Source organism: Ewingella americana ATCC 33852, from assembly GCF_000735345.1.
In the GTDB taxonomy this organism is placed as follows: domain Bacteria; phylum Pseudomonadota; class Gammaproteobacteria; order Enterobacterales; family Enterobacteriaceae; genus Ewingella; species Ewingella americana.
The window spans coordinates 1-57,671 of record NZ_JMPJ01000063.1; the positions used below are offsets into that span (position 1 = coordinate 1).

Annotated in this window: 48 protein-coding genes and 1 pseudogene (1 of these 49 running past the window's edge); 30 read left to right on the forward strand and 19 right to left on the reverse strand. The window is 56.9% G+C overall.

Features of this window, described 5'->3' with window-relative positions:
- The first annotated feature begins 287 nt into the window (after positions 1-287).
- A complete protein-coding gene (gene yegD, locus GEAM_RS12890; RefSeq protein ID WP_034792134.1) occupies positions 288-1,640 on the forward strand; it encodes a molecular chaperone in 1,353 nt (450 codons plus the stop codon).
- Positions 1,641-1,698: 58 nt separating this feature from the next.
- On the opposite strand, the gene GEAM_RS12895 is transcribed toward yegD, so the two are convergent.
- Positions 1,699-2,655, reverse strand: coding sequence for an aldo/keto reductase (locus GEAM_RS12895; RefSeq protein ID WP_034792135.1), 957 nt, complete (start codon positions 2,653-2,655; stop codon positions 1,699-1,701).
- A gap of 271 nt (positions 2,656-2,926) precedes the next feature.
- Between GEAM_RS12895 and GEAM_RS12900 the strand changes: the two genes are divergently transcribed.
- The 16 genes from GEAM_RS12900 to GEAM_RS12975 all read left to right on the forward strand — a co-directional run bounded on the left by GEAM_RS12900 (position 2,927) and on the right by GEAM_RS12975 (position 25,238).
- Positions 2,927-4,186, forward strand: a complete 1,260-nt coding sequence (locus GEAM_RS12900; RefSeq protein ID WP_150385457.1) for an MdtA/MuxA family multidrug efflux RND transporter periplasmic adaptor subunit — start codon at positions 2,927-2,929, stop codon at positions 4,184-4,186.
- Positions 4,186-7,308 carry an MdtB/MuxB family multidrug efflux RND transporter permease subunit gene (locus GEAM_RS12905; RefSeq protein WP_034792139.1) on the forward strand — a complete coding sequence of 1,041 codons (3,123 nt, stop codon included), beginning with the start codon at positions 4,186-4,188 and terminating at the stop codon, positions 7,306-7,308. Before GEAM_RS12900 ends, GEAM_RS12905 begins: the two co-directional genes overlap by 1 nt.
- Complete coding sequence (gene mdtC, locus GEAM_RS12910) at positions 7,305-10,415, forward strand: multidrug efflux RND transporter permease subunit MdtC (protein ID WP_034792140.1); 3,111 nt, start codon at positions 7,305-7,307, stop codon at positions 10,413-10,415. The genes GEAM_RS12905 and mdtC overlap by 4 nt, the downstream gene beginning before the upstream one ends.
- The gene (gene mdtD, locus GEAM_RS12915; RefSeq protein ID WP_034792142.1) at positions 10,415-11,899 is read left to right on the forward strand and encodes a multidrug transporter subunit MdtD; all 1,485 of its coding nucleotides are present in this window, start codon (positions 10,415-10,417) and stop codon (positions 11,897-11,899) included. The genes mdtC and mdtD overlap by 1 nt, the downstream gene beginning before the upstream one ends.
- Entirely contained in the window at positions 11,896-13,281 is a 1,386-nt protein-coding gene (gene baeS / locus GEAM_RS12920; protein WP_034792144.1) for an envelope stress sensor histidine kinase BaeS, read from the forward strand. Before mdtD ends, baeS begins: the two co-directional genes overlap by 4 nt.
- On the forward strand, positions 13,281-14,000 hold the full coding sequence (gene baeR / locus GEAM_RS12925; RefSeq protein WP_034792146.1) for an envelope stress response regulator BaeR: 720 nt from the start codon (positions 13,281-13,283) through the stop codon (positions 13,998-14,000). Before baeS ends, baeR begins: the two co-directional genes overlap by 1 nt.
- Positions 14,001-14,160: 160 nt before the next feature.
- The gene (locus tag GEAM_RS12930) at positions 14,161-14,499 is read left to right on the forward strand and encodes a YegP family protein (protein ID WP_034792148.1); all 339 of its coding nucleotides are present in this window, start codon (positions 14,161-14,163) and stop codon (positions 14,497-14,499) included.
- Positions 14,500-14,707: 208 nt separating this feature from the next.
- Positions 14,708-16,090, forward strand: coding sequence for a prephenate-dependent tRNA uridine(34) hydroxylase TrhP (trhP, locus tag GEAM_RS12935; protein WP_034792151.1), 1,383 nt, complete (start codon positions 14,708-14,710; stop codon positions 16,088-16,090).
- Positions 16,091-16,578: 488 nt separating this feature from the next.
- Positions 16,579-17,490 (forward strand): lipid kinase YegS, encoded by a 912-nt coding sequence (gene yegS / locus GEAM_RS12940; RefSeq protein WP_034792153.1) that lies wholly within the window; start codon positions 16,579-16,581, stop codon positions 17,488-17,490.
- A 200-nt stretch (positions 17,491-17,690) separates the two neighbouring features.
- A complete protein-coding gene (manD, locus tag GEAM_RS12945) occupies positions 17,691-18,905 on the forward strand; it encodes a D-mannonate dehydratase ManD (RefSeq protein ID WP_034792155.1) in 1,215 nt (404 codons plus the stop codon).
- Between the two features lie 10 nt (positions 18,906-18,915).
- The gene (locus GEAM_RS12950; RefSeq protein ID WP_051899505.1) at positions 18,916-19,965 is read left to right on the forward strand and encodes a Zn-dependent oxidoreductase; all 1,050 of its coding nucleotides are present in this window, start codon (positions 18,916-18,918) and stop codon (positions 19,963-19,965) included.
- 112 nt (positions 19,966-20,077) lie between these two features.
- Positions 20,078-21,367 (forward strand): MFS transporter, encoded by a 1,290-nt coding sequence (locus GEAM_RS12955; protein ID WP_034792156.1) that lies wholly within the window; start codon positions 20,078-20,080, stop codon positions 21,365-21,367.
- 76 nt (positions 21,368-21,443) lie between these two features.
- Positions 21,444-22,793, forward strand: a complete 1,350-nt coding sequence (locus GEAM_RS12960) for an MFS transporter (protein ID WP_034792157.1) — start codon at positions 21,444-21,446, stop codon at positions 22,791-22,793.
- 597 nt (positions 22,794-23,390) lie between these two features.
- A complete protein-coding gene (gene sodC, locus GEAM_RS12965; protein ID WP_244956672.1) occupies positions 23,391-23,915 on the forward strand; it encodes a superoxide dismutase [Cu-Zn] SodC in 525 nt (174 codons plus the stop codon).
- Positions 23,909-24,442 (forward strand): DUF3455 domain-containing protein, encoded by a 534-nt coding sequence (locus tag GEAM_RS12970; RefSeq protein ID WP_034792160.1) that lies wholly within the window; start codon positions 23,909-23,911, stop codon positions 24,440-24,442. Before sodC ends, GEAM_RS12970 begins: the two co-directional genes overlap by 7 nt.
- 157 nt (positions 24,443-24,599) lie before the next feature.
- Positions 24,600-25,238: a response regulator gene (locus GEAM_RS12975; protein WP_034792161.1), complete on the forward strand. Its 639-nt coding sequence runs from the start codon at positions 24,600-24,602 to the stop codon at positions 25,236-25,238.
- Here GEAM_RS12975 and GEAM_RS12980 read toward each other — a convergent pair.
- Complete coding sequence (locus GEAM_RS12980; RefSeq protein ID WP_051899506.1) at positions 25,235-26,671, reverse strand: PAS domain-containing sensor histidine kinase; 1,437 nt, start codon at positions 26,669-26,671, stop codon at positions 25,235-25,237. The genes GEAM_RS12975 and GEAM_RS12980 overlap by 4 nt on opposite strands.
- A gap of 93 nt (positions 26,672-26,764) precedes the next feature.
- Positions 26,765-27,334 carry an RNA polymerase sigma factor gene (locus GEAM_RS12985; protein WP_034792162.1) on the reverse strand — a complete coding sequence of 190 codons (570 nt, stop codon included), beginning with the start codon at positions 27,332-27,334 and terminating at the stop codon, positions 26,765-26,767.
- Positions 27,335-27,587: 253 nt separating this feature from the next.
- Between GEAM_RS12985 and sctW the strand changes: the two genes are divergently transcribed.
- The 12 genes and pseudogenes from sctW (at position 27,588) to sctU (ending at position 38,330) form a co-directional block, all read left to right on the forward strand.
- The gene (gene sctW / locus GEAM_RS12990; RefSeq protein WP_051899507.1) at positions 27,588-28,757 is read left to right on the forward strand and encodes a type III secretion system gatekeeper subunit SctW; all 1,170 of its coding nucleotides are present in this window, start codon (positions 27,588-27,590) and stop codon (positions 28,755-28,757) included.
- A 46-nt stretch (positions 28,758-28,803) separates the two neighbouring features.
- The gene (gene sctV, locus GEAM_RS12995; RefSeq protein ID WP_034792164.1) at positions 28,804-30,912 is read left to right on the forward strand and encodes a type III secretion system export apparatus subunit SctV; all 2,109 of its coding nucleotides are present in this window, start codon (positions 28,804-28,806) and stop codon (positions 30,910-30,912) included.
- Positions 30,913-30,922: 10 nt separating this feature from the next.
- A pseudogene (locus GEAM_RS23460) lies at positions 30,923-31,165 on the forward strand (FHA domain-containing protein); the annotation flags it as partial.
- Positions 31,166-31,403: 238 nt separating this feature from the next.
- Positions 31,404-31,895, forward strand: a complete 492-nt coding sequence (locus GEAM_RS23465) for a hypothetical protein (RefSeq protein ID WP_425591322.1) — start codon at positions 31,404-31,406, stop codon at positions 31,893-31,895.
- Positions 31,889-33,253 carry a FliI/YscN family ATPase gene (locus tag GEAM_RS13005; protein WP_034792166.1) on the forward strand — a complete coding sequence of 455 codons (1,365 nt, stop codon included), beginning with the start codon at positions 31,889-31,891 and terminating at the stop codon, positions 33,251-33,253. Before GEAM_RS23465 ends, GEAM_RS13005 begins: the two co-directional genes overlap by 7 nt.
- Entirely contained in the window at positions 33,237-33,704 is a 468-nt protein-coding gene (locus GEAM_RS13010) for a hypothetical protein (RefSeq protein WP_034792168.1), read from the forward strand. Before GEAM_RS13005 ends, GEAM_RS13010 begins: the two co-directional genes overlap by 17 nt.
- Positions 33,701-34,387 carry a type III secretion system HrpP C-terminal domain-containing protein gene (locus tag GEAM_RS22390; RefSeq protein WP_051899510.1) on the forward strand — a complete coding sequence of 229 codons (687 nt, stop codon included), beginning with the start codon at positions 33,701-33,703 and terminating at the stop codon, positions 34,385-34,387. Before GEAM_RS13010 ends, GEAM_RS22390 begins: the two co-directional genes overlap by 4 nt.
- Positions 34,384-35,487: a FliM/FliN family flagellar motor switch protein gene (locus GEAM_RS13020; RefSeq protein ID WP_051899511.1), complete on the forward strand. Its 1,104-nt coding sequence runs from the start codon at positions 34,384-34,386 to the stop codon at positions 35,485-35,487. Before GEAM_RS22390 ends, GEAM_RS13020 begins: the two co-directional genes overlap by 4 nt.
- Positions 35,487-36,152: a type III secretion system export apparatus subunit SctR gene (gene sctR, locus GEAM_RS13025; RefSeq protein ID WP_034792170.1), complete on the forward strand. Its 666-nt coding sequence runs from the start codon at positions 35,487-35,489 to the stop codon at positions 36,150-36,152. The genes GEAM_RS13020 and sctR overlap by 1 nt, the downstream gene beginning before the upstream one ends.
- 21 nt (positions 36,153-36,173) lie before the next feature.
- Positions 36,174-36,437, forward strand: a complete 264-nt coding sequence (gene sctS / locus GEAM_RS13030) for a type III secretion system export apparatus subunit SctS (RefSeq protein WP_034792172.1) — start codon at positions 36,174-36,176, stop codon at positions 36,435-36,437.
- 1 nt (position 36,438) lies between these two features.
- Positions 36,439-37,245, forward strand: coding sequence for a type III secretion system export apparatus subunit SctT (gene sctT / locus GEAM_RS13035; RefSeq protein ID WP_034792174.1), 807 nt, complete (start codon positions 36,439-36,441; stop codon positions 37,243-37,245).
- Positions 37,245-38,330 (forward strand): type III secretion system export apparatus subunit SctU, encoded by a 1,086-nt coding sequence (sctU, locus tag GEAM_RS13040; protein WP_034792176.1) that lies wholly within the window; start codon positions 37,245-37,247, stop codon positions 38,328-38,330. Before sctT ends, sctU begins: the two co-directional genes overlap by 1 nt.
- 145 nt (positions 38,331-38,475) lie before the next feature.
- On the opposite strand, the gene GEAM_RS22395 is transcribed toward sctU, so the two are convergent.
- The 11 genes from GEAM_RS22395 to GEAM_RS13095 form a co-directional block, all read right to left on the reverse strand.
- Complete coding sequence (locus GEAM_RS22395; RefSeq protein ID WP_051899512.1) at positions 38,476-39,456, reverse strand: hypothetical protein; 981 nt, start codon at positions 39,454-39,456, stop codon at positions 38,476-38,478.
- 251 nt (positions 39,457-39,707) lie between these two features.
- Positions 39,708-39,896, reverse strand: coding sequence for an HrpT family type III secretion system protein (hrpT, locus tag GEAM_RS13050; protein ID WP_034792178.1), 189 nt, complete (start codon positions 39,894-39,896; stop codon positions 39,708-39,710).
- A gap of 9 nt (positions 39,897-39,905) precedes the next feature.
- Positions 39,906-41,948 carry a type III secretion system outer membrane ring subunit SctC gene (sctC, locus tag GEAM_RS13055; RefSeq protein WP_034792180.1) on the reverse strand — a complete coding sequence of 681 codons (2,043 nt, stop codon included), beginning with the start codon at positions 41,946-41,948 and terminating at the stop codon, positions 39,906-39,908.
- A gap of 183 nt (positions 41,949-42,131) precedes the next feature.
- The gene (locus tag GEAM_RS13060; protein WP_034792182.1) at positions 42,132-42,359 is read right to left on the reverse strand and encodes a hypothetical protein; all 228 of its coding nucleotides are present in this window, start codon (positions 42,357-42,359) and stop codon (positions 42,132-42,134) included.
- 137 nt (positions 42,360-42,496) lie between these two features.
- Positions 42,497-43,117: a type III secretion system stator protein SctL gene (sctL, locus tag GEAM_RS13065; protein WP_034792184.1), complete on the reverse strand. Its 621-nt coding sequence runs from the start codon at positions 43,115-43,117 to the stop codon at positions 42,497-42,499.
- Positions 43,104-43,715 carry a hypothetical protein gene (locus GEAM_RS22400; RefSeq protein WP_051899513.1) on the reverse strand — a complete coding sequence of 204 codons (612 nt, stop codon included), beginning with the start codon at positions 43,713-43,715 and terminating at the stop codon, positions 43,104-43,106. The genes sctL and GEAM_RS22400 overlap by 14 nt, the downstream gene beginning before the upstream one ends.
- Positions 43,716-43,735: 20 nt before the next feature.
- On the reverse strand, positions 43,736-44,521 hold the full coding sequence (sctJ, locus tag GEAM_RS13075) for a type III secretion system inner membrane ring lipoprotein SctJ (protein ID WP_034792268.1): 786 nt from the start codon (positions 44,519-44,521) through the stop codon (positions 43,736-43,738).
- Between the two features lie 5 nt (positions 44,522-44,526).
- Positions 44,527-44,889 (reverse strand): EscI/YscI/HrpB family type III secretion system inner rod protein, encoded by a 363-nt coding sequence (locus GEAM_RS22405; protein ID WP_051899514.1) that lies wholly within the window; start codon positions 44,887-44,889, stop codon positions 44,527-44,529.
- A gap of 64 nt (positions 44,890-44,953) precedes the next feature.
- On the reverse strand, positions 44,954-45,172 hold the full coding sequence (locus GEAM_RS13085) for a hypothetical protein (protein WP_034792186.1): 219 nt from the start codon (positions 45,170-45,172) through the stop codon (positions 44,954-44,956).
- A gap of 139 nt (positions 45,173-45,311) precedes the next feature.
- Positions 45,312-46,160, reverse strand: coding sequence for a sigma 54-interacting transcriptional regulator (locus GEAM_RS13090; protein ID WP_100937564.1), 849 nt, complete (start codon positions 46,158-46,160; stop codon positions 45,312-45,314).
- 958 nt (positions 46,161-47,118) lie between these two features.
- Positions 47,119-48,204 (reverse strand): lytic transglycosylase domain-containing protein, encoded by a 1,086-nt coding sequence (locus GEAM_RS13095; RefSeq protein ID WP_210435886.1) that lies wholly within the window; start codon positions 48,202-48,204, stop codon positions 47,119-47,121.
- A gap of 266 nt (positions 48,205-48,470) precedes the next feature.
- On the opposite strand from GEAM_RS13095, the gene GEAM_RS13100 reads away from it, so the two are divergent.
- Positions 48,471-48,995, forward strand: coding sequence for a lytic transglycosylase domain-containing protein (locus GEAM_RS13100; protein ID WP_034792190.1), 525 nt, complete (start codon positions 48,471-48,473; stop codon positions 48,993-48,995).
- Here the strand turns inward: GEAM_RS13100 and GEAM_RS13105 are convergent.
- The 5 genes from GEAM_RS13105 to GEAM_RS13125 form a co-directional block, all read right to left on the reverse strand.
- Positions 48,945-49,370 (reverse strand): type III secretion system chaperone, encoded by a 426-nt coding sequence (locus GEAM_RS13105; protein WP_034792192.1) that lies wholly within the window; start codon positions 49,368-49,370, stop codon positions 48,945-48,947. The genes GEAM_RS13100 and GEAM_RS13105 overlap by 51 nt on opposite strands.
- A 67-nt stretch (positions 49,371-49,437) precedes the next feature.
- Positions 49,438-54,522, reverse strand: coding sequence for an AvrE-family type 3 secretion system effector (locus GEAM_RS13110; RefSeq protein ID WP_034792194.1), 5,085 nt, complete (start codon positions 54,520-54,522; stop codon positions 49,438-49,440).
- A gap of 177 nt (positions 54,523-54,699) precedes the next feature.
- Positions 54,700-55,164 (reverse strand): CesT family type III secretion system chaperone, encoded by a 465-nt coding sequence (locus GEAM_RS13115; RefSeq protein WP_034792196.1) that lies wholly within the window; start codon positions 55,162-55,164, stop codon positions 54,700-54,702.
- A 12-nt stretch (positions 55,165-55,176) separates the two neighbouring features.
- Positions 55,177-56,748 carry a hypothetical protein gene (locus GEAM_RS13120; protein ID WP_034792197.1) on the reverse strand — a complete coding sequence of 524 codons (1,572 nt, stop codon included), beginning with the start codon at positions 56,746-56,748 and terminating at the stop codon, positions 55,177-55,179.
- A gap of 57 nt (positions 56,749-56,805) precedes the next feature.
- A protein-coding gene (locus tag GEAM_RS13125) for a hypothetical protein (RefSeq protein WP_034792199.1) crosses the window boundary here: on the reverse strand, positions 56,806-57,671 show its 3' portion. Its footprint extends 700 nt past the window's final position; the window shows 866 of its 1,566 coding nt (coding positions 701-1,566); its start codon lies off the right edge, out of view; the stop codon is at positions 56,806-56,808.

The following is a 57,671-nucleotide window of genomic DNA, read 5'->3' on the forward strand; positions in this document are numbered from 1 at the left end:
CCCGAACTGAGGGAACCGCCTAAGCGGCGGCACTTCGCGACGATCATCAAGGTTGCTGAAACATGTCCATCCCAACCCTGCGCAGCCTCGATCTTCCAGCAATAAAAAGCGCGGGAGTCCAGAGGGCGCGCGCTTACGCGCCTTCTGGGCCAGTTTGCGTGGCAACGCAAGGTTTTGAAGTTGAATTTAAAGCTTCTGAGGCCGTAGGCTCCCACCCCACACTTAAATTTGAAATTAAAACCAAAACCACATAAAGTCCCCCCCCTTCTTTGGCATGGGGAACCGTGATGTTTATTGGATTTGACTACGGCACAGCGAATTGCTCGGTAGCAGTGATGCGCGACAATGACGCCCACTTATTGGCGTTGGAAAACAACGATCCTTATTTACCCTCCATGCTGTGTGCGCCTACGCGTGAAGCGGTCAGCGAATGGCTGAACCGTCACGGGCAGGTTCCTACGGGCAGCGATGAGAATTTAGCTCTGCTGCGCCGCAGTATCAGTTTTAACCGGGAAGAAGATATTCCGGTCAATGCCAACAGCGTTAATTTTGGCTTGCACGCGCTTTCTACTTATATGGAAGACCCGGAAGAAGTCTATTTCGTGCGCTCGCCGAAATCCTTCTTGGGCGCTAATGGCTTAAAACCGCAACAGATTGCCCTGTTTGAAGACTTGGTTTGCGCCATGATGTTCCACATCAAGCGTCAGGCTGAAAATTCTTTGCAGCAGAGCATCGAGCAGACGGTGATTGGTCGCCCGATCAACTTCCAAGGGATGGGTGGCGAAGAGGCAAACCGTCAGGCGCAGGGCATTTTGCAGCGCGCTGCCGAGCGTGCGGGCTTCCGCGATATCGCTTTCCAGTTCGAACCTGTCGCGGCGGGGCTGGATTTTGAAGCCACGCTGACGGAAGAGAAAACCGTGCTGGTGGTGGATATCGGCGGTGGTACCACCGACTGCTCGGTGCTGCTGATGGGCCCGCAGTGGCGTGATAAAGCCGAGCGCCAGCAAAGCCTGCTGGGGCACAGCGGCTGCCGCGTTGGCGGTAACGACCTCGACATCATGACCGCCTTCAAACAGTTGACTCCACAACTGGGCATGGGCACTGAAATGACCAAGGGGATCGCCATTCCCGCGCTGCCTTATTGGAACGCCGTGGCGACCAATGACGTGCCAGCGCAGGCTGATTTCTACAGCGTCGCTAATGGCCGCATGCTGCGCGATTTGATTCGCGACGCCGCGCAGCCTGACCAAGTGAAGCGCCTGCTGAAAGTCCATCAGCAGCGCCTGAGCTACCGTCTGGTTCGTGCCGCAGAAGAGAGCAAAATTGCGCTGTCGGAGCGTGAAAGCGTGATCGCCGGGCTAGAGTTTATCGAAGCCGGTCTGGCGGAAAGCATCAGCCAGCAGCAGTTGAGCGAGGCTATCGCCCAGCCGCTGGAGCGCATTCAGGAGCAGGTAAATCTGGCGCTCTCCACCAGCGACATCAAGCCGGACGTTATCTACCTGACTGGCGGTAGCGCCCGTTCGCCGCTGCTGCGCGCCGCGTTGCAGGCACAGCTGCCGGGCATTCCACTGGTCGGTGGCAACGACTTTGGCTCGGTCACCGCCGGTTTGGCGCGCTGGGCGCAAACGCTGTTCCGCTAAGCGTTAGCTGCAATAAAAAACCGCCCTCGGGCGGTTTTTTTATTTCTGGCAAACGGGCTTACTCCCAGCGGCTGCCTTCATTGATCAACGCAATATCTGCGTCGTCCAACTTCAAGGTGGCGGCTTTAGCCAGCTCATCCAACTGCTCAAGAGTGGTGGCGCTGACAATTGGCGAGGTGATGCTTGGGCGGGCAATCTGCCACGCCAGCGCCACCTGCCCCGGCTTAGCGCCGTGCTTCTTCGCCACGCTATCCAAGGCGGCCAATACTTTCAGCCCGCGCTCATTCAGGTAGCGCTCAATCACCGACTCGCCACGCTTACTTTTGCTGGCATCGGCCTTGGTGCGGTACTTCCCGGTGAGGAAACCGGCGGCAAGGCCGTAGAAGTTGATCACGCCCAAACCATTGTCCGTCACCACTTTCTCTAACGCTTCTTCGTAGACTTTACGGTCATACGGGTTGTAGAGCGGTTGCAGGGTTTCATAGCGCGCCAATCCATTCTCTTTACTCACTTTCAAGGCTTCTGCAAGACGCGGCGCGCTGTAGTTCGAGGCACCAATGGCGCGCACTTTACCCTCTTTAATCAAGGCATCGAAGGCGGCCAGCGACTCGGCCAATGGCGTGTCGGCGTCGTCATCGTGCGACTGATAAAGGTCGATATGGTCGGTTTGCAGGCGCTTCAGAGAGGCTTCAACTGCCTGTTTGATGTAGCGAGGCGACAACCCCACTTTGCCCTCACCCATCGGCTTGCCGACTTTGGTCGCCAAAATAATCTGGTCGCGCTTGCCGGTTTTTTTCAGCCATTTGCCGATAATAGTTTCAGATTCGCCGCCGCTATTGCCTTCAACCCAGCTGGAATAAACATCCGCGGTGTCGATAAAATTAAGCTTATGGTCAAGTAAGGCGTCGAGAAGGCTAAAAGATGTCGATTCGTCCGCCGTCCAGCCAAATACGTTGCCACCAAAAGTGAGCACTGGTACCTGAATTCCTGAACGACCTAATTCTCTTTTACTCATAACGTTTCCCTTTTTTCTGACGTGAATAATGCTTCGCTTATTAACTATTTTAAGGTGAACAATAACAGTAGCATCCGTTGGAAAAAAGTCAGTCCGGATAAGGCTTTATTTACACAAATTATGAAAATCTCTCCTTATTTCCTCCATTTTTCATTGCCTTCCGCTGGCTACAATATAAGCCGTAAAAGAATCGAAAAACGACCGCAGACTGGCGTGAATCATTGCTACCCTTTAATTAATAAGATTTATCTACCAAGAGAAGATCAATACTGTGCGAAAAAGCCCTCTGAGACTGTTTATTACTTTGCTGGTATTGGTCATTGCCGCGCTGGCCGCTTGGTATTTCTACGCCAATAAATCTTCTGTTCCTACGGCCAACGCGCCGGGCGCGACTCAGCAAAAACGCGGGGCAAGCTCGGGCGGGGGCCGCCGAAATATGCCGATGCCGCCGGTGCAGGCGGCGCTGGCGGTTGAGAAATCTGTGCCGCAATACCTCAGCGGGCTTGGCACGGTGACGGCGTCGAACACCGTGACGGTGCGCAGCCGGGTAGACGGTCAGCTAATGGCGCTGCACTTTACCGAGGGGCAACAGGTGAAAGCCGGTGACCTGCTGGCGGAAATCGACCCGCGGCCGTTTCAGGTTCAGCTGACGCAGGCGCAGGGCCAGCTCGACAAAGATCAGGCCACGCTGGACAACGCCCGTCGCGATTTAGATCGCTATCAGCAACTGGTGAAAACCAATCTGGTTTCGCGCCAAGAGTTGGACACCCAGCAGTCGCTGGTGCGCCAGAGCGAAGGTGCCGTGGCCGTGGATAAAGGCGCGGTGGACAGCGCCAAGCTACAGCTGACTTACAGCAAAATCACCTCGCCAATTAATGGCCGCGTCGGCCTTAAGCAGGTGGATATCGGCAATATCATCTCCAGCGGCGACACCACGGGCATTGTCATCCTCACCCAAACTCAGCCGATTGACGCCGTTTTCACCCTGCCGGAAGCCAACATCAGCACCATTGTTGAAGCGCAGCGCGCCGGACAACCGCTGGTGGTGGAAGCCTGGGACAGAACCAATCAGCACCAGCTCACGCAGGGACAACTGCTGACGCTGGATAACCAAATAGACCCGACCACCGGCACCATCAAGCTGAAAGCGCGGTTTGATAATCAGGATAACGCGCTGTTTCCTAATCAATTTGTCAATGCGCGGCTGAAAATCGGCACCCTGCAAAACGCCGTGGTGGTGCCAACCGCCGCCGTGCAGATGGGCAACGAAGGCCACTTCGTCTGGGTGGTGGACGGTGATAAGAAAGTCAGCAAACACATTGTCACCACCGGCACCCAAGACAGCCAACAAACCGTGATAACCGGCGGACTGAGTGCCGGGGAAAACGTGGTCACTGACGGCATCGACCGCCTGACTGAAGGTGCGACGGTGGAGGTGATTGCGCCGCAAACCGCCGCGCAGGCCGCCGAGGCGGAGAAAAACGCTGAGAAACACGCGGGCAAACACCATCGCCAGAGGTCCTCTTCCTGATGCAGGTGATGCCAGACAGACCACAGGGCGGGCCTTCCCGCCTGTTTATCCTCCGCCCGGTCGCCACCACGCTGCTGATGATCGCCATTCTATTGGCGGGCATTATTGGCTACCGCGCCCTGCCGGTCGCCGCACTGCCGGAGGTAGATTACCCGACTATTCAGGTCGTTACGCTCTATCCCGGTGCCAGCCCTGACGTCACCACCTCCGCCATTACCGCCCCGCTGGAGCGCCAGTTTGGGCAGATGTCCGGCCTGAAACAGATGCAGTCGCAAAGCTCCGGCGGCGCGTCGGTCATTACCTTGCAGTTTGGCCTCGACCTGTCGCTGGACGTCGCCGAGCAGGAGGTGCAGGCGGCCATCAACTCCGCCACCAACTTACTGCCGACCGACCTGCCGAACCCGCCGGTTTATAGCAAAGTTAACCCGGCTGACCCGCCAATCATGACGCTGGCGGTGACCTCCAGCGCGATGGCGATGACGGCGGTGGAAGACTTAGTCGAAACCCGCGTGTTGCAAAAGCTGGCGCAGGTCAGCGGCGTTGGTCGGGTGAGCATCTCCGGCGGCCAGCGCCCGGCGGTGCGGGTCAAGCTCAACGCCCCCGCCATGGCGGCGCTGGGTTTAACCAGCGAAGAGGTGCGCACGGCAATTGCGGCGGCCAACGTTAATTCGGCCAAAGGCAGCTTCGACGGGCCGGAGCGCTCGGTCACGCTGTCAGCCAATGACCAGATGAAAAGCGCCGCCGACTACCGCGCGCTGGTGGTCAGCTACCAAAACGGCGCGCCAGTCAGACTGCAGGACATCGCGGAGATTGAACAAGGGGCGCAAAACGACAAACTGGCGGCTTGGGCGGATAAAAAACCCGCCATCGTGCTTAATATTCAGCGCCAGCCGGGGGCCAACGTGATCACCACGGCGGACAGCATCCGCAACATTCTGCCGACGCTTCAAGAGAATTTGCCGAAATCAGTTAAGGTCGAGCTGGTCACTGACCGCACCGTGACCATTCGCCACTCGGTGAGCGACGTGCAGTTCGAACTGCTGCTCTCCGTCGCGCTGGTGGTGATGGTGATGTACCTGTTTTTACGCAATATGGCGGCGACGCTTATCCCCAGCGTCGCAGTGCCGCTGTCGCTGATTGGCACCTTCGCCGCGATGTATTTCCTTGGTTTTTCAGTTAATAACCTAACTTTGATGGCCCTGACCATCGCCACCGGCTTCGTGGTGGATGACGCCATCGTGGTGATCGAAAACATTTCGCGCTACATCGAAAAGGGCGAAACGCCACTCAATGCCGCGCTGAAGGGGGCCGGTGAAATCGGCTTCACCATCATCTCCCTGACCTTCTCGCTGATTGCGGTGCTGATCCCGCTGCTGTTTATGGGGGATATCGTCGGGCGCTTGTTCCGCGAGTTCGCCGTCACGCTGGCGATAGCCATTCTGATCTCCGCCGTGGTGTCGCTGACTCTGACCCCGATGATGTGCGCCCGCATGCTCAGCCACGAATCGCTGCGCAAACAGAACCGTTTCTCGCGCGCTTCCGAACGCATGTTCGACCGGGTGATTGCTACTTATGGTCGCGGGCTGACGGTGGTGCTGCGCCACCAGTGGCTGACGCTCGGCGTGGCGCTGGGCACGCTTGCGCTCACCGCCCTGCTCTATTTGCTGATCCCAAAAGGCTTTTTCCCGGTACAAGATAACGGCCTGATTCAGGGCACGCTGGTCGCGCCGCAGTCGGTTTCCTTTAGCAATATGGCGGAACGCCAACAGCAGGTAGCGGCGATTTTGCTGCAAGACCCGGATGTCGAAAGCCTGACCTCGTTTATCGGCGTGGACGGCGCGAACCCGACGCTGAATACCGGACGCTTGCAGATAGCCTTGAAGCCGTTGAGCGATCGCAGCGATCGGGTTGATGCCATTATCCCGCGCCTGCGCGACGAGGTTGCCAAGGTGCCGGGGGTCGATCTTTACCTCCAGCCGGTGCAGGATTTGACCATCGACACCCAAGTCGCCCGCACGCAGTACCAGTTCACCTTGCAAACCCTGACCACGGACTCGCTCGGCCGCTGGGTGCCGCAGCTGTTGGAGCAATTACGCACTCTGCCGCAGCTTCAGGATGTCAGCAGCGACTGGCAGGATCAGGGGCTGGAAGCCTATATCAAGGTGGATCGCGACAGCGCCAGCCGGTTGGGCATCAGCCTGACCGACGTCGATAACGCGCTGTATAACGCTTTCGGCCAGCGGCTGATTTCCACTATTTATACCCAAGCCAATCAGTATCGCGTGGTGCTGGTGCATGACACGGCGCAAACGCCGGGTTTCAGCGCGTTGCAGGATATTCGCCTGAACGGCAGCAACGGCAACAGCATTCCGCTCAGCGCCATCGCCCAGTTCGAGCAGCGTAAAACCGCGCTGTCGGTCAATCACCTTGACCAGTTCCTGTCGGCCAGCGTGTCGTTTAACGTCGCGCCGGGCTATTCTCTCGGCGAGGCGGTTGAGGCGATTAAACAGACCCAGCAGAATCTGGCGATGCCTGCGGACATCAGCGTGCAGTTCCAAGGGGCGACGCTGGCGTTTGAAGCCGCGCTCGGCAGCACGCTGTGGCTGATTTTGGCCGCGGTAGTGGCGATGTACATCGTGCTCGGCGTGCTTTATGAGAGCTTTATTCATCCGGTAACCATTCTTTCGACTCTGCCGACGGCGGGGGTCGGCGCATTGCTGGCCCTGATGCTGGCGGGCAGCGAGCTGGACGTGATTGCCATCATCGGCATTATTTTGCTGATTGGTATCGTGAAAAAGAACGCCATCATGATGATCGACTTCGCGCTGGCCGCCGAGCGCGATCAGGGCATGACGCCGTATGAGGCAATTTATCAAGCCTGCCTGCTGCGCTTTAGGCCGATTTTAATGACCACGCTGGCGGCGCTGCTCGGCGCGCTGCCGCTGATGCTCAGTACTGGCGTGGGTGCCGAACTGCGCCGCCCGCTGGGGATCTGTATGGTCGGCGGGCTAATTGTCAGCCAAGTGCTGACCCTGTTCACCACGCCGGTGATTTACCTGCTGTTTGATAAACTGGCGCGCCGCGTTCGCCCTCGCGCCAGCACGCCACGGACTGACGGATGAAGGTTTTCGCGCTGTTCATCCATCGCCCGGTGGCCACTACCCTGCTGACGCTGGCTATCCTGCTGGCGGGGATTTTGGGGTTCCGCCTGCTGCCGGTCGCGCCGCTGCCGCAGGTAGATTACCCGGTGATTTCGGTCACCGCGTCACTGCCGGGGGCTGACCCGGAAACCATGGCCGCCTCGGTGGCTACGCCGCTGGAGAGCACCTTGGGCACCATTGCCGGGGTGAATGAAATGACCTCCACCAGCACGCTCGGCAGTACCCGTATCACCCTCGAATTCGACTTTGACCGCGACATCAACGGCGCGGCGCGCGACGTGCAGGCGGCGATTAATGCCGCGCAAAGCCTGCTGCCTTCGGGCATGCCGAGCCGCCCGACCTATCGCAAAGCCAACCCGTCCGACGCGCCGATCATGATAATCACCCTGACCTCCGACACCTACAGTCAGGGTCAGCTTTACGACTACGCCTCCACCCAGTTGGCGCAGACTATTTCGCAGATGGACGGCGTGGGCGACGTGACGGTCGGCGGCAGTTCTTTACCGGCGGTGAGGGTCGATCTCAATCCGGAAGCGCTGTTTAATCAGGGCGTCTCCCTTGACGCGGTGCGCCAAACCATTGCCGCCGCCAACGTGCGCAAGCCGCAGGGCGCGCTGGAAGATGGCAACTCGCACTGGCAAATCCGCACCAACGACGCGCTGAAAACCGCCAAAGAGTACGCGCCGCTGGTGATCCACGTCAGCAATGGCAACACCGTGCGCCTGAGCGATGTCGCCACTGTCACCGATGGCGTGCAGGATCAGCGCAATGCCGGGCAAACCAGTCTGGCCGACGGCAGCGTGCGCCCGGCGATTTTGGTGGTGATCCGCCGCAGCGCCGACGCCAATATCATCGCCACCATTGATAGGATCCGCGCCGAGCTTCCGGCTCTGCGCGAATCCATGCCCGCCTCTATCGACATGCAGGTGGCGCAGGATCGCTCGCCCACCATTCGCGCCTCGCTGGAAGAGGTCGAAACCTCGCTGACCATCGCCGTCGGGCTGGTGATTCTGGTGGTGTTCCTGTTCCTGCGCTCGGGTCGCGCCACGCTTATTCCCGCCGTGGCGGTGCCGGTTTCGCTGATCGGCACCTTCGCCGCTATGTATCTGTGCGGCTTTAGCCTCAATAACCTGTCATTAATGGCGCTGACCATCGCCACCGGCTTTGTGGTGGATGACGCCATCGTGGTGCTGGAGAATATTTCTCGCCATATCGAAGCGGGGATGAAACCGATGAACGCCGCTCTGCAAGGGGTGAAAGAAGTCGGTTTTACCGTGCTGTCGATGAGCGTTTCGCTGGTGGCGGTGTTTATCCCGCTGCTTCTAATGAGTGGTCTGCCGGGGCGCTTGTTCCGCGAATTTGCGGTGACGCTGTCGGTCGCTATCGGTATTTCGCTCGTCGTCTCGCTGACCTTAACGCCGATGATGTGCGCCTGGATGCTGCGCGCCTCATCATTGCCAAAACAGCCGAAGAAGCGGGGGCTGACCAACCTGCTGTTGCGCATGCAGCAGGGCTATGGCCGCTCGTTGAACTGGGTGCTCAACCACGCGCGCTGGGTCGGCGTGGTGCTGCTGGCGACCATCGCGCTCAACGTCTGGCTCTATATTTCCATCCCCAAAACCTTCTTCCCCGAGCAGGATACCGGGCGGCTGATGGGCTTTATTCAGGCCGACCAGAGCATTTCGTTTCAGGCGATGCGCGGTAAAATGTCGGACTTCATTCGCATCGTCAGTCAGGACAAAGATGTCGCCAACGTCACCGGCTATACCGGCGGGTCGCGCACTAACAGCGGCATGATGTTTATTTCGCTCAAGCCGCTGTCCGAGCGTAAAAGCAATGCCCAAGAGGTGATTGCGCGTATTCGCGTGGCCGCCGCCCAAGAGCCGGGCGCGGGGTTGTACCTCTCGGCGGTGCAGGACGTGCGGGTCGGCGGGCGTCAGGGCAACGCCAGCTACCAATACACGCTGCTGTCGGACAATTTGCAGGATTTACGCCAGTGGGTGCCGAAAGTCACCGATGCGCTGACCAACCTGCCGGAGCTGGCTGACGTCAGTTCCGACCAGCAGGATAAAGGTGCTGAGATGCAGCTGACCTACGACCGCGCCACCATGGCCCGGCTGGGGATCTCCATTTCGGCGGCCAACGCCCTGCTCAATAACGCCTTCGGCCAGCGGCAGATTTCCACCATCTACCAGCCGCTCAATCAGTACAAAGTGGTGATGGAAGTCGCACCTCAGTACACCCAAGATGTCAGTTCGCTGAGCAAAATGTTTATTATTAACAGTGAAGGGAAGTCGATCCCGCTGTCTGATTTCGCCAAGTGGCAGCCCGCCAGCGCACCGTTGCAGGTCAATCATCAGGGGATGTCGGCGGCGGGGACGGTGTCGTTTAACCTGCCGGAGGGCGGCAGTTTGTCCGACGCCTCGGCGGCGATTGAGCGCACCATGACCCAGCTCGGCGTGCCAGCGACCATTCACGGCCAGTTCGCCGGGACGGCGCAGGTGTTCCAAGAAACGCTGCGTTCCCAGCTATTGCTGATTATCGCCGCCATTGCCACGGTGTATATTGTGTTGGGCATATTATATGAGAGTTACATTCACCCGCTGACTATATTGTCTACCCTGCCGTCAGCCGGAGTGGGTGCGCTGTTGGCGCTGGAGCTGTTTGGCGCGCCCTTTAGCCTGATAGCTCTGATTGGCATTATGTTATTGATTGGTATCGTGAAAAAGAACGCTATTATGATGGTGGATTTCGCGCTCGATGCGCAAAGGCGGGGTCAGCTCACCGCCCGCGAAGCTATCTTCCAAGCCTGCCTGCTGCGTTTCAGGCCAATCATGATGACTACGCTGGCAGCGCTGTTTGGCGCGCTGCCGCTGGTTCTCACCTCGGGCGATGGTGCAGAACTCCGCCAGCCACTCGGCATCACCATTGTTGGCGGTCTGGCAATGAGCCAACTGCTGACGCTTTACACCACGCCGGTGGTTTACCTGTTCTTTGACCGATTGCGCAGCCGCTTTAGCCCTAATTCAACAACAACCAAAATTGCGCCATTGGCGGATACGGATTAATGACTTCATCGACTTCACCGACAGAAATAACAGAAACACCCCCACCCGCGCCTTTGCCGCCCTCGGTTCGCTGGCAGCTGTGGATTGTCGCCTTCGGCTTCTTTATGCAGGCGCTCGACACCACCATCGTCAATACCGCCCTGCCGTCGATGGCGGTGAGTCTGGGTGAAAACCCGCTGCATATGCACAGCGTGGTGGTGGCCTACGTGCTGACCGTGGCGGTGATGCTGCCCGCCAGCGGCTGGCTGGCCGACCGTATTGGCGTCAAATGGGTGTTCTTCTCGGCGATTGTGCTGTTCACCGTCGGCTCGCTGCTCTGTGCGCAGTCCTCCAGTTTGCAGGAGTTGGTGATGTCCCGCGTGGTACAAGGCGTGGGGGGCGCAATGATGGTGCCGGTCGGGCGGCTGACGGTGCTGAAAATCGTGCCGCGCAGTGAATATATGGCGGCGATGACCATGGTGACGCTGCCCGGACAGGTCGGCCCGCTGCTTGGCCCGGCGCTCGGCGGCTTTCTGGTGGAGTATGCCAGCTGGCACTGGATCTTCCTGATTAACCTGCCGGTGGGCATCGCCGGTTGTATCGCCACCGTGATGATTATCCCCAATTACCAGATGCAGACCCGGCGCTTCGACATCAGCGGCTTTGTGATGCTGGCGATAGGCATGGCGACGCTGACGCTGGCGCTGGACGGCAGTCGCGGGCTGGGGCTGTCGGGCTGGCAGTTGGCGCTGCTGGTGACAGTCGGTTTGGCTTCGCTCGGCATCTATTGGCTGCACGCGCGCGGTAACCTCTCCGCCCTGTTCTCTCTGCGTCTGTTCCACACCGCCACCTTTAAAATTGGCCTGATTGGCAGCTTCTTTGGCCGCATCGGCAGCGGCATGCTGCCCTTTATGACGCCGGTCTTCTTGCAGCTCGGCCTCGGCTTTACGCCTTTCCACGCTGGGCTGATGATGGTGCCGATGGTGCTCGGCAGCATGGGGATGAAGCGCGTGGTGGTGCGGCTGGTGAACAAACTGGGGTATCGCCGGGCGCTGGTCACCGCCACGCTGCTGCTGGCCTTGATAACCTTAGTCTTCCCGCTGATCGCCATTTACGGCGCGTTCTGGATGATCCCAATCGTGCTGTTCTTCCAAGGAATGGTGAACTCGCTGCGCTTCTCGTCGATGAACACGCTAACGCTGAAAGACCTGCCGCCGCGCCTTGCCAGCAGCGGCAACAGCCTGCTGTCGATGATCATGCAGCTGTCGATGAGCGTTGGGGTGAGCGTCGCCGGTATCTTCCTCGGCCTGTTCGCCCATCAGCAGGTGCAGGCGGGCAGCGAGAACATGCACACCGCGTTCCTTTATTGTTATTTATGCATGACCTTGGTTATCGCTATTCCGGCGTGGATTTTCTCCCGCGTGCCGAACGATGACCGAAAAAATGCCCTGATTGACCGTCGCCGCGCGCAAGCAGGCTCACCCGATCCGATGAGAAAATCATGAGACCAGGAATTACCGCCAAGCTGTTTATGGCTATCTTCTTCACCTGCGGCTTGGTGTTAATCACCATGAACTGGGGCGTGAGGATGAGCTTCGAACGCGGATTCATCGACTATATCCGCCAGAGTAATGAGCAACGCGTCGAGCTGCTGGCTGACACCCTGCAAGACCAGTACAAGCAGCACGGCAACTGGGAGTTTTTGCAAAAAAATGACAAGCTGATCTACCAGATCATGCGTTCGTTCGAGCAGAGCAACGGCAGCAGCCTGCCGCCGCAGGGCTGGCGCACCAAGTTCTGGATCCTCGACAGCCATGACCAGCGGATTGGCGGCTCCGACTACCCGATCCCGCCAGACATGCGCGGCCCGCGCCGCGTGATGGTGGTAAATGGCGTGACTATCGGCACCGTGCTGTCGACCCCCGCCGAGCGCCTGACGCGCAATGCCGACATCAACTTTGATCGCCAGCAGAATCGCACCAGTTGGATCATCGTCGGCTTCACCGCCCTGCTGGCGGCGGCGGTCACTTGGCTGCTGTCGCGCGGCATGCTGGCGCCGGTTAAGCGTTTAGTGAAGGGTACGCATCAGCTGGCGGCGGGCAATTTCAGCACACGAGTGAAAGTGGACAGCCAAGACGAACTCGGCAAGCTGGCGCAGGACTTCAACCAGCTGGCGACCACCCTTGAGAAGAATGAGCAGATGCGCCGCGCCTTTATGGCTGATATCTCCCACGAGCTGCGTACTCCGCTGGCTGTGCTGCGCGGCGAGCTGGAAGCCATGCAGGACGGCGTGCGCAAGATGTCCCTCGACTCGCTCGGCTCGCTCCAGTCCGAAGTCTCGATTCTGACCAAACTGGTGGATGACCTGCACCAGCTGTCGCTGTCGGACGCGGGCGCGCTGGCCTATCGCAAAGAAGAGATCGACATTGTTCATCTGATCCAACTGGCCGAGGCCGGTTTCCGCGACCGTTTCCAGCAAAAGCAGTTAACTCTGACCACCCAACTGCCGGAAAAAGTGATGCTGTTCGGCGACCCGCAGCGCCTGTCCCAGCTGTTCAACAATTTGCTGGAAAACAGCCTGCGCTATACTGATGCAGGTGGCGGCTTAGAAATTATCGCCAGCAAAAAAGACAAATCGCTGCACATTAGCTTCCAAGACAGCGCGCCGGGCATCAGCGACGAGCAGCTCCAGCGCATCTTCGAGCGATTTTACCGTACCGAAGGTTCACGCAACCGCGCCAGCGGCGGCTCCGGCCTTGGACTGGCGATTTGCCAGAACATCGTTGAAGCACACGGCGGGCGGATTAGCGCCAGCCATTCACCTTCCGGCGGCGTCTGTATGACGATTTGCCTGCCGCTTTCGATTCCACACGGACAGAGAAACTAATGAACGACTCCACACTCTCCGCCAACGCGCCGTTGAAAATTTTGATTGTTGAAGATGAGCCAAAGCTGGGCCAGCTGCTGGTGGACTACCTCGAAGCCGCCGGTTACGCCACCCAGTGGCTGTCCAACGGCAGTGACGTGGTGCCGCTGGTGAAAGCGAATCCTCCGGCGATGATCCTGCTGGATTTAATGCTGCCGGGCATCAGCGGCCTGAGCATCTGCCGCGACATTCGCCAGTTCTCCGACATTCCGATCATGATGGTGACGGCCAAAACTGAAGAGATCGACCGCCTGCTGGGACTGGAGATCGGCGCGGATGACTACATCTGCAAGCCTTACAGCCCGCGTGAGGTGGTGGCGCGCGTTAAAGTTATTTTGCGCCGCTGCGTGCGCCCGGTGGAGGGTGTCAGCGAAGATTTCGGATTGCATATCGACGAAGCCTGTTTCCAAGCCAGCTATCAGGGCCACGAGTTGGACCTCACGCCAGCTGAGTTCCGCCTGCTGAAAACCCTGTCGGTCAAGCCGGGTTACGTCTTCACCCGCGAAGTGCTGTTAAATAATTTATACGATGACTACCGCGTGGTGACCGACCGAACCATTGATAGCCATATCAAGAACCTGCGCCGCAAGCTGGAGTCCATCGACGGCGATAAAGCCTTTATTCGCGCGGTTTACGGCGTGGGATATCGCTGGGAAGCGGAACCCTGCCAGATCATTTAAGCGCCGCGACCGGCGGCTGATAAATGTAAAGAACGTGAGAGTCTGTTAAACAGATCACAGTTTTGGTTATAAAAACATCAGGCGGCGGAGCGCTGCCTGTGAAAAATCAGCCATTAACTACACTTATCTCTGGATGAAATCACTCACTGGAGAAATTTATATGGCTACCGGTCACTACGAGCTCAAGAAAGCCAAGAATGGACAGTTCCACTTTAATTTAAAGGCGGGCAATGGCGAGATCATTCTCACCAGCGAAATGTACGCCAGCAAAGCCTCTGCCGAGAACGGCATCGCCTCGGTGCAGACTAACTCCCCGGATGAGAAGCAGTACGAAGTGAAACCGGCAAAAGACGGTCAGCACTATTTTGTCCTCAAGGCGAAAAACCACCAGATCATTGGCGTCAGCGAAATGTACACCACTGACGCGGCGGCGCGTAAAGGCATTGCCTCCGTCACTAAAAACGGCCCGACCACGGATATCCGTGATTTGACCAGCTAGGCTCAACACTCAGCCTCACCTCGCCCTCTCCTTGCTCAAGGAGAGGGAGCCAAATCTGCGATACATTGCGCAAAATTGATCTAGCCCCAGTAAACCTCAAATACCCATACTAATCGGCTGCTTTTTGCATTTTCAGAAGCTACAATTTCGGCCTTTCGTCGCCCCCTCACTGGGACGGCCCTGACTTGATATCAGACTGAGATTGCTTATGTTTACTCCGGAATTACTCTCTCCGGCCGGTTCGCTGAAGAACATGCGCTACGCCTTTGCCTATGGCGCAGATGCGGTTTACGCCGGTCAGCCGCGCTACAGCCTGCGGGTGCGCAATAACGAATTTAACCACCAGAATCTGGCTATCGGCATCAACGAAGCCCACGCGCTGGGTAAAAAATTCTACGTGGTGGTTAACATCGCGCCGCACAACGCCAAGCTGAAAACCTTCCTGCGCGACTTGCAGCCGGTGATCGACATGGGCCCTGACGCGCTGATCATGTCCGACCCCGGCCTGATTATGATTGTGCGCGAAGCCTTCCCACAGATGGACATTCATTTGTCGGTGCAGGCCAATGCGGTGAACTGGGCGACGGTGAAATTCTGGAAACAGATGGGGCTGACGCGCGTTATTTTGTCTCGCGAGCTGTCGCTGGAAGAGATTGCCGAGATCCGCGCACAGGTGCCGGATATGGAAATTGAAATCTTCGTCCACGGCGCACTTTGCATGGCTTATTCCGGCCGCTGCCTGCTGTCGGGCTACATTAATAAGCGCGACCCTAATCAGGGAACCTGTACCAATGCCTGCCGCTGGGAATACAAGGTGCAGGAAGGCAAAGAGGATGACCTCGGAAATATCGTCCACCAGTATGAGCCAATTGCGGTAAAACAAGTCACTGCGGCTGAAAAGGTCGAGCCAACCCTCGGCGTCGGCCAGCCAACGGATAAAGTGTATATGCTGGAAGAGGCGATGCGCCCCGGCGAATATATGAGTGCCTTTGAAGATGAACACGGCACTTACATCATGAACTCCAAAGACTTGCGCGCCATTCAGCACGTTGAAACCCTGACCCAGATGGGCGTGCATTCGCTTAAAATCGAAGGCCGCACCAAATCCTTCTACTACTGCGCCCGCACCGCGCAGGTCTATCGCCGCGCAATTGATGATGCCGCCGCAGGCAAGCCTTTCGACCCAAGCCTGCTGACCACGCTGGAAGGGCTGGCGCACCGTGGCTACACCGAAGGCTTCCTGCGCCGTCACACCCACGACGCGCAGCAGAACTATGAATATGGCCACTCGGTGAGCGACCGCCAGCAGTTTGTCGGCGAATTTACCGGCAATCGCGTTGACGGCTGGGCGGAGATCGACGTCAAAAACAAGTTCAGCGTCGGTGACAGCGTCGAGATGATGACGCCGAAGGGAAATGTGCAATTCACCCTCGAAGCCTTACGCAATAAAAAAGGTCAGCCGGTGGATGTCGCGCCGGGAAATGGTCATATTGTTTACGTTTCACTGCCAGAAGACATCAATTTAGAATTCGCTATTTTGTTGCGCAATCTGGTAGAGACTGACACGCGTAACCCTCACGCGAAATCCTGACCTTAATAATTCAGTGATAATTACGCCACGCTCAGTGGCGTTTTTTTATTGGCTTTAAATAAAACAAAAACAATAAAAAATCTAAAAGTAAGAATCCGGTCACATTCAGCAACAAAGGCTTTAGATACTATCCTCTTCGCAATTTAGACGAATGAAAAATAAACTATCGAACGATACTAAGAACCACCTCCTTGGCCGGCTCAATCTCCCTTGAGCTGGCTTTTCTTTTATATATAGATTTATTATTCCTCACTTCAATTCTATTAACAAAATAGGTTAATAGAATTAATAACTCCTATAAGTAAATAGAAAATCATTCACCGGCTCAATTAACAAATCCCCCTATTAACTCCCTCGTTTAATTAATCCGCAGAAAATAACGCTGAGATTTGCCTTTGGAATACCTGATTATTCCGATAGCCGTCGCGGTTGTTTGTCATCTATCTTTAGAGGTAGAGTCTGAACCTTGTTACGGACAGGAGAAATTAATGAAGGAAAGCATAAAAGAAACGCCCGAGGCGCTTCTGATATTAAATGGAAAAGGGGCAGGCAATGAGATGTTACGCGAAGCCATTTACGCCCTGCGCAGCGAAGGCGTTGCCCTTGCCGTCCGTGTCACCTGGGAGCACGGCGACGCGGCGCGCTATGTGCACGAAGCCATTGAGTTAGGTTGTGAAACAGTCATTGCCGGTGGCGGCGACGGCACCATCAATGAAGTTGCCACCGCGCTCGCCAAATTGCCAGAGGGCCAGCGCCCGGCGCTAGGATTGCTGCCACTGGGCACCGCCAATGATTTCGCCACCAGCTGTGGCATCCCGCCGGAGTTCGATCAGGCCCTGCGTCTGGCGATTAAAGGCCGCGCGGTAGATATTGACCTCGCCCGAGTCAACGGCGATCGCTACTTTATCAATATGGCTACCGGCGGTTTTGGCACGCGTATCACTACCGAGACGCCTGAAAAGCTGAAATCGGCGCTCGGCGGCGTCTCTTACTTTATCCACGGCCTGCTGCGCATGGATACTCTCAAAGCCGACAGCTGCGAAATCACCGGGCCTGATTTCTCATGGGCTGGCGACGCGCTGGTGATTGGCATCGGCAATGGTCGTCAGGCCGGTGGCGGGCAGCAGATTTGCCCGGACGCCTTGATTAACGACGGCCTGTTGCAACTGCGTTTGCTCACTTCAGAAGAGCTTCTGCCGTCGTTTATTCGCAGTCTGGTCAGCAATGAAGAGAATAAAAACGTTATTTCTATCTCTCTGCCTTGGCTGGAAATTAAAGCGCCGCACGACATGACGTTCAATCTGGACGGCGAACCGCTGACCGGCACTGAATTTCATATTGAAATTCTGCCCAATGCCATTCAGTGTCGCCTGCCGCCACACTGCGCCCTGCTGGGCTAACCGCCACTTTCTCGCATTCCGCTAACCTCGTCCTCGCCTTCTTCCTAAACCGGAGAAGGCTTATCGGCTCACCCCCTCCCCGCAAGATCTTTGTGATCCTCTCCTGCAAAATCCGACATGGATACTTGTATGGTAGTCAGCATAAAGCGTATTTTTTACTCAATGCACTCTCTCTTCCTGCTTGGAAAAAGGTTTGATTGATGAAAATTGTTAACGCTGAAGTATTTGTCACTTGTCCGGGTCGTAACTTTGTCACCCTGAAAATCACCACCGACAGTGGCCTGACGGGGATTGGTGACGCCACGCTTAATGGCCGCGAGCTGCCGGTTGCCTCTTATCTGAAAGATCACGTCTGCCCGCAGCTGATTGGCCGCGACGCGCATCAGATTGAGGATATCTGGCAGTTCTTCTACAAAGGTGCCTATTGGCGTCGTGGTCCGGTGACCATGTCGGCTATCTCGGCGGTGGATATGGCGCTTTGGGACATCAAGGCCAAAGCCGCCAATATGCCGCTGTACCAGCTGCTGGGCGGCGCTTCGCGCACCGGCGTGATGGTCTACTGCCACACCACCGGCCACACCATTGATGAAGTGCTGGACGACTACGCCAAGCATAAAGAGCAGGGCTTCAAGGCGATTCGCGTCCAGTGCGGCGTGCCGGGGATGAAAACCACTTACGGCATGGCGAAAGGCAAAGGTCTGGCTTACGAGCCTGCCACCAAAGGCATCTGGCCGGAAGAGCAGCTGTGGAACACCGAAAAATACCTCGATTTCACCCCAAAACTGTTCGAGGCGGTGCGCAATAAATTTGGTTTCGATGAGCATTTGCTGCACGACATGCACCATCGCCTGACCCCTATCGAAGCCGCGCGCTTTGGTAAAAGCGTCGAAGAGCATCGCCTGTTCTGGATGGAAGACCCTACCCCGGCTGAGAACCAAGAGTGCTTCCGCCTGATCCGCCAGCACACCGTCACGCCGATTGCCGTGGGCGAAGTGTTCAACAGCATCTGGGACTGCAAACAGCTGATTGAAGAGCAGCTGATCGACTATATCCGCACCACGCTGACCCACGCGGGCGGCATCACCGGCATGCGTCGCATCGCCGATTTTGCCTCGCTGTATCAGGTGCGCACTGGCTCGCACGGGCCTTCTGACCTTTCTCCTATCTGCATGGCCGCCGCCCTGCACTTTGACCTGTGGGTGCCGAACTTTGGCGTGCAGGAGTACATGGGCTATTCCGAGCAGATGCTGGAAGTCTTCCCGCACAACTGGACCTTCGACAATGGCTACATGCATCCGGGTGAAAAACCGGGGCTGGGCATTGAGTTTGACGAGAAACTGGCCGCGAAATATCCGTATGAACCGGCACACCTGCCGGTAGCTCGTCTGGATGACGGTACTCTGTGGAACTGGTAAGGAAATCATCATGAAAAGCGTTGTTATCCAACAGCCCGGCGAACTCATTATTGCAGAGAAGCCCCTGCCGCAGCCTGCGGCGGGCGAGGTGCGAGTGAAACTAGCCTATGCCGGAATTTGTGGCTCCGACGTGCACATTTACCACGGGCACAACCCCTTTGCGAAATACCCGCGCGTCATCGGCCACGAGTTCTTCGGCCATATTGACGCCGTGGGCCAAGGCGTAGAAAGCAGCCGTATCGGCCAGCGCGTAGTGGTTGACCCGGTAGTGAGCTGCGGCCACTGCTACCCCTGCTCTATCGGCAGGCCGAACGTGTGCAGCACGCTGCAAGTGATCGGCGTTCACCGCGACGGCGGTTTTAGCGATGCGGCCTGCGTCCCGGCCAGTAATGCCTACGTGGTGCCGGACAGCATTCCCGATGAGCTAGCCAGCATGGTGGAGCCTTTCACCATCGCCGCCAACATCACCGCCTTCCTCAAGCCACAGCCGCAGGACATCGCGCTGATTTACGGCGCGGGGCCGATGGGCTTGACGGTGATCCAAGTGCTGAAAGGGGTTTATGGCGTGAAGCAGGTGATCGTCGCCGATCGCATTGATGAACGCCTGACCATGGCGCGGGAAAGCGGCGCAGACTGGACCATCAATAATCAGCATCAGTCGGTAGCTGACGCGCTGGCGGCAGAGGGCGTGAAGCCGACGGTTATCGTCGATGCCGCCTGTCATCCGGCTATCTTGCAAGAAGCGATTCTGCTGGCCTCGCCGGCGGCGCGTATCGGCATGATGGGCTTCTCCGGCGAAGCCAGCCCGCTGACCCAACAGAGTATTACCAGCAAAGAAATTTCTCTGTTTTCCTCGCGCCTCAACAGTCATCGCTTCCCACAGGTGATTGAATGGATGGAGCAAGGAAAAATTAGCCCGCAGAAGTTGGTGACGCACTGGATGTCCGCCAGCGACGTAAAAGCGGCCATGACCCTGTTCGAGAAGGACCAGCGCGCCTGTTGTAAGGTGCTGCTGACATTCCCTATGGAAAGTACGCCAATGGAAAGCGCGCAGGGTTAAAGCAGAAATCTGAAGTCCAGGAAGGGTGAGTTTTCATCCTTACTTTTTAAGTCGTCAACACCCTACAGAACGCAACACTAATTAAAAAAACACAATACTCAGTGGAGCACCTATGTTTAAAAACCTACGCTGGATCATCGTATTCCTGCTGTTTATGGTCTACATGATCAACTACCTCGACCGCGTCGCGCTGTCGATAACCGTGCCGATGATTGAAAAAGAGCTGACCATCAATCCTGAGCAATTCGGGATGATTTTCGGCAGTTTCTTCTTCGGCTATGCCATCTTTAACTTTATCGGCGGGCTGGCGGTGGATAAGTTTGGCCCGACGCTGGTGCTCGGCATCGCCGTCGGCCTGTGGTCAATCTTCTGCGGCATGACTGCTATCGCCACCGGCTTCTACTCGATGCTTATCCTACGCGTGCTGTTCGGCATGGCGGAAGGGCCAATCTGCGCCTCGGCCAATAAGATGATTAACGGCTGGTTCCCGAAGAAACAGGCGGCCACCGCCATGGGGCTGCTCAGTGCCGGTTCGCCCCTTGGCGGCGCGGTGGCGGGCCCGATTGTCGGCTATCTGGCAATCTCCTTCGGCTGGCGTCCGGCCTTTATGGTGATTGCCGCAATTGGTATCGTCTGGATGCTGGTGTGGTTCTTTACCGTGGCGGACAACCCGCTGAAAAGTAAGCGCGTTTCTCAAGATGAGCTGCGTCTCATCGACCAGATGAAAAATGAAAATCTGACCCAAGAAGAGGACTTAGCGCAGGCCGCTCACGGCTTAGGCTATTACCTGCGTCAGCCAATCATCTTGGTCACCGCTTTCGCCTTCTTCAGCTACAACTACATTCTGTTCTTCTTTCTCAGCTGGTTCCCGGCTTATCTGGTACAGGCCCACGGCTTGAATATCAAAGAGATGAGCCTGACCACGGTGATCCCATGGATTGTCGGCTTCGTCGGTCTGGCGCTGGGCGGTATCATTTCCGATAAGATTTTCAACATCACCGGACGCCTGTTGCTGTCGCGCAAAATCATTCTGGTAGTCAGCCTGTTGGCGGCGGCAGTTTGCGTGGCGCTGGCGGGTGTAGTGACCAGCGTGGTGCCAGCAGTGGTGCTGATGTCGATTTCTATCTTCTTCCTCTACACCACCGGGGCTATCTACTGGGCGATCATTCAGGACGTGGTACATAAGTCGCGCGTTGGCGGCACCAGCGGATTTATCCATCTGATTGGTAGCGTCTCGGGCATCATCGGCCCGGTAGTGACCGGTTATATCGTGCAGAACACCGGGCGCTTCGACAGTGCCTTTATGCTGGCCGGTGGCGTTGCCGCGCTGGGCGCCATTCTGGTGTTCTTCGTCATTAAACCGCCAAAACACCTGCCGCTGAGCGGCGTGACCCAGTCGTAAACCTCCCCTCCCCGCAGACCATTGCGGGGAGTTATTCCCTTGGTAAGCCTGCTTTTTAACAACCGGAGCCCTGCATATGTCTCAGGTTTCATCAGCACATCCAGCCGCAAACGCCCATACCCCACAAGAAGAACGCGCACTGTTAAGACGCGTCGCGGGAGCATCGGCGATTGGTACGGCAGCAGAATATTATGACTTCTTCGCCTACGGCACCGCCGCCGTCCTGTTCTTCGGGCAGCTGTTTTTCCCAAGCTCTGACCCACTGGTCAGCACGCTGGCGGCCTTTGCCACCTACGCCGTCGGCTTCCTCGCCCGCCCGCTCGGGGGCATTGTCTTTGGTCATATCGGCGACAAGGTCGGGCGCAAAAAAGCCTTGGTGATCACCATTCTCATCGTCGGTCTGGGGACATTCTGTATTGGGATTCTGCCGACTTACGAGAAGATTGGCTTCTGGGCTCCGGCGCTGCTTATCTTGATTCGCGTGCTGCAGGGTTTTGGCGTGGGAGGTGAACAGGCCGGGGCCGTGCTGATGACGGCGGAATACTCCCGCCCCGAGCGGCGCGGCTTCTTTGCCAGTTGGGTACAGATTGGCGCGCCATTAGGCTTTTTGCTGCCATCGGCGCTGTTTGCCCTGCTCACCGCCACTCTTAGCCCAAGCCAGATGCTCGACTGGGGCTGGCGTATTCCCTTCTTGCTGAGCCTGCTGCTGGTGATTGTCGGGTTGTTTATTCGTCTGCGTATCGACGAATCGCCGGTGTTCGCCGAAATCCGTAAAACCAAGGCGGTGGAGTCGCGTCCGGTGGTCGAAGTGGTCAAGCTCTATCCCGGCATTATTGCCAAAGGGGTGTGCGCCAAGCTGATTGAAGCCTGCGCCTTCGCCATGTTCACGGTGATTATTTTGGCCTTCGGCAAAGCCAACCATCTGAGTGAAAGCATCCTGCTGCAAACCATGATTGTGGCGGTGATCCTCGAAATCTTCTCGATCCCGCTTATGGGGCATCTCTCTGACAAAATTGGTCGGAAACCTGTCTATATGGCCGGTGCTCTATTGCTGGTGATTGGCATCATTCCGTTCTTTCTGGTGCTTAAACACGACAGTTTCTGGATGACGCAAATCGCCATGATTCTGGCGCTGACCTTCGGCCACAGCATGTGTTACGCACCGCAAGCCTCTTATTTCCCAGAACTTTTCCCAACGCGAATTCGTTGTAGCGGCATCGCGCTTATTTGGCAGATAGGCTCACTTATCGGCAGCGGCGTGCTGGGCTTGGTGGCGGTGAAAATTTTGCAGGTCACCGGCGGTGATTACCACGGGCTAGCGATTTATATGATGGTGCTCGGCGTGGTGTCTATCATCGGGCTGGCCCTGCTCCCCGAAACCGCCCCGCGTAAGCGAAAAGGCGAATATCACAACTGGGGAGGTTAAAAACGTTCAGCGCCTTCTTGTTGGAAGGCGCTGTCTATCAAATCGAATAAAATGAGAAAGTTACGTATGGTTACTAAAAACCCTTCTATACTTTGTTTACTCGCCGTTTATAGAGCCGTTAAAATCCGACTCGAACAAACTTGTTGCTAGAGGGGCGCAACTATCTATGAAGATAGCGCTGATAATCTTAGGTATTTTGGCTGTCATCGTCATTGTCGCGGCGTTAGTGTTTCGCTCCGCAGCAAAAGACGTTGAAGACGACTATTGATTAAAACCCACCTCTGTAAGACTTCCTTCCGCTGTTTGCCTCTAGTTGTCACACTTCTGCTTATCCTTATTCGCGCACTACCCCGCTGACTATTATTCTTAAGCCATACCACCCATGACTCCCGTCATGATCCGTGTCATCACTCGCGTTGGAAATCATCGGTTTGGCTTATTAAAGCGATAGTCGCCCCAGTTGGAACCATTGTTGTCGTTATAACTACTTAGCTGAGGGCTGAACAACGGGGTTATAACCTCGGTGGCGCCCCCATAAGCTTGGCTGGTTTCCAGCATTGACTGTTCCAAGGGGAAATAATGACTTTACTACGCACAATCAAGCACGCTGCCCTACTCTCTTCCGTGTTGGCATTTGCCGGTGTGGCCCATGCTGCAACGGTTCAAACTGTTCAAATGAATGAAGTCTTTGCCGATGGCACTTACAAGCCAGCGGGAACCATCACTGTTGAAGCCACGCAGTACGGCGTGCTGTTTACGCCTAACCTAAAAGGGCTGCCGCCGGGCATTCACGGCTTCCACGTTCATACCAATCCAGACTGCGGCCCGGCCAAGCAAGACGGCAAAATGGTGGCCGGTCTGGCTGCTGGCGGCCACTTAGACCCGGCTCACACCGGCAAGCATGAAGGCCCGTGGGGCAACGGCCACTTGGGTGACCTGCCTGCGCTGTATGTCGGCATGGACGGCACCGCCACCTATCCGGTGATGGCTCCGCGCCTGAAAATGTCTGACGTTAACGGCCATTCGCTGATGATCCACGCAGGCGGCGACAACCATTCTGACCATCCGGCCATGCTCGGCGGTGGCGGTGCGCGCATGGTGTGTGGTGTGACCAAATGGTAAGTATCACGCGTCCACGTTTAGCATTAGCCGCGTTAGCCTTGCTGTCAGTCGGCGCATGGGCGGGCAACAGCGACGCCGTCGCGGGTAGCTGGAAAATGGCCTCTTGGGAGAAGTTACAAACCCAGCTCTACGCGCGCGGCGTGCAGATCTATCGCTGCGCCGCCAACGACGACAACCAGACCGGCAAGTGGGTGTTTCAGGCACCAGAAGCCGATCTTTTTAGCGATAAAGCGATGACGGATTTAGTCGCCAAGCACTTCGACGGCCCGCAGTGGCAGGCGTTGGACGGCAGTCAGGTGAGCGGTAAAGTCCGCGCCACCAAGGCCGCGCCCGATGCCAATGACATTCCGTGGTTGATTCTTTCCGGCTCGTCGCACCAGCTGCCGGGCATCTTCGCGCATATCTCGACAATACAGCGCGTAGACACCCACGGCGGCACCACCGGCAAGGCCATTTGTGCCAAAGCGCAGTACGGCGCGACGCTCAAAGTGCCTTACACCGCCACTTATCGCTTCTTCACTTCCTAAATAAATGTTAAACAGAAACGGGCTGAGTCGCTCAGTCCGTTTCATTACGAAGGTTTAAGCTTGTTCCCCTTCTTTTCGCCGCTTACACTCACTCAAAAATCGACCATTTCCGGATTATTCTGAATCGGCCGCCACAATAAGAAAAATCGTTATCCTCATGCAAACAACCATAAGATTAATGCTCGCCGACGATCACGTACTGATGCGCGAAGGGCTAAAACAGATTTTTAATCTGGATAAACAACTGACCGTGGTTGCCGAAGCAGGCAATGGCGAAGAGGTATTGACCGCGCTGGCGCAGACCGAATGCGACATTTTGCTGCTCGATCTCTCCATGCCCGGCATCAGCGGAACCGAGATGGTGCGCAAAATTGCCAAAGAGTGGCCGCGCCTGCCGGTGCTGGTCTTGAGCATGTATAACGAGCCGCAGGTGGCGATGACCGTGCTTAACAGCGGCGCGCAGGGCTTTATCACCAAGGATCAGGACCCGCAAACCCTGCTCAATGCCATTCATCGTGTCAGTCAGCACCAGCGCTATATCGATCCCAGTCTGGCGGAGGCAATTATCTTCTCCAACGGCGACACCAGCGAGCAGTATCGCTACGCCACCCTTTCCCAGCGGGAGAAGCAGATCCTATCGATGCTGACCCGAGGCGACAGCATTAACGCCATCGCCGAGGCGCTGAAAATCAGCAATAAAACGGTGAGTACGCACAAGGCGCGAATGGTGGAAAAGATGCAGTTCAGCAGTAATGCCGAAATGATCCGTTTCGGCATTAAACATAACCTATCTTAATATGATGCCGGTAATTCACCCGTGATGCGCACGTGAGTTCCCTGCTGCGGCTGGCTGCAAAACTGTAATTCCCAGCCGAGCATGGTGCAGCGCTCGCGCATGCCCAGCAGGCCAAAAGCGGTAGAAGGCACGCTGTTGACATCAAATCCCCGGCCATTGTCGCGCACGTCAATAGCCAGCGAACTTCCAGTCTGAACCACTTTGATATGCACCCGGCTGGCCTGCGCGTGGCGATAAACATTGGTCAGCGACTCTTGTACCACGCGGAAAATCGCCGTGGTGTGCTCGTCGGAAAGCGCGATTTCATCCTCATTCACTTCCAGCGTACAGCAGCAGTCGCGATGATATTTATTCGACTCATCGCGCAGCCATCTTAACGCCGGGATCAGCCCCATATTGAGGACCGCCGGGCGCAGTATGGTCGACAGGTCGCGCACCACGCGGATGGTGCCGTCGACAATGTCCTTCAGCGCCTGCATCTGCTCGCTGCACTCACGCCCTTCGGCATGCATCAGGGAGATAACCACCCGCAGCGTGCTCAGCCGCTGGCCCAGCTCGTCATGGATCTCGCGGGCAATATTCTTGCGCTCATTCTCCACGCTCACCTGAATCTGCTGAGTCATCTGGCGTAGCTGCTCGTGGGTGCGTTTCAGCAGTTGGTCGTCTTTGAACTGGCGGGTGATGTCCTGACCGGTGATCAGCACCGATTTCAACACGTGGCGGTCGCTGAATTCCGGGATGAAGCGCAGCTGAAGAATCGACTCCTCTTCGCCGTCGAGCTTGCGTAACACGTTCTCGAACAGCTTGCCGGTCTGCACCACTGAGCGCACAGACAGGGCGATTTGCTGGAACAACAGGCTGTTTTCCAACACGTTTTGCAATGTCTGCCCCACCAGCGGGCCGTCGACATAGTCCAGCCAGCGTTGGGCCGCCTCGTTGGCATACAGGCAGCGCAGATGAGTATCAACACGCAGCATCACGTCGGGCACGTTTTTCAACATGCCGCGCAGGCTGTTTTCGCGTTCGTAGTAAAAGCGGTGTAAATCGTTGCGGTGGCGCGTGTCGCAAATTACTACGGTCGCGTGCTGTCGTTGCTGGTAAATAAATCGGCTGGTACAGACTTCGGCGGGAATAATGCCTTGGGTCTGGGTGGCATAAAACACGTTAAATTTATCACCGTAGCTGGTGGTTTCCACTTGCCACAGCAGGGCCAAAATATTCTGTTCCTGATGCCCGTGCAAGAAAGAGAGAATATCTTTGCCGTACAGTGTCTGGGCGGTTTCGCCCATGAGCTTCATCGCATGCCGATTGGCGTAGGCGATACGGTTGTTGTCATCAATGATATAAACCGATTCGCGCAAATTCTCGAAAGCCGCGTCGGTCAGATTGGTAGCGGCAGATAACTCTTCATGCAGCGGTTTGTTGTCTAGCATTGCCGGTTGATCCTGTGGCGCATTAACATCACCCTGCGTTCACAGAACAGGGCAACGTTATTGGCGACCAATTTTCATATTTTTCATGTGAAATTAGAAAGCGATATCCGGATCAAGCTCGTTTCGCAGGGACTGACGCAGGCGCGACAGACGGGAACGGACGGTGCCAATCGGAATTGCCATTTCGAGCGCTACTTCCTGATAGCTAATATCACCGTCGACGATCAGCTGTAACATTTGCTGGGATTCTTCGGGTAGGTGCGCCACAACGCTGAGCACTTTGGTTAAGGTGCGGTGTCCGGCAGTAAGGTCATCTGGCTTGTCGTGGCAAGGCAGCTGGCTCAGCAGTTCATCGCTTAACTCATCGTGCAGGAAACTCGTGGCCCGCGATTTATAATAATTGCGCACCAGATTCAGCGCAATGCCGAAAACCCACGTCTCAGGGCGAGAAGCGCCTGAATATTTATGCTTGTTTTTCAACACTTCCAGCCACGTAGACTGAACTAAGTCCTCCACGTCAGCGTAGTTTGCCACGCGTTTACGGATGAAGTTAATCAGGCGCTTTTCCTGCTGGCTCATCACGCTCTCCCAACGAACTACCGGTACCGGCTGTGGGAAAGGCTGATCAACGTAGTGCATTTCATAATCTAATAATGCTGACATTTGAGAACTCCTAATAAGGGTTGGAGTTACTCCTATAGCAAGCGCCGTGCCAGCATAAAAAACCACTTTAACTCATTGATTTGTATAACACGCAAAGTCGTATTAGGACCATTCCGAGTCTAAAGCGACACAGCTTTTTTGGCCACTTGTGCAACTTTTGACACAGATTCAGTTGGGCCTTTAAAAATTTCAATTCCTACGGAACCGCGCCGCATTACGCACCACACAACTGCATTGACCTGTAGAGGTGTTTATGCGAATTCATCCCCCCCTTCCGAAAGTACATCACCAGATTCAGCCGACGGCCGATGAGCTGAATGACATTGATGGCGGCGACAGCGACGACAGCAGTAAGAGCGTCACCACTCCCCGCAAGGTGAAATCACCGGCGGTGGAATTTGCCGAAGCCATGGAGAAAGGCGGGACGCAGCTGGCTGAGTCCATTGAAAGCCGCTCAAAAATTGACGAGCAGCGCGCGGCGAATAACCGCCCGGCGGGACGCCTGCGGGTGGCTATCGACAAAATCGAGCGCCTGACTGAGCTTTATCAGCTGCTGGACAACCAACCCTCTGCGACCCAAAGCAAGCAGCAGGGGGCGATTGACGCCCTGACCTCGCGCAGCGGCGGCGCCACTCCGGAAGAGTATGTCTCCGCCGCCGACGGCGACCCGGCGGTAGCCGACACCCTGCTGCGCATGTCATTGGAGAAGGCGCAGAAGAGTCAGGACAGCGCGGCAATTGAAAGTATTCAGCAGGCGCTGGCCAGCCTTGGCAGCAAGTTCGGCGAGCAAATTGCCGCTGGCGTCAACACCGCCGCCGCTATTTCGCTGTTTACTACCCAGCCTGAGCAGAAACAGGCGATGCGCCAAATCTATTACAACTCGGTGATTGGTCAGCAATCCTCTGGGTCGATTTTCGATGCCCTGCTCGACAAGTTCGGCAAAGAGGGGTTTATGCCCGCCCTGCGCACCTTGCAGCGTGCACTGGCTGACGACATCGCCGCGCTGGCTCCGTCAATGACGCCGGTGGCGCTGCGCAAAGTGCTGAGCGGCCTGAATGACACGCGCTCCATTACGCACACCATGTCGGCGGTCGATACCCTGTTGCAGCGCATGAACAGCAAATATCCGCACATCTCTCTCGACGGCTCGCAGCTGACCCGCCGCCTGCTCAATCTGACCCAAAACGGCTTCTACGCCCGCGACCTGACCAACCTTGGGCAGGAAGTGGCTGGCCCGCAGCCGCAGCATCAGTCGGTGTTTTTCAACCAGCTGTTACCGCTGCTACAGCAACTGCCCGCCACCCTGTGGCGCGACGACAAAAACCGCGGCAGCGCGCTGACCATGCTGCGTTCACTGATTGGTGAGTACGTCACTTGGGAACAGAAAATGGCCCGACAAACTAAAACATCGACCGGCGGCTAATGCCGTGGTTACCCATTTTGAGCATGGAGATGGCCTGAGGCTGTAGATGAATACCCTATTTAACCTGTTAAATAAAATTGCCATCAGCGCGATGCAGCGCTCAGAAATCGTCGGCGCGGCTATCGCGCTGGCGATCGTTTTCATGCTGATTATTCCGCTGCCGCTGCCGCTGATTGACGTGCTGATTGCCGTTAACATCAGTTTGTCGTCGCTGCTGATCGTGCTGGCGATGTACTTGCCAAAGCCGCTGGCCTTCTCCACCTTCCCGGCGGTGCTGCTGCTGACCACTATGTTTCGCATGGCGCTGTCGATTTCCACCACTCGCCAAATCTTGCTGCAACAGAACGCCGGGCACATCGTGCAGGCGTTCGGCGACTTCGTGGTGGGCGGCAACTTGGCCGTCGGTCTGGTGGTGTTCTTAATTCTTACCGTGGTCAACTTTCTGGTTATCACCAAGGGTTCTGAACGCGTGGCGGAAGTGGCAGCGCGTTTCACCCTCGACGCCATGCCGGGCAAGCAGATGTCCATCGACAGCGACCTGCGCGCCGGAATGATCAACGTGCAGCAGGCGAAAAAGCGCCGCGAAGACTTAGCCAAAGAGAGCCAGCTGTTCGGTGCCATGGACGGTGCGATGAAGTTCGTTAAAGGCGACGCCATCTCCGGCTTGGTTATCCTGTTCATCAACATGATCGGCGGCTTCTGTATCGGCGTATTGCAGCTGGATATGGCGGCGGGCGATGCAATGCACACTTACTCGATCCTGACCATCGGTGACGGCCTGATTGCTCAGATCCCCGCCCTGCTTATCTCGCTGACCGCCGGGATGATCATCACCCGCGTGTCGGGCAACGATGAAGTTCAAGACAACAATATTGGTCGCGAAATCACCGAGCAGCTGACCAGCCAGCCGAAAGCCTGGATCATCTCCTCCTTCGGCATGCTGTGCTTCGCCCTGCTGCCGGGGATGCCAACGGTTATCTTTATTATTCTGGCCGCCATCACCTGCACCACCGGCTCCTTCCAGCTGTGGAGCGCGCGCAAGAAAGCCTCGCAGGTGGTGCATGAAGGGGTCGACGCCGTCGCGCCGGACATGAACGGCAGCGAAGATCTGCGCTCCTTCAACCCGTCCCGCTTCTTCTTACTCAGCTTCCCAGCGGCGCTGAATGGCGATCCTATGGTCAATCAGATCATGGAAGATATCCGCCGCATGCGTAACCGCATTGTCTATCGCTACGGCTTCACCCTGCCGCCGTTCAATGTGGAATTCACCACTGCCATGCCTGACGACGAGTTCCGCTTCAGCGTGTATGAAATCCCACAGGTGATCGCCAGCCTCAGCCGCGATCGCTACGCCGTCGATTCGCGCTGGCTGACCGAAGAGCAGCGCAATGAAAACAACGGCCGCACGCCGGGCAACGAGCGCCGCAATGAAAACCAATTCCTCTGGCTGACGGACAACGACAGCCTGCTGCAACAGAAAGAGATCCCGGTGTGGAGCGCCTCGCAGCTGCTGCTCACCCGCATGGAGCAGGCGCTGTTCGCCAACAGCCCGCGCTTCCTCGGCCTGCAAGAAACCCGCGCCATTTTGGGCTGGTTAGAGAGCGAACAGTCGGAGCTGGCGCAGGAGTTCCAGCGCATCTTCCCACTGCCGCGCCTGACCGCCGTGTTGCAGCGTCTGGTGGCGGAACGCATCCCACTGCGCGCGGTGCGCAGCATTACTGAATCCCTGATTGAGCACGGCCAGCACGAGCGCGACGTCAACCTGCTGGTCGATCAGGTGCGTATCGACATGAAAGAGCACATTTGCCACCAGTATGCCGGTGACGACGGCATGCCGGTCTGGCTGCTGACGCCGGAAACCGAAGAAGTGCTGCGCGACAGCCTGCGTCAGACCCAGAGCGATACCTTCTTCGCGCTGGACCAACAGCAGCACTCCCAATTACTAGAACGCCTAAGAGAGATCTTCTCACCCTTTGATTCGTTGTCAGGCGTGCTGTTAACGGCGCAAGACTTACGCAGCCCGCTACGAATGTTGATTCAGGATGAATTCAACCATGTACCTGTCCTGTCGTTTGCCGAGTTGCAGTTCAATCTGCCGGTTAACGTGCTGGGCCGTATTGAGCTGAATACTTCACTCGAATCCTTCAACGCATAAGGACGTCATCATGTATGAGCTCAGAGTCTTAAATGGTCTTCATGAAGGTGCCGCGCTCCCCCTCAGCGGCAATCTGTGGTGGATAGGCAACGCGGTCGAGAGCGACCTGCAACTTTGTGACAATGGCATCAAGGCGCGCCACTGTCAGCTCATACGTCAAGACGACCCGGCGGGTCAACAGATTCAGTGGCAGCTTCAGGCCGAAGACGGCGTGGTGTGCAATCGCGAAGGCGAACGCCAGACCATGCCGTTCAATATTGTGCCGGGGGAGATTTTCACCCTCAACGGCGTGTGGATCTGTCTTGAGGCCGCCGAAGCCGCGTGGGCCAGCGGCCCGGCTGTCAGCCAGCCTGCCGCGCAGTCCGTGTCCCAGCCCGAGATGGCATTTCAGGCTGCCAGCAACGATGGCCGCATCGCGCCGACTCCGGCGAAAAAAATCGCTGATCAAACGCCTACTGCCGCCGTGGGCGCAGATCACTGCCGTGTCGCTGATGCTGCTTTTCGCCATCACCGTGACCAGCTGGATTTTACAGCCGGGCATGGCCGAGCAAAGCAACGACACCACCGCGCAAATCAGCAAGCCGCACCTCGACGATCAGGCCGCCATGCGCGCCGTGGTGGATCACATGCTGCGCGAGCGCCAGCTGAACAATCAGGTGAAAATCGATACTTCGCAAAAAGGCATTATCCTGCGCGGCTCGCTGGCTAAAGAACAGTTACCCATTGTCCAAAGAATGGTCGACAACGTGGAAAACAACTATCAGCTGGGCGTGCCGTTGATTAACGACACCGAGGCGCGCGCCACCACCCTGCCGTTCCGCATCACGCAAATCACCGACGGCAGCAAGGCCAATATCGTCACTGACGACGGCCAGCGCCTGTTTATCGGCGACGAGCACGACGGCTTCCGCTTAGTGCGCATCAGTGCCAACGAAGTGCAGTTCAGCGGGCAGGACAACAGCGACATCACGGTGAACTGGTAATGAACGCCGTAGACGCACTGGATAGCTGGTATCAGCAACGCTCACAGGCGCTGGGTGCCGTTTCGGCGGTCACCGCCAGCGGCAAAATCACCGGCATCAACGGTATTTTGCTGGAGAGCAGTCTGCCGCAGGCGCGTATTGGCGATCTTTGCCGCGTCAGCCGCAGCGGCGATGAAGAGATGATGGCCGAAGTGGTAGGCTTCAACCCGCATCACACCCTACTTTCAGCCCTTGGCCCGCTGGACGGCGTGGCGCAAGGGGCCAAAGTGGTGCCGCTGTTTCAGCCGCACAGCATCGCGGTGTCCGAAGCGCTGCTCGGCAGCGTGCTCGACGGCTTTGGCCGCGCCATTGATGAAGACAGTATTTCGGCTTTCGCCTTATCCAGCGAACACCCTAACGCCACGCCGGTGCTGGGCGACGCGCCTTCTCCGACCGACCGCCCGCGCATCGACACCGCGCTGACCACCGGCATTCGCGCCATTGACGGCCTGTTGACCATCGGCGTCGGCCAGCGCGTCGGCGTGTTCGCCGGTGCCGGTTGCGGCAAAACGACCCTGCTGGCCGAGCTGGCGCGTAATACGCCGTGCGACGCGATTGTCTTCGGGCTGATTGGCGAACGTGGCCGCGAGCTGCGCGAATTCCTCGACCACGAGCTGGATGCCGAGCTGCGCAGCCGCACCGTGCTGGTCTGCTCCACTTCGGACCGCAGCAGCATGGAGCGCGCCCGCGCTGCCTTTACCGCTACCTCGATTGCCGAAGCCTTCCGCGACAGCGGCAAAAGCGTGCTGTTAATCATCGACTCCCTGACCCGTTTCGCCCGCGCCCAGCGTGAAATCGGTCTGGCGCTGGGCGAGCCGCCGGGCCGTGGCGGCCTGCCTCCGTCGGTTTACACCCTGCTGCCGGGCCTGCTGGAGCGCGCGGGGAAAACCTCCAAAGGTTCTATTACCGCGCTCTATTCCGTGCTTATCGAGCAGGACTCGATGAATGACCCGGTGGCCGACGAAGTGCGCTCGCTGATTGACGGCCACATCGTGCTGGCCCGCCGTCTGGCCGAGCGCGGCCACTATCCGGCGATTGACGTTTTAGCCAGCCTGAGCCGAACCATGTCCAGCGTGGTAGAGAAATCCCAGATGCAGGACGCCTCGCTGGTGCGCCAGCTGATGTCCTCTTATCAACAGGTTGAAATGCTGATCCGCCTTGGCGAATACCAGCCCGGCAACGACGCCATGGTGGACGCCGCCGTGGTGGCGCAGGACGCCATTAATGCCTATTTGCGTCAGGCGGGCCGCTCGCCGACCACCTTCGAAGATGTTCGTTACGCCCTTGCTGAGGTAAGCCGCTATGCGCCGACACATTGATGCCGAAACCCCGCCAGAGCCCGATCTGCAAGCCGAAGAGCTGCACCGCATTCTCAAAGTGCTGCTGCCTATCCGCAAGCAGCGCCTAAGCCGCAGTGAGCGCCTGCAACGCGCCGAGGCCGCCAAACTGGTGGCCTGCGACCACGCGCTGAGCGCCGGTGAGGTAAAACTTACCGAGCATCGCGAGCACTACAGCACCGCCAGCGAGCTGGTGGATGCCCAGCATGTCGGCCAGACCGAAGCCTTGAACCAGCTGCGGAAAGCCTTGAATGACGAGCAGTCGCGCCGCCTCGCGGTTTTACAACAACAGCACCAACTGGTGCAGTTAGACGCCGACCGCCAACAGCAGCAGCAACAGAATGAAAATGCCCAGCGCGACGTCACCCTGCGCCAGCGCGAAGTGGAAAAAGTGGAGTATCTGCTCCAGCAACATCAGGGAAATCACTCATGATGCATCGCCCTCTGCTTCACCCATTGGCCTCGACGGCCCGCCCACCGCAGCACCATAACAGCGACGCGCAGGCCGAGGCTCAGGCGAGAAACCGCCCGGACCCGACGCCGAATGACAACAAGCCGAAAGCGCCCGCGCAGCCCAAAAACCTGCCGTTTACTCCAGCATCGAGCCAGCAGAGCAGCCGCCCTTCTACGCCGTCACGCGGTGCGGACAAACAGCGGCTGAATCGCGACAAAGACGATTTCGCCAGCCTGCTCTCCGGCGACGACCAGCCGCTGGCCCCAATGCTGCCGGTGATGCTGACTGACAATAACGCCGGGCAGAGCTTCCAGCCGATGCTGTCGGAAACCAGTGAAACCGCGCAGTCTGCCCCGCCTCCGGCCTGCTGGCAAATTGTCGAACCGGCGCTGACGGAGGGTATCGACAAGCAGCCCGCCTTCCCGGCGACCTTCAGCCTGCTGCTGCCGCAGTTGGGGGAAGTCACCGCGCAGGTGAACCAAAACACCAGCGGCGAGCTGGAAGTGGCGCTGGCCTTCTCACGCGGCAGTTTTGAAGCCGTGCGCGGCGCGCAGGAGAACTGCGGACGTTCGCTGTCGCAGCGTCTCGGGCAGCGAGTGCGCTTGCGCTTCAACCTGCAAGACGGCCGCCCGCAGGACAGCACGCAGGATAAATGGGCATGAGTTCACTCATTTTTAGACAGCAAAGCCGCGCCGAGGCCGACGCCCGCCGCTGGATAGGCAAGGGCCAGACGCTGGCCTTCTGGCATGAAAATCAGCCCGGTGAGTTGAGTATTCGCCTGAGCGAAAACACAGCCAGCGACGCCCATTGGCAGCGTTTCAACAGCGCGGCGGGAATTCTGGCCTTCAGCGATTTCGCCCCGCTGTTCTCCTTACTCAGCGAATGCCCGGCAATGAGCGGCGACAGCGATGACGACGGCGAATGGTACTGGGGGCTGTTCAATCAGAGCCTGTTTAGCCAAGTGGCGTCGCTGTTCGGCAACCTGCGCCCGCTGGACTCGGCGCAGAGCAACCCGGACACGCTCTGTTTGCAGATTCAGGTCAACTTTGCCGGTCAGCAGGCCCGCAGCCAGCTGCGCCTGTCGGCAGAAAGCCTTAATCACCTGGCGGCCACGCCCGGCTGGCAGCCACAAGGCGCGGCGCTGATTGAAGCCCTGCCGCTCAACTTACCTCTGGTGGTGGCGACCTTCTCGCTGCCGCTGGAAGAGATAACCCAATTACAGGCAGGTGATGTTCTGCGTGCGCCCTCTTCGCACTTCAGCGTTGAAGGTGACGGCGTGATTAACATCGGACAATTGGCACTGCACGGAGCGTTACAACCTTCGCCCGACTCCCCGCACAGCGCCTACTTTTCACTTTACGATATCAAGGAGTTAACCATGAGCTATCCGAATGACCCACTGCTGCCTGAAGATGAAGATAATCCCTATCCACACGTGGATGAGACGGAATCAGGGTGTTACGCGCAAAGCGAAATGCACGACGACATCGGCGGTGAGAGTCAGCTCAACGTGGCGCTTAACGCCCTGCCGCTGGAATTAAGCATTCGCTGCGGGCAGCTCAAACTGACGTTGGGCGAATTGCAGCAGTTGGACGTTGGCTCGACGGTGGTGGTGGATAACGTCACGCCGGGCGCGGCCATGCTGTGTCACGGCAGTTTCCCGATTGCCAAAGGGGAGTTGGTTAACGTCGATGGACGCCTTGGATTGCAACTGACCAGTATCATCAACAACCAGCCTGTTGGCGCCGAGAAAGGTGTGTAATGACCACCGACCTGAATGCCTTTAACCCGCTGGCGCTGGCGCTGCTGCTTGGCGCGCTCTCTTTAATGCCGCTGGCGTTAATGATAACCACCAGCTTTTTAAAGATTTCGATTGTGCTGATGCTGACGCGAAACGCCCTCGGCGTGCAGCAGATCCCGCCAAACATGGCGCTCTATAGCATCGCGCTGGCCGCCACCTTGTTCGTGATGGCGCCGGTGTTTAACGGCATGCACCAGCGGTTTACCGACCGGCCGATAGACACCACATCGTCTGAAAAGCTGGAAAGTACTTTAGCCAATGGCATTCAGCCTCTGACCGTCTTTATGCAGCACAACACGGACGCCGATATCGAGACGCACTTGCAGGAGAACACCCAGCGCATGTGGCCGAAGGATATGGCCGACTCGGCGGTGAAAGATCGCAATAACCTGATGCTGCTGATCCCGGCTTTCGTGCTCTCAGAGCTGCAAAGCGGTTTCAAAATCGGCTTCCTGATCTTCATCCCCTTCGTGGTTGTCGACCTGATTGTCTCCAACGTGCTGCTGGCGCTGGGGATGCAAATGGTGTCGCCAATGACCATCTCGTTACCGCTAAAAATTCTGTTATTTGTGATGGCCAACGGCTGGACGCGCCTGCTCGACGGGCTGTTCTACAGCTATTTGTGACGCTTTTGAGGGTGAAGAAGTATGGATATTATCTACATGTTTAAGCAGGCGATGGTGCTGGTGGTGATGCTCTCCGCGCCGCCGCTGGCGGTGGCGGTGATCATCGGGATCATCATCTCGCTGTTGCAGGCGGTGATGCAGTTGCAAGACCAGACGCTGCCGTTCGCCATTAAGCTGGTGGCGGTGGGAGCTACCCTTGCCCTGACCGGGCGCTGGATTGGCGTGCAGTTGTTGGATCTCACGCAGTCCGCCTTCGCCATGATGGCCACAGTGAACGCGCCATAATATGTTAAGTACGCTGATGCACGGCCTGTTCAGCCATATTTTGGCGCTGGGCTTTGGCATAGCCCGTATTTTCCCCTGCCTGCTGATCGTTCCGGCTTTCTCCTTTTTCACCCTGAAAGGCATGGTGCGCAGCGCGATCATCGTTTCGCTGTCGCTGTTTCTGGTTCCGGCACTGCAACCCGCGGTGTCGGCCATGTCCGAAGACCCTTACGTGCTGCTGGGTATCGCCATGAAAGAGGTGGTGATCGGCATGTTCCTCGGCATCCTGCTCTCCCTGCCCTTCTGGATCTTCGAATCCGTAGGCGCGCTGTTTGATAACCAGCGCGGGGCGATGTCCGGCGGACAGCTCAACCCGTCGCTCGGCCCCGACGTCACCATCATCGGCCATATGCTGCAACAGTGGTTCATCATGCTGATGATGCTCAGTTTCGGCCTGTCGCTGATGACTCAGGTGATTTGGGACAGCTACCGGCTCTGGCCGCTGGAGTCTTGGCTGCCAAGCTTTACCGTGCAGGGCTTCAGCTATTTTCTCGACCTGCTGGCCGACATGTTCACCCACATCGTGCTGTTCGCCGCGCCGCTGGTTTTAGTGCTGATGCTGCTCGACTTCTGCGTTGGCGTGTTAAGTATCTACAGCCCGCAACTGCAGGCTACGGTGCTGACCGTGCCGCTGAAAAGCATCGTCGGCATTCTGTTTTTCCTGATGTATTTGCCGACGCTGGAATACCTCGCCAACCACCAGCTCTCGACATTCCATGACCTGATTGCCCATCTGGCGCTGGTCTTCCCGAAAGGAGGGCCTTTGTAGTGGCCGAAAAAACGGAGAAAGCTTCCCCCCAAAAACTTCAGGAAGCGCGACGCAAGGGGCAAGTCAGTCAGAGTCAGGACATTCCCAAGCTGCTGATTATGCTCGGGGTAACCGAAACCGTGTTCGCCATGGTGGATGAGAGTCTGGAGAAGCTTCAGGCGCTGATCATGCTGCCGCTGCAACGCCTCGATCAGCCGTTCGACGCGGCACTCAATGATATTGTCGGCAGCGCCCTGCTGCTGGTGGCGGTGTTTTTCATGATGACGCTGGGGGTGGCGGTGCTGTTGCGCATTGTCGGCGGCTGGGCGCAGTTCGGCCCGCTGTTTGCCACCGAAGCGTTGCAGCTCAAGCTCGACGCGCTCAACCCCATGGGCAAGTTCAAGCAGATGTTTTCTGGCCGCCAGTTCGTGCAGCTGCTGGTGAGTATTTTGAAAGCGGTGGTGATGGCTTTCGTGTTCTACAAACTGATCACACCTAAACTGGGTGAGATTGCCGAGCTGTCGACCACGTCGCTGGAAGGCTTTATCCACGCCGCCGTCGAGATCCTTGAGAAGCTCACTCGCACCATTTTTGGCGTGCTGCTGGCCTTTGGCGTGGCGGACTACGGGCTGCAAAAATACTTCTTCCTCAAGCAGAACCGCATGAGTATGGAAGACCTGAAAAACGAGTACAAACAGAACGAAGGCGACCCGCACACCAAGGGACACCGCAAACAGCTGGCGCAGGAGTTAGCCAACGAAGCGCCGAAAAAACGCGTTGCTCCGGCCGATGTGGAAAACGCCGACGTACTGCTTATCAACCCTACCCACTTCGCCGTCGGCCTGTACTATCGCCCGGATGAAACGCCGCTGCCGAAGCTGGTGTTTAAGACCGAAGATGAAGAGGTGCGCGAAGTGATCAAAATGGCGCACGACGCCAAAATCCCGGTTATTCGCTATATCTGGTTGACCCGTACCCTCTACCGCACCACCCGCGAAGGGGCTTATATCCCGCGCGAAACCCTCAAAGCCGTGGCTCAAATCTACCGCCTGCTGCGCGAGCTGGAAGAGCAGGTCGGTGACCAAATTATTGAATACGAAGACTAAGCCAAGTCGCAAATTCCCCCTGAAAAATACCCAATAAAAAAGGCGACCTATGAGAGTCGCCAAAGAGGGTAATGCTGGTAAAACTTCTTATTATCAACTATTAACGACATCCTTGTCGTTCGGCACAACGAGAGGTACTAAGGTTTTAAACCAGTTGATTCATCGCCGCTTTGTTGATGTTACCGGCGGTCATTGCAGCGTCCATTCCTACTGAAGAGCCACCGATACCGCGCAGTTGCAGGTTCGGGTTGCCCATGTCGCCTTCCATCACGCTTTTCATCATGCCTTTGGCCTGCTCGAATTTCTTCACTGAGTCATCGCTCAGCATGCCGCCGTTGCTCAGGGCATCTTCCCAGCTGCTGTTGTGCTTGTTGCCGCCCACCAGCCCCGGCAGTTTACCGGCGTCCGGCTTACCAAAGATGTCTGGGTATTGGTCCATGAATTTACCCATCTCTTGAGCTGTTTCTTTCGAGCCGCCTTCAATTTTGTTCATGCCTGGGAAAGGACCGCTTTTGGCAGTCATATCATCAACTTGTTGCAGGCCAGCTTTGTTAGACATCGCGCTGCCCATCTGGTTACCCAGCTGCTGGAAGTTGCCCGGACCCTGCATAGACGCCGGGCTGAACTGCGATTGCTGCTGCGGAGGCATCGCCAGACCCGGACCGCCGAAGCCGCCGGGACCGCCAGTAGGACCCATGCTGCCGCCCTGAGATGGGTTGCTCAGGCCGTTTTGCATCCCTTGACTGAACGCGCCTGCGTTAGCCTGACCCGTTTGTCCTGACTGGCCGTTAAACGGTGAGTTCTGTGGCGTGATGCCCAAATCTTGCATCACTTCTGCCAGCAGCTGTTGCAGTGAGCTGCCGCCGCCTTGTTGGCCGCCAACCGGTGAGCCGCCGCCAAAACCGCCGCCCTGACCACCGCCAAAGTTAGACTGGTTGCCTTGGTTACCCTGTGCGCCCTGCGCACCCTGTTGGCCGCCGAACAGCGCGTTAGTAATGGCGGCAGCCAGTTGAGACATAAAGTCACCGCCGCCAGAGCTGAGTGGGCTGAAGCTTTGCGTTGGCGCGGAGTTTCCAGATAACGGAACGGTAAAGGTTAGATTGGCACCGCCAATAGCATTATTCATTTTTGTCGCCTCTCACTATCGTGGATATGTAGGAAAATAGGCATCTGCATAAGATGTCCAGACTCGCTAACAATGTGCAGAAGTCTGATGATTAAGTGACAAAATCGGCCCGTGGGTTCCCCGATTAGCCAGTGAAAAGCGGTTTATTTATGCGAAAAACGGCAAAAGAAATGCGGGGATAAGTTGGAAGTTAAACCGATATAAATCAAGGCAATGCGCCGTGTGCAATAAGCTGCACACGGCGCGTAGAGTTAACGACCGACCGGGATTTGAGAATAATCCTGAACGCCGTTGCGGATATCTGAGGGCCACCAGATAGTCAGACTGTGCGGATTAGACAACGGTCGGCAAGTCGCCTTGTCACAGCCGTTGTCATTGGAGGCCGCACAGGCGCTGAGCAACAGGCTGGCTACCGCGAGTAACGCTAAACGAATCTTCATTGCAGCTCCTTAACGGGTAGTGCTCAGCAGAGAGGTACGGGTACGGCGAGCCGTGCCGCGCGACTCATACGCCACATAGATTTCAGCCGACTGGCCCGGTGCAAGGGAAGCACTCGGCCAGACCGATACCGCCAGCACGTCTTGACCACGGCAGCTTGCTTCGTCGAAACGCAGCGGAGCCAGCGAGGTGTTGCGCACCACGCCCACGGTGATTTGCACGTTTTTATTGCTAAACCACTGGCTGTGCGAGGTGTCGTAAGCGATGCCACGCAGCGGGTCACACAGGGTGTTGATCCCCACTCCCTCGCCGCCCGGATTAAAGCCTGCCGGGATATCGCTTTCGGCCAAATCGCGCATGGCGGATTCGACGTCATTCTTAATCGAGCCATATTTTTGGCGGCGCTGTACTTCTTCCAACGAGCCGTTTAGCTGGGAGCGGAACTCGTCGCCGATGTAGCGCGACGGGTCAACCTGATCCCCCACCAGATGCGGCGTGATGATGAACAGGCGCTCGCGCTGCGAGGTTTCGTGACGGGTCGACGTGAACAATTTGCCAATCAGCGGAATGCTGCCGAGGATGGGTATTTTATGCTCTTCGTCGCCGGTTTCCCGCGAGTGGAAACCACCCATCACCAGCGAGTTTTTCTCCTGCACCTGCGCCTGCGTGCTCACGACCGCGCGGCTGTCGCCGGTGGCCTGGCCGTCATCGCCCTTGTCCAACTTGCCGTCTTCAACGTCAACAATCAGCTCAACCGTTGATTTGCCGCCGTTATCGATAGCGCGCGGGATCACCTGCAAGCTGGTCCCGGCGGTGACTGGCGTGACGTTAGCCACGCGCTCGCCGACCGTGGAGATAAAGGCGGTCTGGCTGAAGTCGATCACCGCAGGCTGGTTTTCCAGCGTCAGCACCGATGGGTTGGCCACAATCGAGGCATTGCCGTTGCCTTCCAGCGCCTGCACCTGAGCGAAGAAACGCTGGTAGTCGGTGACGAACAGCGTGCTGCTACCGTCGAGCAAGGTCGAACCGGCGGTGATGTTGCCGAAGCTGCCGCCAAGGTTGGCGGAGAGCGCCGACATGGCGTGGCGGTCAACGTCGACGATCAGCGCGTCAATCTCAATCAGCTTCTGCGGCACGTCGATTTGCGAAATCAGCGCCTGATACTGCTCGCGTTTTTTCGGGTCATCGCGCACCAGCAGGGCGTTGTTACGCACGTCGGCGGAAACCAGTGGGTTCAGGCCGCTTTTGCCATCGTCAAAATCATCATTAGAGCCGTGCGGGTCGCCGCTCTGGATCAGGCTCGACAGAATGCTGTCAGCCTGCTGCTGCGACAGCTGGCTCAGGCCGTCTTGGCCGTTACCGCTGGCCTTCACGCCCTGCGCGCTCTTGTTGTTCTTCTTACCCAACAGCTCGTTGAGGATGGTAGCCACCCCCGGCACGGTGAGGGTTTTGTCGCGATAATGAATTTCGCGGTCAGAGACCGAGGCGTATTTCAGCGGAAAGCTCATCATCTCTTTGCCGGTTTTGTAATCTTTCTCCTGCTCGCTGAACTGGCTGACCAGCGCCACGTACTCCGGCGGGCCGGTAACCAAGATCACGCCATCATCGGGCAGCTCGCCGTAGCCGAATTTCGGCTCGAGCAGGCCGATACCGTCGAGGGCGTCCTTTAAATCCGGCGCGGCTTCCGAGGAGACGCGAATACGCTTGGAGATCTGCTCGGACTGCGGGCTGATGTAGAGCATGTCGTTGTAAACGAACCACTGGAACTGGTACTCAAGGCCGAGGCGGTCGAGGAAGGTCGCGGCGCTGTCGGCGCGCAGACGGCCATTCACCGTGGCTTCCGGCACATTGCCCAGCTTCAGCGTCACGCCGTGGCTGCTGGCGAAGTCGGCCAGCACGGTGCGCAGCGGGGTGTTTTGCGCCGAGTAGGCATAGGCACCGCTGCTCCAGCCGTCCGGGGCGCGGGCTAAGGCGCTAAAAGAGAGGCTGCCCAGACTTAATGCCAGCGTGGCGGCCATCAGGGTGTGAGTCAGTTTGGTTGAAAAGGTCTTCATAGCGATTTTCCCCTCTGAGGGAGAATGTCTCTCTTCAATAAAGGACTCAGTCCGTTCGAAGAGATAAAAAGAGTCGTTGTGCGCATCGTTGCCCTGATTTCCGTCGAGTCTTAATGAGTGTGTAAAAGCAAAAAACGGCTCTGAAGCTACCCAGATTCAGCCAGCCACGAGCCGTTGCAGACATTAGTTAATTGAATCGATGATGCCTTTGCTCAGATCGTGCGTGAGCGAACTCAACTGACCAGACGCCCAGTTAGCGGTGGATTCGCGCAGCATGGCTTGCTTGAATTCAACGATATCGGAGAAGTCCGGCGCCCCGCCCATAGAGTCACGGGCTAAGTCATAGACATTGGAATTGCTGGTTATCAGTGCCGAATCGAGACGGCGCTGTACCTTATCGAAACTGCTCATACTCACCTCCTGCTTTGACTAAAGGTGATAATGAGTAGCGGTGGGAGGCAATTGGTTCCAAAAATGCGGCGGGTTTTAATCAATACTTTGAGTTAAATTGTAAGCATTAGGCAGGTTAAATTGATGAATGGCCTATTTTAGGCCGTGGCGCGCAGTAATTGGGTTTTCAGCGCCTGCCAGCCAATGCGCAATTCGCCGCTGGCGGTCTCTAACAGCAGTTGGTCAACCTCAAGAGATTCATCAAACTGCCGCTCCCACGTGAGGTGCGGGCGGGTTTCAAGCCATTGAGTAATATGCTCTTTATTGGCCGGATGGCACCACAGGGTAGCCTGCTGGCCGCGCGGCTGGGCCTGCAATAGCTGGCGCAGTAAGGCATTCATCTGCTGCGCCGGGCTGGTGTCTTCCAGCAGGCGCGTCATCACCTGATTGAGTAACTCGCTGGCTCGCCCGACGATCATCGCTTCCTGCTCGATCTGCTGCTCATGCCAGCCTGCGAACAGGGTTTCCGCCCGGCTCAAAAACTCGGCTTGGCTATTAGCCAGCAGGTCGGCCACCTGCTGCTCGGCGTCATAGCGCGCCTGCTCAATCAGCTGCTGGGCCTGTAGCTCGGCCTGTTGCAGGATCTGCTCCGCCTGCCGCTGGGCCTCTTCAATCAGCGAAATACCTTGCTGATGCTGATGCAAAATAGCCTGCGGCAGCAGGATGCTGTCGGCAGGCTGGGTATCAGCCAGCAGTTCAAGGGTTTTAAGCTGCCACATCTTGTGTCTCCTGCGCCGGGCCGGATGCCAAGGCGACCGGCAGTGAAGCCCGCCACAGCGCGGATTCCCACAGCGGCAGCAGCTTGTTGTGTGCCAGTTCAGCGCCCTGCTCGGCTTCACAGGCGCTGACCCACGGCTGGGGGAAGAGGAAACGCACGCGCTGCCAGCAACCTGTCGGCAACACGTGGCGCAACAACAACAGGCAAGTCACCTGCCAAGGCGACGCCAGATTGTCCGGCAGCCACAGGCCGGGGCGCAGCGCGCGGGAGATGCGCTTGCACCACTGCTGGGCTTCGTCCGGCAATAACGGGTCATTGGGTTCGGGGGAGTAGATTCCGCAAATTTCAGCCGTCAGGCGCAGCACGAGGTTTTGCTGCTGCGCCGTCAGCGCCAGTAAGCTGAGAGTCAAGGCGTGTGGCGCGGACGGCAGCCGAGCTTCAATCCCTAACTGCCGGGCTATCAGCTGCGGGTCGATTGACTGCAAGCGCGACGTTAAGGAGTCGGGCTGCTGGAAGAAAGCCAGACTGTGCCAGCTCTCTTCCGCCTGCTGCCAATACCCCTCGGTCCACCAGTGCAACCAAGCTTGTGCGTCATTCATGGTTTATCCCACCCTGAATATCATGCGTTTTCTGGGGTGACGTCAGCGCCCTTTTTGGCTGCCATGCGCCGCTGAATTTTCGGTTTCACCACCAGTGCGATGGCGATCAACGCCAGTATCACCAGCAGAGCCAGAAACAGCATTTTTACCGTGCCGTACTGGTTCATGGTCAGTTGGAAAGGCCCAAGGTTGACCATTTCAACGTGATCTTTGTAGACCTCGGCCGGAACAAACACGATAGACAGCGCGCTGTTATCTTTGCCCGCCAGCCCCGGAATACTGGTAGAAACCAGACGACGAATTTGCGGCTCGATGCTGTCCGGGTCGAGGTCCGGCTGGTACTTAATAAATACTGAAGCCGAGGCGGGTTGGATAGGCTCGCCCGGCGCGACGCGCTCTGGCAGCACCACGTTAACCCGCGCCACCACTACGCCATCAATCTGCGCCAGCGTGGACTCCACCTCTTGCGACAAGGCGAATATGTAGCGTGCTCGCTCTTCAAGCGGGCTAGAAATAATGCCGCTTTTCTGGAATACCTCACCCAGATTGGTTCGCGCTTTGTGCGGCAAACCGGCCGCGTTGAGGATCTGCACCGAACGCTCAATAGTGTCTTGGTCCACCAGCACGGTCACGCCGGTTTTATCTATCTGCTTATCGGCAGAGATTTTGTAGCGGGACAGCTCGGCGATAATGTCGTTGGCGTCGTTTTCGGTCAGACCGGTATTGAGAACCACCCTTTGTTCGCAGCCAGCTAAGGCCAAAACAATCAGCAGGGTTGAGAAGATCTTCAGCGCGATTTTAACCATGGTCATTATTGCAAGTTGGTCAGTTTATCCAGGCCCTGTACGGACTTAGAGACGATTTTGGCGTTCATCAGGTTTTCTAAATCGTACTTCGACAAGTCGCCGCCCACTTTGTTGAGCGCCATCGGGTCGGTAGAACCGGCAGCCTTGGTTAACTCATTGCTGATGTGGCGACTGTCCATATTGATCTGCTTGAACATGCCGGAGACGTGGTTCAGCAGGCCATTAGAATCATTGCCGTCGGCATCGCTGCTTTGGCCAATTTCTGAGGCAAAGAAGCTCGCGTCGGCTGGGGTGACTCCACTTCCTTCACTGCCCGACAGGTCAGGTGCCGCCAATGGCTGGATAACAGGGGGTTGATTGATTTTCATAATGTCACTCCGCGACTGCACAGGAAGGGGATACAGGGAACCAGCATCGGTTCCCTGTTAACACTTAGAACGAAATTTTGTTCTGTTGGATAGCACTGATGAAAGTGGTCGCAGAACCTTGCACACCAGCGATCTGTGCGTTCTGACGGTCACGTTCCATTTTGGTCAGGGTGTCTTGTACAGACTGGCCTTGGATTGCATCGGAACCAGCTTGCAGAGCTTGGCTAGAAGCACTACCAGCGGCGCTTGACGCCAAACCACCAAGAATATTTAACGGGCCCATAGTGTTACTCCTCTCAAGGTGAATAGAGTGAATGAGTGTTCATTCACAAGTTGAGTAGGATTACGCGGCGACGGGTTCCATCATGGGGCAATTATTTTCACGATTTTTAGCGGATTAGGAATCCGCCTAGAAAAACGGATTAATCTAAACTATTCAACGATTTAATGCGTTGATACAGGGTGCGGCGCGGGATACCCAGCTCATTGGCGGCGCTGACAATTTTGTTCTGATGGCGCATCAGGCAATCTTCTATCAGGCAGTGTTCAATGCGGCGCATCCGCTCTTTCAGGCGGAAAGATCCGCTGTCTAAACGCGTGGCATTGCCCAGAGGAGGCATGCCGAGCACGAAGCGTTCCGCCGCCCCTTTCAGCTCGCGAATATTGCCCGGCCAGTCGTGCATGATCAGCGATTCACTAAGATTGGCGGTGATAGAAGGTAGCGCGCAATTTAAACGCAGCGCCGCTTCCTGACTGAATCGGGCAAACATCGGAATGATGTATTTAATGCGTGAACGCAGCGCAGGCAGCGAAATTTTGATGGTGGTCAGGCGGAAATAGAGATCTTGGCGAAACAGCTTCTGCTCAACCAAAGTCGACAGCGGCTTTTGCGACGCCACCACAATGCGTAAATCCAAGGGAATTTGTTGCGTGCTGCCTAAACGGCTAACGCTGCGCGATTCCAGTACGCGCAGCAACTTGGCTTGCAGGCTCAGCGGCATACTGTCGATTTCATCGAGGAATAAAATCCCGCCGTTGGCACTTTCAATGTAGCCCGCGCGGGCGTGGGTTGCGCCAGTGTAGGCACCGGCCATAATGCCGAACAGTTCGCTCTCGGCCAGTGATTCGGGGATTGCCGCGCAGTTAATCGGCACGAAAGCCCCTTTGCAGCCGGAGCGCTCATACAGGCGGCGGGCAAAGGTGTCTTTACCGGTGCCGGTTTCCCCCTCGAGGGCGAGGTCAACTTTCAGCGGCGCTAGGGTCTGTAGCATGGAATCAAAGTCGCTATGAATATCCCACTCTTCACGCACATCTAGCTGTTCAGGAATATCCTCATCCAAGGACTCTTCGTGAATCGGGTGGTTTATTTTAGCCGGCTTAGTCGAGTTCGGAAGATTGTTTCTCATACTTTCCTCGCATCCATTTCTATCAAGAAAATAATAATGTTGTGTTATTAAAATAAAATAATACTCAGGAATGAATTAGCGCCCGGTAGGAATATTAAAAGTTAAACATGCAGGAACGATGCATATTTAGTTTCTCTGACAGCACTAATCTGCTGATAAATTAGCATCAGAATTTCGACTGGCAATCAGGAAATCGGCAGTAATGTTGTAGGGAAATCCTTACAAGCTTCAGATCATTAACAAAGGTATTACTCAATACGGTTTTACCTATCACAACATTCAAAACTCACCTCGCAAACATCACTCACTGCCTATTTCTAGAAATTTTACCTACTGGTCAAACAAGTACTTAGCGAGGATTTAACGCAGAATGGTCAATTAAAGCGCATCCAAAAAGAGTTATATAATCAACGGGATGCTGGGCACGTTCCCAGCCAAATTTATTTTCATCCTTTGAATATATTTGCTTTCCGGCAGAGTACTAACGATTGAAAAAACCGATTAAAACTCGCTGAATCTTGCATAAAAATAGTGCGTCAGATCTCACTTCTTAACGAAATCTTAATATAACTCCGGCCGCAATCGATAAAAAAATTGCGCTTTGACATACTTCTTACAATTAGACATATTCTGGCGGACGGAAAATTGCCGAGATTTGAGATTATTCCTACCTTAGGACTAAGGTGATTATTATGAAACTAAGTCAAATTACATTTCAGAAAGGTTATATCTTCAAAATAATAACCATAAAAAAATCCGATAATGAACTTATTTCATTATCGGATGAAGTAAATTAAATCAATTTGAATGACATAATAGGCTATTAAGCCGGTAATTGACCTTGGCCCGATTCGATAATTTTAGCAAAGTTTAAAACATTATCGACATAAGGCGCGGCGCCGGTTCCGGTCTTAGAAATATCCGACAGGTTGGATAAATTCACGTCATCCGGGCCTGAGTTATAAGCACGCAGACCCGCGCCGATATTTCCGCCAAAGGCATTAGTCTGCTGTTTGAGATACAGCGCCCCGGCCATAATATTGTTTTGCGCACTGTTCGGATCACCCGACAGCAAGCCTGGGTTCTCTTTCGCCATCTCGTTGTAGGTGTCCGGGTTGACCTGCATCAGGCCCGCATCGGTTTTACCATTGCCGCCGTTGGTCGACGCCGCCGAGAGGTTGCCGCGAGATTCAGCCCAAATCTGCCCGGCAATCACGCTGGCTGGCATGCCCGTGGCCTGCGCCGCGTTGTTAATGGATTGACGATAAGGCTCCAACTGTGGCGGCAGGTGTAAATTACCCGAACCGCTGAGACCCGCCATGCCCGAGGTCGCACCAGCACCGCTCGCGCCGCTGGCACCACTTGCCCCACTCGCCCCGCTAGCACCATTGGCTGCACCCGCACCCGCACCCGCGCCCGGCTGGGCTAACAGATTGTTGCCCACCGATGGGCCACCGCCGCCGCCGTCACCGAACGACGGCGCCGCTGAACCACCACCACCACCGCCTGAAGATGCCGATGGCGTGCTGTTCTGCTGGTCTGAATTATCGCCGCCGCCGAGCATTTTCAGCAGCTCTGACAGCAGTTGGCGGATCATATTCATCAGCTCCGCCATCTGGCCGCCGCCCGCGCCCGCTGCGCCATCCTGCCCCTGCATCGCCTGAAGCGGGTTAGTTTGCGCGTTGTTTTGGGTTGGGCCATTAACGCCAGAAACTGAAGGCGAACCGAAATCCACCGGCGTGATACCCGATGCGGCGCTAAAGGTGACCGTCAGCGGCATAGAAAGCGCCCCGGCCCCTGAATTATTGTTGTTCACCGCACCATTATTGTTACCAACCCCGCCGGTCGGATCGAGATCCGCGGGGGGGATGTACTGAGGGACAAACCCCGAACCATTAACATTCATCATTCTTCCTCAATCCTCATAATAAGTGATGCTTCTGCTCTCACGCGGCGCTGCCACAGACCGCCCGTTCGAGCAACCCTGTTATGGATGAATCAAAAGACAGGAAGCGACGCTCATGGCGCTTCTACCCTGTCATTTGTGTGCGTCCTGCCGCCGGTTAGTTCCGAGCCATAACACTTTTTGCAAAAAGTAACGAGGTGTGGAACCGCCGCCTCGCTACCGCCACATAAAAGCATTCGAATTTGAGTCTTTATCATGGAGCCACGGCGATGAAGCGACATTTGCTGGCCATCACTCTCTGTCTCTCCGCCAGCTGTCAGGCAAACTGCTTTAAGGACGCCGGGAAAGCCTTCGGCATCCCTCCTGCCCTGCTGCTGTCGATAGCCATTAAAGAGTCACACCTCAATCCGTCAGCGGTGAACAGCGCCAATCGCAACCACACGGAAGATGTCTGCATGATGCAGGTGAACAGCACCCATTTCGCCCATTTGGCGAGCCTTGGCGTGTCGCGCACTAAGCTGTTGAGTGAACCTTGTACCTGCGTGAATACCGGGGCATGGGTGCTGTATGGCATGTTCCAGCAGTATGGGAAATCCTGGAACACGGTGGGAATGTATAACGCCGGGGCCGCGCCTTCACACCAGCCGCAGCGCGATCGCTACGCCAGTGATGTGCGCCGTATTTACCAGCGCCTGCTGCACAGCGTCAGTCAGGATACCCTGCTGACGCTGGAGCAAATGCCGTCAGGCCGGGAGAGCCGTCGGGAGGGTACGGACGAATTCGCGAATAAATGATTGCACTTCGCTGGCCTGCTGAATAAAGCCATCAAGCAGGCCGGAGAAGTTGCGATTATCCAGCGAGGAGAGAGGCTGCTGAGTGCAAAGACGCAGGTTCTGCTCCTCCAACGCCAGCCAGCAGCCGCGCATGGCGTCCATCTCAAAGTTCAACGTCAATATGGTGTGCAGCAGCGCGGCAGAGCTGTTTGGCTCCAGCACCATCACCTGACAATGCAACACCACGGCGTCACTGCCCGGCGGTAACTCAATGATCGCAGCTTCTTGTTTCTGCGGGGTGAACAGTGCGCAAACGCCATTTTCCAATTTAAGCGATGTATTCAATCGACGGCCATAGTGGCTCAATAAGTTCTGCAAGTGTGCGCTTTCGTTCATCTTATTTTCCTGTGATTAACATTTCAGTTATTCATTTGCTGGCCCGCCGCCAAGCGGGCCGCGTTCCTTACCCTTTAATGACAAAACCCTGTTTCTGCGTCGCGGAAAGCGCCTTATGTACCTCTTCATTCGGTCGGGTGATTTTCCCTTCCAAGGTGAATCCGGTTGGGTCGAGCTGGTTCTCCGCGTAGCTGAAGTTGATTTTGCCGAGGTTGACGCTCATCGCCACCGAGGCGCTGTTGGAGCCACCAATCAGGAAAGCCGGGGTGGCGAAGCCGTCACCTTTGCTTTGGGAACGAGTAAAGCCAATCGACTTAATGCGCAGGTTGTCGCTGTTACTCAGCACGGCAACAATTTCCTGCGGCGTGATGCCGCCAACCTGCCACTCACCGGCCATTTTGTCCTTCTGCGACTCATTGAGTTCCAGCGTCACCACGGCTTCGGTACTGCTGTTTTGCTGCAACTCGCGCACCATCTGTTTCAGCCGCGGGTCGTCATCCATCATCTTGGCAATACGGTCGGCATTACTGTCCGAAGGCCGCGTGCTGACCATGTGGAACAGGCTGTGGAAGAAGCTGTTGCTGTCGAGCTTGCTCAGGTTGCTGTAAGTCGAGCGGTACTCGGCGGTGCCTATCTCCTTGCCTTTGCGCTCGGCCAAGATCTGCTGACGATTGCTCTGCGCCAGCTGCAAAATGGCGTCGCGCTGGGCATTGCCGCGCAGCGTGGTGCCCGGCTCGAACGGTGTATTGAGCTGGGTTTTGAAGTGGCCCACCAGCAGCTTGAGCTTCTCGGCGGGCAGCTTGCCCTCATCCTCTTTCAAGGTCTCCAGCAGCTTGTTGGTGGCCGGATCGGTGAACTGATCCCCCAAAGTTTTGATCAACTTGTCGATATGCACGTCGGCCAGCGGCTGGACGTCTTTCAACTGAAGGTTGATGTTCTGACGCGTGCGGTTATCCACCGAAGCCTGAATGCTGGCCCCGGCCCCGGCAAACAGCGGCAGGTGGGTTTCGTCACCGGTTTTCTGGTTGACGCCGACCGGGATCGCAACGTTGGCCCCGGCGTTAAACTGGTTAAAGGCGCGCAGGCGGTTGTCACTCTGCGACTGCTGTTCGCTGACATCGCGGCGAGTGGTGCTGCGCTCGCGCGTGCCGTTGAGCAGGTTAGCACCGGCGTAAACTCCGCCACCGAAGCGGGCGCTGGTTGACGAGTTCTTCTCATGATCGTTGGTGATCGGTAGGCCGACGCTGGCGACCGCGGCGGCGTTGATATCCATACTGATGCGCATGGTGTTGCCGCTCTTCACGCTGTGATCCATCCCCTTATCCATCAGCGCCTGCGGGTCGAGATTACCCTCGGTCAGCGCATCCAGAAACTCCGGCAGCTCGGCTTCGCTCAGGCTAAAGCTGATGCCGTTTTGCATCTGTCGCTGCAACATGGCCGAGACAGTTCCGCCAAGGCGGAAGCCCGGCGAGAGGGTGCGTTCGCTGTCCAGCGCGGTTTTGTGGTCGTGAAGGTAATCCGTCAGCATGTTGTAACCCGCCGCGCCGAATACCGTGCCGGAGCCGCCGCCATTGCGGCCAAAGCTGACGTTAATCCCCGTCTCGCCACGGGAGAAGTTCAGGCTGTAGCTGCGATCCACGTTGACCCGCACGCCGGGGCTGGCAAAGCCTTGCGAGCCGGGGATCATGGTGCCGGTCCCCGCCGCGCCATAGGCCCGGTTGAAGGTGATGTCTTCGCCGCTTTCCAGCGACAAAATCGTCTCTTTCATGCGGCTGTTCAGCTCGGCTTTATCGCTGGCGCTCATCACGTTGCGGCTGGTGACGTGCACCCCATGGTCCTCTTTGGAGAACGCCTTGGTCATCGACTTGATGGCGTCGTAGTTAGCTTCCAGCCCGCGGTTGTTGACGAAGCCCATCGAGGTGGCTTTCTTGATTGGGTTCTCGCCCCAAGTCATATCGCGCAGCTCATTGAACTTCGAACGCACGGTCTGCATCGCCGCCTCTTTCTCCGGCCCTTTTTTCGCCATCGCCTGCTGCATTTCGGTCAGCAGGTTATGCATGTCAGCCTGCGTCAGCGAGGTGAGGATCAGCTGCGATTTCACCAGCCCGACGTCGTCGTGGGTGTCGCGCTGCTTGCCAAAAGGCACTTCCGGTTTCTGATGGTTGAGCACCACCTTCTTGCTTTCCATCAGCGCCAGAATGCTGTTAGCCGGGCTGTTTTCGCTCGACGGGAAGTAGTGCATCATGCGGTTCAGGCTTTCGGTCAGTTCGCCGTCGCGGGTACTGGCCGGGTTGAAGCGCCCGCTGCCGCTGTTCTTGGTTTTACCTTCGCCGAGAACCAGCTGGTTGTTGCTGTCTACCACGCCATAGTGCTGGCCCAGCAGGTTGGCGTGATGGCTGGAGACGTCAGTCAAATCTTGGTTGAAGCGAACCAAAGCGCGTTTTAAATCTTCGTTGCCGGTCCAATCCATGCTGTCGATACGCGAACTGATTGGCGGGCGTGGCGCTTTAGCCCCCTCTTTTGAGTTGGCGGGATCGGCGGCACGCAGGCGATTCAATAATTCGCCCTGCTCCTGATAAACCGGGCGCAGCCCTTCACGACCGGCATAGCCGTGCTGGACAAAATAACCGGCGTTTTTCACCGGGCGCGGCGTTTCCATCGTCGGTTTGAACAAGAAGGCGCGCACCCGCGATTTAAACGGCGTTTGCACCCGCAGGCCATCTTGTCCGGTGGAACCGGCAATGTTGACCTCGCGCTTCACCGTGATGTGGGTGCCCGGCAGATGAGTGTCCTTGGTCGCCACTTCGAGGCGCTGGAACACCTCTTCCGCCACGCGTTTTTCAGGGCGCTCGTCGATGTCCACCAGCCCCTTCTTCCATTCGCCTTCGTGCAGAGTGGCCTGATCGCCCTCGTCATTGCTGAGCAATAAGTTGTCCGGGCCACGCTGGGTCAGGGAGGTATACTTCGGCCCCTCGCGCGGCACTTCCATAATGTCGGGTTCCGGCGTGCCCGCAGGCGTTACGGGCGCTTTCGGTTCGGTGGCCGGGACATTTTCACGCGCTAGCCCGGCTGTTTGGCCTTTTTGCCATGAAGTGGCGGGCAGGCTGAACAAGCCGCCCTCTTCGCTAAGCAGGTACATTTGCTGGTTTTTGCCCAGCGCCATATCGACGATTTTCCCCGCCTTGCCGCCGTCGTTGAGCCCGGTAATGGCGGTTTTCAGCGCGTCGGCTTTCAGAGTCTGGGTACTGACCTTTTCGCGGCGATTCTCTTTGTTAATCTGCTGGTATTGCACGTCACCGTCGCCACTGAGCGCCACAAAGCGCCCTTCGGATAACGCATCAATCGCCACGGTTTTCTGTTTTTTGTCCAAGCCGCCCACAGGCAGGTCAGCCTTGACGCTGTTCTTCACCCGGCCGAGTGAGAATAAGCTGCTGTCGTGGCGGATTTCATCACTCGACAGGTTGACCTTGAGACGGCGCAGTTCGCCTTCATTGAGGATCCACGGCTGGCCATCCTGCCCGCGCCGCAGCTGCTCGGCGGACTCTTTCGACGCCACCCAGCTATTGGTGGCGCGGTCGAGGTAATGCACCTTGCCGTCGTGCAGCGCCAGTTGTCCGAGCGGGCCGAAATCCATAATGCTTTTGGCTTCGGGTTCCGGGCGCGGCAATCCTTTCTGGTTATCCAGCACCATGCTGTCGCTGATACACCAGCTCGACGCCACGTTATTGCCGTTAAGCGTGATGGCGTGCTGCTGGTTCTGCATATCTTTTAACTTAGCGTGCAGCTGCTGCTGGTCATCAGTGAATAAGGACTCCACCCGCACGCCCTGCCCAAACTGCATCGTCAGGTTGATTTTGAGCGCGGCAGGCACTGGCTCAAAGGTCATATTCTGGCCACCGTTGGTCGGTAGCTTCGCCTGATAAAGCTCGCCAAGGTTGTCCGTGGCGTACAGCGTGTTGTTGTGCAGCGCCAAGGCACTCGGCGCGAAGTCCGCCGGAGCAATAGTCATTTTCTGCGCGGCGGCCATCGGCGCATTGAGCTGCGGGTAGAAGCTCAACTGCTGCTCGTGACTGGTTTCATCGGCGCTGAGGATCACGGCGTGGCCACTGGCGTCCATCGCCACCTGCGAGATTTTGCCCGGCGCCTGAAGCGACTTGCCGGTGGTCAGGTCGAGCAGCTTTTTATCATCAGAAACGGCGTAAAGATGGCCGTTCCCCTGCTGGCTGAGTTTGGACATTTTGCCTTCAGAGGCGTCATGCACCTGCCATTCGCCGCTGGCGGCGTCGTGGCGATAAATCTTTTTCTCATGCAGCCGCAGGGACTCTTGCCCTCTGGCGGTACGGTGGCTAAACACCCCGGTCAGTTCACTTTGAATGGCGGCGTCGGGCAGTTTGGCTTTCGAAGCCGGTCGCCCGCCGGGCGTGAGGATCTCGGCATGCTTATTGTCGGCACTCAAGCGAACCTGATGATTCTCCGTCGAGGTGGATTGCAGCACCGGCATGCGCCCGGTGCGAGTTTCAATCGGTTTCTCATAGCTCTTGCTGTTGACCATGCCGACTAAGTTCAACGGCGACTGCTGCAAAGAGACCAGCCGACCGCGGGTATCAAGCAGCACCTGCTGGCCATCGCTAGCATCATGCCCCTGATATTTCTGTTCGGAGCGGCCTAGCGTGACATTGAGCAGCCGGTCAAAAGGCGGGTTGCCGTCGGGTACGCTGAAGTGCGCCTGACCTTTGCTGTTGAGCGCCACGTTAACTTTCGGCGGCGGCGCGTTGTCCACGGCACCCAGCTCGGCCTGAGTTTTCGCCCCCCAGCCGTCACTGCCGGGCACGCCCAGCGCGGTGTTTAGCTCGGAGAGTTCAGGCAGGCGTGGCGGGGCGAGATCCTGAATGCCCGTGCCGACGGGTTCATGCTTTGAACGCAGAAAACGCCCAAAGACGCCCCCGCGCGAAAGTTTCCCCTGACTGCTCTGTTGCTTAATATCGTTACGCGGCGTGGCGCTGTGAGCTAAGGTGCCGCCCCCCGTCTGGCGTGGCCGCGAGGGTTGTTGGGCAAGATGGCTAGCAGACGTCGTCCCCTGTTGCTGGCGGGCAATATCTGCATTGCTGATCATGTGACTCGGTTTAAGCAGTGCGGAAAAATTAAGTGCCATAGTGATAATCCTTATGCAACTACGGGGGGGAAATATTAATTTATCTACACAATATGTGTGGAGGGGGGTGAATTGGTTCCAGAAAAACAAAGCCCCTGGTCGCTTTCGGGCGAAAAGGGGCAGAATAACAGGGCTAAACTCGATGATTTTTAAGGATAAATCTTCAATTATTAATTTTTAAAAATTATGCCTTTGGCGAATCATTAACTCATGAGCGGCAGGCACCAGTTTCTTGGCTTTCGGGCTAGCCGACGGCTGGCGCAGGCGTTCACTGACCTGCATGGCGTGGGATAAAAAGCGATTGAGCATAGCGGTCAGCTCAATGCCCTTCCAGTTCTCAATCTGCAACTCGACCCACAGCACGATGAACTTGTCGGCGGTGGCGCTGTGATGAAACGCCGGAACCTCCTGATTGAAGCCGTTCATCTCCAGCAGCTTCCACCCCAGCTCGCCATCGTCCTCGCTCATCGGCTTGCCCAGCCGCGTTGCCATCAGCACGCGCCCGCTTTTTGCCCCAGAGAGGTGCAATTGCAGGTGCTCGAAGGCGATTTCATAGTTCCACGCTGGCCCCAGCGATGAGGGGTCAGCCCCCAGCCCTTCAAACAGCGGCTGAAGGTGATAGAAAAAATCCTCTTGTTCCATTTCGACTCTTCCTTATAGGTTGCTGAGGTTATCGAGAGCGCTCGGGAAGGAGTTGCTATGTTCTTGCTCCAGCGCGTTCATCATTTCTAATAGCGTGTCCGCCGCGTCGGTGTCCGAGGGCGCACGTCGCGCCGCGCTGGACGCGCCAAACACCACCGACTGCGCGGCACCGCTCGAACCAAAAATCGACGGGCCGGGGCCGACGGTTGGGCTTGGCGGCGCAGAGGGCTGGCTGTACTCGCTGTCGGAATCCGAGTCATAGCCAAAGGCTGGCGAATCGTTGCTCTTCTTGGTCATCAGCCCTTTGGTGGAAGCGGCGTCGTCAAAATCCTCTTCCGGGTCGCTCGGCAGATGGCCGTAATCACTGGTCGGGCTGGCGCTGGCGCTTTTGGTTTCAGCGGCGGCAGGCGCGGCGGCTTTGGTTGGGTCACCCGGAATCGCCCCCTGCATGCGCGGCGGCACGATGGCGTTCACGTCAGTCGGGTTAGCGACGAACACGCGCGGCACCAACACCTGCGGGCGGAACAGGCCGTTAATCAAGGTATTCACATCTTCGTTTTCCAGCATATCCTGACGCACACCCGGAGACAGCGAGCGGCAGCGGTCGATGATCGACAGCGCCATACCGCGCTTCATATCACTGCCTTTGAACACGCTGTTTTTGGCATCAAAATCGAATTTTCGCTCGTGCTTATTCAGCTCAAAGATTTCGTTAATTTTGGCATTCGGCGGCAAGTCATTGAGGGTGGAGAAGCGCTTGTTCGGGTCCGGCAGTTGCCCTTCCAGCACGTCGAGCAGGTGTAGCGTGCCGTGCTGCTGGACATTCGGCGAATCGAAGTCGAAGCGCACCACGTCTTTACCAAAGCGGCTGGCCTTCTTCTGCAGCTCTTCGCCCGATTCCAGCGCAAAGAACACGTTGTCGTCGTTGGCGAGGTCGGCGATATCCGCCGCCGAGGAGTTTTCACGCGGGAATGTCACGCCGTCGCGGATAAGCTTTTGGCGCGACGAAAGCGAGATCTTGCCGGTGGCCGGATCGCTGATTTTATCCAGCGAGTTGGTGGCGTGAGTAATGCGCAGCGGCGACTCGAGCATTTTCTTCAAAAATGCCTGTTCGAAAGGCGCCAGCGGCTGGTTCATCAGCGGCCCCTGCAATCTGACATGCAGGTTTTTGAGGTTCTCGCGGGAGAGCTTATCGACCGAACTGTTGCTCGGCAGCCCGCGCCAATGAGTGCCTCGGGCCAGCATCTCTTTGTTGATTTTCTGCCCCATGTTGCGGCGCATGGCGTAGGTCACCATCTTCGCTGCTTCATCCTCGGTATAGTTCCTCACCGGGCGCTCGCGGGTGGAGACGCTTTTCAGCGCCCCGGCCTGATGGGCTTCCCCTTCGTCATCTTCCTGAATCGGGAACATGTCCCATTTCGACGCCAGCGCCCCTGCGCTGTGTGAGGAGACACTAACCTGCTTGGCCTGTCCGGCGGCCGTCTGGCTGCTGGCCTTGGCGGTGCCCGAGCTAGAGCCGGGTTTCGAAATATTCAGCGGCGCAACTGACGCCAGCTTGGGCATAGAATTAATGGCAGAGCTCATAACAAACCTCCCGCATACGGCTGGTGCTGGCTTCAACTAAAAACAGCAAAGTGTCGATCATAAAAGGGCCTGCGCATCTTCGGCGGCGAAGGCGTTCATCATCTCCAGCAGGGTGTCGGCGGCGTCGGTGTCCGATGGCGCGCGCATTGATCCGGAGGAAGATGAGGAGGAAACTGAGCCGGGTGACTGCGTGCCCAGCAGCGGATTTCCACCGCCGGGAGAGCTGGTCGGCGACGAAGAGAGGAAAGAGGCGTCCGGAATAAACGGCGGATTGGCCGCCGACGTGGCGTGGGAGCCCATCGGGAATTCTTCATCTGAACTGTCGTCATAGCTAAAGGGCGCGGCGCTGCCAAAGGTCGGTAGGTCAGAATCACTGAGCAGGCTGCCGTAATCACTTTCGGAGTCGCTGTCGGAGTCTTCGGCATTGAGGTAAGACTCAAGCAAGGCGTCGAGCGCGACGGCGCTGACCGCCGCCGAGCGAATGTTTTCCACTTCACTGATATCAGTCGGCTTGCCGACGAACATGCGCGGCACCAGCACCTGCGGGCGGAACAGGCCGTTGATTAAGGCGTTAATATCCTCTTTCTCCAGAATACTGGCGCGTAGCTCTTCGGGCAGCGCGCGTGTTCTGTCGATGATTGCCAGACCCAGCCCGCGCTTCATGTCTTTGCCCTGAAACAGGCTGCCTTTCGGGTCCATGCCGTAGCGCGAATGCTCGTGCTTATCCAGCATATCCCCGGTCAGCATCTGGTCGCGATGATGCAAAGATTTCAAAGTAGTCAGGTGTTTGACCGCCTCGGGGAAGCCGTTGAGCACGTCGAACAGGTGCAGCGTGGCGTGCTGCTGCACCGCCGGGGAATCCAAGTCAAAGCGCATCACGCTTTTGCCGAAACGGCTGGAGGGTTTCTGTAATTTCTCCCCCG

Coding starts and splice junctions, on each gene's coding strand:
- yegD (WP_034792134.1), top strand. CDS start 288: ATGTTTATTGGATTTGACTACGGCACAGCGAATTGCTCGGTAGCAGTG.
- GEAM_RS12895 (WP_034792135.1), bottom strand. CDS start 2,655: ATGAGTAAAAGAGAATTAGGTCGTTCAGGAATTCAGGTACCAGTGCTC.
- GEAM_RS12905 (WP_034792139.1), top strand. CDS start 4,186: ATGCAGGTGATGCCAGACAGACCACAGGGCGGGCCTTCCCGCCTGTTT.
- mdtC (WP_034792140.1), top strand. CDS start 7,305: ATGAAGGTTTTCGCGCTGTTCATCCATCGCCCGGTGGCCACTACCCTG.
- mdtD (WP_034792142.1), top strand. CDS start 10,415: ATGACTTCATCGACTTCACCGACAGAAATAACAGAAACACCCCCACCC.
- baeS (WP_034792144.1), top strand. CDS start 11,896: ATGAGACCAGGAATTACCGCCAAGCTGTTTATGGCTATCTTCTTCACC.
- baeR (WP_034792146.1), top strand. CDS start 13,281: ATGAACGACTCCACACTCTCCGCCAACGCGCCGTTGAAAATTTTGATT.
- GEAM_RS12930 (WP_034792148.1), top strand. CDS start 14,161: ATGGCTACCGGTCACTACGAGCTCAAGAAAGCCAAGAATGGACAGTTC.
- trhP (WP_034792151.1), top strand. CDS start 14,708: ATGTTTACTCCGGAATTACTCTCTCCGGCCGGTTCGCTGAAGAACATG.
- yegS (WP_034792153.1), top strand. CDS start 16,579: ATGAAGGAAAGCATAAAAGAAACGCCCGAGGCGCTTCTGATATTAAAT.
- manD (WP_034792155.1), top strand. CDS start 17,691: ATGAAAATTGTTAACGCTGAAGTATTTGTCACTTGTCCGGGTCGTAAC.
- GEAM_RS12950 (WP_051899505.1), top strand. CDS start 18,916: ATGAAAAGCGTTGTTATCCAACAGCCCGGCGAACTCATTATTGCAGAG.
- GEAM_RS12955 (WP_034792156.1), top strand. CDS start 20,078: ATGTTTAAAAACCTACGCTGGATCATCGTATTCCTGCTGTTTATGGTC.
- GEAM_RS12960 (WP_034792157.1), top strand. CDS start 21,444: ATGTCTCAGGTTTCATCAGCACATCCAGCCGCAAACGCCCATACCCCA.
- GEAM_RS12970 (WP_034792160.1), top strand. CDS start 23,909: ATGGTAAGTATCACGCGTCCACGTTTAGCATTAGCCGCGTTAGCCTTG.
- GEAM_RS12975 (WP_034792161.1), top strand. CDS start 24,600: ATGCAAACAACCATAAGATTAATGCTCGCCGACGATCACGTACTGATG.
- GEAM_RS12980 (WP_051899506.1), bottom strand. CDS start 26,671: ATGCTAGACAACAAACCGCTGCATGAAGAGTTATCTGCCGCTACCAAT.
- GEAM_RS12985 (WP_034792162.1), bottom strand. CDS start 27,334: ATGTCAGCATTATTAGATTATGAAATGCACTACGTTGATCAGCCTTTC.
- sctW (WP_051899507.1), top strand. CDS start 27,588: ATGCGAATTCATCCCCCCCTTCCGAAAGTACATCACCAGATTCAGCCG.
- sctV (WP_034792164.1), top strand. CDS start 28,804: ATGAATACCCTATTTAACCTGTTAAATAAAATTGCCATCAGCGCGATG.
- GEAM_RS23465 (WP_425591322.1), top strand. CDS start 31,404: ATGCTGCTTTTCGCCATCACCGTGACCAGCTGGATTTTACAGCCGGGC.
- GEAM_RS13010 (WP_034792168.1), top strand. CDS start 33,237: ATGCGCCGACACATTGATGCCGAAACCCCGCCAGAGCCCGATCTGCAA.
- GEAM_RS22390 (WP_051899510.1), top strand. CDS start 33,701: ATGATGCATCGCCCTCTGCTTCACCCATTGGCCTCGACGGCCCGCCCA.
- GEAM_RS13020 (WP_051899511.1), top strand. CDS start 34,384: ATGAGTTCACTCATTTTTAGACAGCAAAGCCGCGCCGAGGCCGACGCC.
- sctR (WP_034792170.1), top strand. CDS start 35,487: ATGACCACCGACCTGAATGCCTTTAACCCGCTGGCGCTGGCGCTGCTG.
- sctS (WP_034792172.1), top strand. CDS start 36,174: ATGGATATTATCTACATGTTTAAGCAGGCGATGGTGCTGGTGGTGATG.
- sctT (WP_034792174.1), top strand. CDS start 36,439: ATGTTAAGTACGCTGATGCACGGCCTGTTCAGCCATATTTTGGCGCTG.
- GEAM_RS22395 (WP_051899512.1), bottom strand. CDS start 39,456: ATGAATAATGCTATTGGCGGTGCCAATCTAACCTTTACCGTTCCGTTA.
- hrpT (WP_034792178.1), bottom strand. CDS start 39,896: ATGAAGATTCGTTTAGCGTTACTCGCGGTAGCCAGCCTGTTGCTCAGC.
- sctC (WP_034792180.1), bottom strand. CDS start 41,948: ATGAAGACCTTTTCAACCAAACTGACTCACACCCTGATGGCCGCCACG.
- GEAM_RS13060 (WP_034792182.1), bottom strand. CDS start 42,359: ATGAGCAGTTTCGATAAGGTACAGCGCCGTCTCGATTCGGCACTGATA.
- sctL (WP_034792184.1), bottom strand. CDS start 43,117: ATGTGGCAGCTTAAAACCCTTGAACTGCTGGCTGATACCCAGCCTGCC.
- GEAM_RS22400 (WP_051899513.1), bottom strand. CDS start 43,715: ATGAATGACGCACAAGCTTGGTTGCACTGGTGGACCGAGGGGTATTGG.
- sctJ (WP_034792268.1), bottom strand. CDS start 44,521: ATGGTTAAAATCGCGCTGAAGATCTTCTCAACCCTGCTGATTGTTTTG.
- GEAM_RS22405 (WP_051899514.1), bottom strand. CDS start 44,889: ATGAAAATCAATCAACCCCCTGTTATCCAGCCATTGGCGGCACCTGAC.
- GEAM_RS13085 (WP_034792186.1), bottom strand. CDS start 45,172: ATGGGCCCGTTAAATATTCTTGGTGGTTTGGCGTCAAGCGCCGCTGGT.
- GEAM_RS13090 (WP_100937564.1), bottom strand. CDS start 46,160: ATGCTACAGACCCTAGCGCCGCTGAAAGTTGACCTCGCCCTCGAGGGG.
- GEAM_RS13095 (WP_210435886.1), bottom strand. CDS start 48,204: ATGATGAATGTTAATGGTTCGGGGTTTGTCCCTCAGTACATCCCCCCC.
- GEAM_RS13100 (WP_034792190.1), top strand. CDS start 48,471: ATGAAGCGACATTTGCTGGCCATCACTCTCTGTCTCTCCGCCAGCTGT.
- GEAM_RS13105 (WP_034792192.1), bottom strand. CDS start 49,370: ATGAACGAAAGCGCACACTTGCAGAACTTATTGAGCCACTATGGCCGT.
- GEAM_RS13110 (WP_034792194.1), bottom strand. CDS start 54,522: ATGGCACTTAATTTTTCCGCACTGCTTAAACCGAGTCACATGATCAGC.
- GEAM_RS13115 (WP_034792196.1), bottom strand. CDS start 55,164: ATGGAACAAGAGGATTTTTTCTATCACCTTCAGCCGCTGTTTGAAGGG.
- GEAM_RS13120 (WP_034792197.1), bottom strand. CDS start 56,748: ATGAGCTCTGCCATTAATTCTATGCCCAAGCTGGCGTCAGTTGCGCCG.